This is a genomic window from Methanosarcina sp., from assembly GCF_049706645.1.
In the GTDB taxonomy this organism is placed as follows: domain Archaea; phylum Halobacteriota; class Methanosarcinia; order Methanosarcinales; family Methanosarcinaceae; genus Methanosarcina.
This window is the reverse complement of sequence record NZ_JBNAKP010000024.1, coordinates 115344-173014: the sequence shown is the minus strand read 5'-3', so window position 1 is coordinate 173014 and position 57671 is coordinate 115344. Positions and strand designations below refer to the sequence as shown.

The window sequence follows — 57671 nt, the reverse complement described above, 5'->3', positions numbered from 1 at the left end:
ACTCTGCCGCAGTGCTTCGGCTTTTTCCAGATTCTCTTTAATGTCCTGCTCTATCTTATCGCAGACTGAAAGGCGGGTTTCGATTTCCTGAACGATGGCTTGTTGTTCAGCGAGAGAAGGAACATTTAACGGAATAAGTTTGAATTCTTTTATCCCTACAAGATTAGGCATTGCTGAACCTTGGGATTTAGCAAAAATCGTTTTTTGAAATTCAGCAGACCTAAATAAGTGAACAAAATATCTGCTGTTTATTAAATCTCTTCTCAATCTTATTCTGAGCAGCGCCTGATTAATTATTCCCTTCTCTATATCTCCGGGCATTTTTACAATTCTTCCAAGGGTTACACCTGAGCAACTAACAAGTAAATCAGCAGGAATTACTTCAAAATTTTTTAGTTCAAGATACTTTTCTTCGGAAATATAATAATGTCCTCTATATGGATCATCATTTATTGCATTACCCTGTTCGTAAACCTTATAGCCTTCTGAAACAAAAAATGATTTTTTTATTGCGCTCCCAAAAGGTCCTCTTCGAAGACCTATTTTGGGAAGAGTTATTTGCTCAAGTGTGAGTTTCTCAATTTTGGGTAAATTTAGGGATAGCCTCAATCCCTTCGTAAACTCTCCTTCAAATGCTTTCTTCAGCACCGCCTGCCGATAAACCTTGAGTTGTTCCTGTGCCAGTTTGAGATTAGCAATGCCGTTATCCAGTTCTCTGAAGAGTTGCTCGATTTTGGAAACTTAGCGTGTTGTTCTGGAAGTGGGGATAGAGGAAAAGGCATTTCACTTGTTATGTCGGTATTTAGATTAGGCTGTGCAGCACCTTGATTTATTGCTCGTAATTTTTTGGCTTTACTTACCCAGTAATAATAATGAAAAAGCAAATTTTCTTCATCTAATTTTAAAAAAACAGCATTACGTCGTTAAAAGTAGTTTCAAATAAACAGATCTTTGGAACACCTAATGTTGCTCCACTGTTAGACAAAAGAAGAGTCTTAGGCTTTACCAGCCTCGTTTTTTGTAGCCCAGCCTCTTTGATTGTAAACTCAAAAGATTTCAGATATGCACCCTCATTTCTAGTAAGGTCAGCAACTTTTAAAAATGGAATCTTTCCATCATAAAATTTGGGATCTCCCGCAGGTCTGGGGGAACCACCCCTTACAACATCACACAGTTCACCAATTTTGACCCACTTCCATTGATCTGGCAATGTAGGCAATTCGGCTATTTCGGCTTCAGTTAGAGATTTAATCGTTTTCATCTTAATCAGTCAAAGCCTCTTTTAATTTGTTAATAATATCGTTCATGAAAGGAATATTTTCACCCAACTTTTCTCCCAACTTTCACCACAGTTTTCACCACAGTTTTCACCACAGTTTCTCCGAACCTTTCATTATCAATTTTGGAGTACTTTTAAGATGTCAGTTGATTAAATAATTGTCTACTTGTGTCTTTCAGAGGTGTAATCCAAATTTAAACCACACACAGTATATGTATCTGTAGCAAGTAAAAACGAAATAAAAACATCTCGAAGATATCGCAAAATAATATTCAATGTGAGATCTTCACTCAATAGCTTAATGGACAAAAGTATGTAACTAAATTATAACGGTTCAAAAAAGATAAATTAACTTCAGTATTGCCTGCGACTCTCACCCTGACTGCCTGTCCCCTCCCCATCAAAACTCACTTCCGAGAACAGGTCGCTGACAAAAAGGAGTATTTCAATAGTGATCTGGCTATGCTTCTTTGTTTTCCAGCTCTTTAATTTCTTCTTCTATTCTGGAACACTCGTCTTTGAGTTCTAAAAGCTTCCTCTCCAGTTCTTCCTTTTTTAATCTGTTTTTATCCCGATTCTCCCAGAAAATGGTCGCTAATTCCGATTGAGTTTCTTCATCTATATGTACCACCATCAAGAATATGGACCAATCTGGATATATAGGTGATGAAATTATCCATTTATTTTTATAAGGTAATTTGAATAACCCGGTCTACCAGTGAAAACTGGAGTATGGGCATCTGCGCATTTTGGCGGGGTTGGATGAGTAAGTTATGATCCTGGCTTGAAAGGATGCAAAGCGCCAGGATGAGCACGGATTACCGTCTGTCAACTAAAATTTCATCTCTATAATCTTCTTCTTTTCAAAAAACATTACTTTCAAAAAATTATTTATTATTTCAGACCAAATACACACAACTGTGTACACTATTGAACATAGCCTCGTTGAATCTTTATATAACTGAAAGTTAGGACGATCAGTGATATCTAATGAAATATATAAGTAAAATTTGTCCAATTTGCGGGAATGAATTTATTGTCCTGAAAGATGTGGAAGAAAAAGCTGTCTACTGCACTCTTGAGTGCCTTTTGGATGCTCAGGATCACTTGAAAGGGGATGGAGTTTCTTCCTTAATACCGGCAATTCCTAGGTTCTCTTAAGCGCACATTAAAATTCAAACTGTATCTACAATTGAATAATGATCAACGTAACTTAAATTCATATCGTAAATTTCTCCGAGATTCAGATACACGTTACCTTAAGGATAATATTTTATCTCATAGAACTTATGCACAAAAGGTATAATATCAAGTACATGTACATCATGATTTTAATTTAATTTTTAAACTATTTGACTGTTTAATCCTGTCGTTTTTCAGTTCAAGTCCACAAGTCATATCCAATTGTAGAATTAAGTTTAATTTTAAGACAGGCTCTTAGATGATTCTACAAAACCCATTGAGATTAACCGGGGATCATTGGGATTATGAATGTTAATATTTATTCTGTCAATCTCAGTATTTCACGAAATTTCACTAATTTTTCATCCTTCTAAAGTGAAAATATATTCCTTAATACTGTGGAAGTGTCTGTCGACAAGGATTTTATTTTGTCTGAAAAAAGTTTCATGATATTGTTTGTTAAACGTCTGAAACGAAAAGCTGAGAAAAGCAGTAAAAGAGGATAAAAAATATCTATACGCTTTAACTTTGATTAAAAGAGTGAATAAAGGGTTCACAAGGTTTGGTCTGCAACAATGAAGTTTATTGCGGGATCAGATTTTACTCTGTCCTGAATTTGCTCCATTTTACAGCTTATACGTCAATGAAGTTCGGATCAGCTTTCAGACTGTCCTGAATTTGCTTCATCTCGCAGTTTACGCCATAAATGAAGGATATTACGGGATCGGTTTTCAAGCCGTCCTGAATTTGCTCCACCTTATAGCTACGCGCCAATGAAACATTATCAAGGATCAGCTTTAAGACTGTCCCGAATTTGCTTCATTTTAAGCTTGTACGTCAATGAAGTTCATTGCGGGATCAGGTTTTACTCTGTCCTGAATTTGCTTCATTTTACAGCTTAGTTCCTTGTGAACAATATATAATATGTAACTTCTTGTATAAAATACTGGCGGTTATATTACTCTCGGTAATATAAACAGTTCGTTTTTTACTAATTCTGCCTGTAAATCATCAATCATAGACTCTGTCGATCTTTCTCCAAAAATCACGTCGCCAATGCCTCATTCAATTCACTAATAACCATATTCATCTCGTCCCCGAAAAGCTGGTACATTCTTCCTCGCCCGCCAAGCGTATCAAAGGGATTGTAATCAAGGTCGTCGATTTCAAGATGGAAGCTGGTAGCAACATATTCTTTAATCATGCGGAGCCAGTTCATCTGGTCTTCATTAAATTTCAGGGTTCCGGCTTGCTTTTTAAATACCCAGTCCTGGAAGTTCCGGTTTACGGTCTGGTCGTAGGCCGTCAGCACAGGGTCGATCCCGGTTATCCTGCGGATCAGGGAAACCAGGGCTATGAGTTCGTTTTTCGGGGAATTTCCGTTCACCTTTTCCAGCTGATCGTAAGCCTGCCAGATCCTCAAAGGAGCAAAATGGGGCTTTTCCAGCCTCAGTTTTTCCAGCACTTCTTTTATCATCGTAAAAGTAACTTCCCTTCTCTGGTAGGGCTGGTTGTAGAAAATTCTCAGGGCTGTAATCTCGTCTTTGTTAGCTTCCAGATATGCTTTAAAGTCGTTGATCAGCTCTTCATCCCTTACCACCGCGTCTTTGTCCCATCCGGCTCTGTTAAGGGTGTCAAGGTTCACGGTATCGATTATCTGCTCATGGACTCTGCGAACATTTTCGATATAATTGTTTAGCTCGCCGGAGAAAGTGGATCTGGCAATATCAATCAGGTTTTCCTGCGCCTTTTTCTTTGAATCGGTTTCTGAAATTTCCGGTTGGCGTTGTTTAATCTCATCAGCTTTGAGATCAATCATATCAGGGTTATAAGCATTGAGCAGATCCTTTACAATTTGACTGATAGTCTTTCCATTCGCTTTTTCAGCAAAAGTAGCTCTTTCGTCTTCACTTATCTGCCGATCCAGCCTTGCAAGCCGGGAAGCCAGCGAGACATACAGGTCTTCGTCCCTGGCGCCAAAGGTAACTGCCGCAAGCAGGTCTTTCAGCGAGGTGCTCTTTTTGCGCTCCAGAGGCCGGCTGTCGGTCTTCAGGGTTTTCGTAACGCCCACGGCATCCACAACTACAAAATGAGTCTTGGCCGAAATAGCTGATGGTGTTACTTTTTTCAGGTCATCGAACCCCAGGGTTCGTGTACCACGGCCCTTCATTTGCTCAAAATAATTGAGGCTTTTAACGTCCCTCATGAACAAAAGACATTCCAGCGGCTTAACATCCGTACCTGTCGCAATCATATCCACTGTAACCGCTATTCTGGGATTGTACTCATTGCGAAAAGCTGCCAGAACTGATTTGGGGTCTTCTTCCGTTTTGTAGGTCACTTTCTTGCAAAAGGAATTGCCTTCTCCAAACTCTTCCCGCACTATATTGATAATATCATCGGCATGGCTGTCGTTTTTGGCGAAAATCAGGGTTTTTGGGACTTCTTTTCTGCCAGGGAAAATCTCAGGCAGCTTTTCCCTGAATGTCCGTATTACATGGCGTATCTGACTGGGATTGACCACGTCCCTGTCCAGCTTTTTAGCAGTATAGGTGAAATCTTCGTCCAGCTGTTCCCAGCGCTTTTTACGGGTAAGTTTCTCCCGTCTGTCCACGTACTCCTGAGCATTTATCTTTGCCCCGTTTTTACTGATTTCAGTCTCGATGATGTACACGTCATAACCCACATTCACGCCGTCTGCAACAGCATCTTCATGGCTGTACTCACTAACAACATTCTCGTTAAAAAATCCGAAAGTGCGTTTATCTGGTGTTGCTGTCAGACCTATCAAGAAAGCATCGAAGTAATCCAGCACCTGCTGCCATAGATTGTATATTGAACGGTGGCACTCATCTATGACAATAAAATCAAATGTCTCAACGGGAACTTTCTCATTATATACTACAGGAAGTGGTTCCTTTGGCTGCCAGCCTCTTTCAGCAGGATTTTCTTCCTCGGTTTTTTCGTCCAGCTCCTCGCCCTTCAGAGTAGAGTAAAGCCGCTGGATAGTTGAAATGCATACCTGGCTGTCCGAGGCGATATAGCTGGAGCGTAAGCGCTGCACATTGTAAAGCTCGGTAAATTTCCGGTTATCATCATTTGGCACATAAGCATTAAATTCCTGCTCTGCCTGCTCACCAAGGTTTTTAGTATCAACAAGAAACAGGATCTTTTTAGCATCCGCAAATTTCAGTAATCTGTAGATGAAGGTTATGGCAGTATAGGTCTTTCCGGAACCTGTTGCCATCTGGACCAGAGCCTTTGGGCGGTTGTCTTTAAAGGAACTTTCAAGATTTGAAATTGCTGTGATCTGGCAATCCCTTAACCGTTCTGTTCGCAACTCAGGTATATCCAGCAGCCTTTCCCTCAAAGGCTTCTTTTTGAGATACTCATCAAAGGTTTCAGGTCTGTGAAAGGAAAAAACAGGTCTTGATCTTGGTTTCGGGTCACGCATATCCGTGAACCGTGTAAGTTTCCCTGTACTCTCGTACACAAAAGGAAGCGGGTCATTGTTCAGGTATTTTAGCTTGCTTGTAGCATACCCGAATGATTGTGCCTCAACAACGGTTAATCGATGGCCTTCTTCGTCTTTTTTTGCCTCAATAATTCCAACCGGGTTTTTATCAGCAAATAGTACATAATCAGCCGGTCCCACATCAGTCAAATACTCCTTAACAGCAATGCCCCTGGAAACACTCCAGTCGATCTTGCTCTTTTCCTGCACTACCCAGCCAGATTCTTTCAATTTACCATCGATGCTGTTTCTGGCTTTTTGCTCTGGAGTTTGATTCTTACTCATGTGTCTTTACCCATTGAGATTCACTCTCTTCCTGGAGACTTTTATTGAAAACCTAAGCACAGAAATCTCTCGATTTCCTTCAAAAAAGGGAATGCAGGAGTTTTTCAGAACGGATCAAGACTCAGGTGCACACCCTTAACTTTTATACTTATTTTCTTCTTAAGGCATATACCAGCATTAATACCATTAACAGGCTTATCGCTCCGAATCCGGGTATCCCCTGAAGGATTTCGGATGCAGGTTCAGGAGTGGGTTGAGGGGCTGGATCCTTTATGTGGATAGGAAGATCGAGCGCGTGATCTTCTGCAGCTTCTTTGTCATCCCCAAAGTAATAGACTATCCTGCCTGTGACATTAAAATCTCCAACCTGGTTGGCTGCAATCCTCACTTCAATATCCCTTCCCTTGCCAGGTTCAATCTCATATGTAGTCGTGTACTGTCCCGCGCCGGACTGGACAAACTCTGTAGAAGAGACGCTCATTCCGGAAGGAGGAATAATAATAGCCTGGACGTGCATGGTAGGCTTTGTAATAAGATTCACGGCTGAAAGCTTGAGTAGAATGTCTTCTCCCTGAAGAACTTCGGTTTTCTCCCCGTGAAGGTTTACACTCGCAGAAGACACATCCGGCTTTTCCTCTGGCGCATCTTCAGGTTGTTCCGCTTCTATGCTTTCAGGCCTTTCGGCAGGTTCGCTACTATAGTAATTGTTTACAGTAGTAGTTTGTGTGTTAGTTTGTGTGTTAGTTTGTGTAGTATCATAGTAATTGTTCACGGTACTCGTTTGTGTGTCTCCGTTTTGTCCGGCTGCTGCACTTTCTTGTGAATCAGCTGGCGTTTTCTCCAATTCTTCCGTTGAATCGGTTTCTACTTCGGGTACGGGAATAGAACCTGTAAACTGCCCGAAAGCCTTGGGGAAATTACCTACCTTTACTGTAGCTGTGACAGTGTTTGTAGCCGTATCAATTACGGAAACAGTATTCTCGTGATCGTTCGCCACATATACCTCTGTTCCGTCCGGGTTTACTGCAACTCCGTAAGGGCTTTTTCCTACGCTCACGGTGTTTGTAACAGTATCTGTGGCTGTATCAATTACAGAAATTGTATTACTATCCATATTAGCCACATAGACCTTTCTTCCATCCGGACTGACTGCAGCTCCAGTAGGACGTGTACCTACATTCACCGTAGCAGTAACCGTGCTGGTTGCGGTGTCAATTATCGAGACATTGCTGGTGCTTCCACTCATCACATATACCTTCGTTCCCGCGACTGCAACTCCACCAGGGTATTGATTTTCTACATTCACAGTAGCTGTCACGGTGTCTGTAGCTGTATCGATTACAGAGACGGTTCTATCGACGTCGTTAGTCACATATGCCTTTGTTCCTTCGACTGCAACCCCAAAAGGATGAACTCCTGCATTCACTGTGGCTGTAACCCTGTTTGTAGCCGTATCAATTACGGAAACAGTATTGCCCCCGTAGTTTGTCACATATACCTTTTCTCCATCCGGGGTGACCGCAACTCCGTGAGGATTGGTTCCTACGCCCACAGTCGCTGTAACAGTGTTTGTAGCGGTATCAATTACAGAGACAGTATTACTGCCCAGGTTTGCCACATATACCCCTGTCCCATCCGGGGTGACTGAAACCCCCTCGGGGCGGCTTTCTACGTTCACGGTGGCTATTACAGTTTTTGTGGCTGTGTCAATTACGGAGACTGTATCGCTGCCGCCATTTGTAATATATGCATATATCGTGTCTGGCGAAGTACTCTGTGCAGCGGCTACCGATATAGTAAATGAAAATACGGTTAAAAACAAGAGAAGGGCTGTTGATGCTAAAATTCTTGGGTTTGATTTTTCTTTCTTTCTCACTATTTTTTCATCCCCTTGTTACAATATTTTCTAAAAAATATATTATGAATAGCTAAATTTTACGAATAACTTTTAAATTTTTTCATTTTAACCTGAAGTCTCTAATAATTCCTTAATTTTAGAGAATTTGTCCGGGAATAAATGTCAAATTAAAGCCACTCTATGTAGAAATATCAGGCTATTTCAGGTTTAAAGAAAAAAGTTTTGAGTTTTTTGATCAGCTTTTTAAAAGAGTAATCGATATTTTAGTTTATTATAACTAAGTTTCATACAAGCCCGCGGAAGATTATACCTGAAAGTTGTTTTTGATACTTTTACAATTTTACGTGTCCCCAATTATCATTAACTTAACTGGTAGTTTACCTCTATCAATTAAAATAGAAAATAATAAAAGTCTCACATGAAATCGCATTGTCAAAGATGCTAACTTTTTAAGAACATAAATGGGAAAGTTTTTTTAAAACTATTCTAAACGAGCTCATTCTAAAACCGATCTTATTTACACATCAATAAGATTTTCAGAAACAATTTCATAATCGGAAGATCGATTGACTAATCAAAATTAGAGAATTAAGGACGTAATTCCGAGTTGTGGGGCCAGCTCAATAAAGGTAATTACTTTTGCTTCGACAATTTTTTTAGAATAAATGCCAATAAGTAACGAAGATTAGAATATATTTTACTTATAGAGTAATATAATATCACTTATTATACTTATTTGATATCTTTTCAATTAATTCAAAAATTACTATAAATTCACACGAATATTATGTTATTTATTCAAGTTCATAATATTATGGTGCAGCCTGAAAAATATAAAGATTATATAAACTGTACCTTAGCTTTGGAAGATATCAATTATGTGGGGGTAAATAAGTGAAAGATAAGGGGAAATTGTATTCAGTAGCTTTTGCTTCAACAGCCTTAATTTTTACGTTTCTAGTTCTATTTTCAACAGTAGCGTCAGCGGCACAGGTGACGAGAATTGGTAATGGATCTGATCCTGCGATTTATGGTAATAATGTGGTATGGACAAATGATAGTGTTATTCACGTTTATGATCTGACCGCCAAAACAGACACTACAGTTAACTCTTCTGCAGCGTCCTATCCAGCTATTTACGGCAACAAATTAGTGTGGCATGACGAAAGCAGTGGAGTACCAAGGCTTGCTGTATATGATATATCTACAGCTGCAATAACTTATATCACACAGAATGTAGACCAATCTAGCAGACCTGCCATTTATGGCAACAAAATCGTGTGGAGTGCAGATTACAACGAAACCAACTACAATTATAACGTATACATGCGCGATATCTCAACCTCTACACAGACTAAAATTGCAGAAGGCAATGATCCTGATATTTACGAGACCAGGATAACATATGGTTATGAAGACGATGATGGGCGAAACATTGCTGTTTATGATATTAATACTAAGGAGACCATAAAAGTACATCATTCCAGCCAGGTATTTAGTCCTCTAATATACGGTAATAAAGTGATATGGTCAGACTTCTATAACAGAGACGGGTTTATACAAATGTATGACCTTGTTACTGAAAAAACTATTGATGTTACCAGTGACCATACAGGTAATACTTTATACGGTTCTGATATTGTTGATGCTGGAGCTGACACTGGCACTCACCCCAATATACATGGTGACAAAATCGTATATTCAAAATCTGGTAATGACCAGTTTGGTAGTGCAGGTGTATATGTATATAATATTTCCACAGGGCAAAGTACACAATTATATAACTATCCAAAAGAAACTTACACAACACCAGATGTGTACGATAACATAGTTGTCTGGGGTTTTAGCACTAACTTCGGTCCTGGTACCAGCAGTACAGACATCTATCTACTTGACCTTACAACAGAATTTGAAAAACCGACAGCAACTTTTACTGCTAATGTAACATCCGGCGCAGCACCTTTAGTTGTTTTATTTACTGCCAGTGGCATTGACAGCATATCTGATTCATGGCTCTGGGATTTTGGGGACGGGATTAACTCAAAACATGCCATGAATGCCACGCATACATTTACGAATCCCGGCACATATAATGTTACTCTAACTGTAACCAGTGAGGCTGGTAATATCTCTATAGCCAAACCGGGCTATATCACGGTTACAGATTCGGTTATTCCGGACACGGGGATTTTGATTGCAAACTTTAATAGCAACGTTACCGAGGGGTATGCTCCTCTGGCGGTACAGTTTAATGATACTTCCCTGAATGCAGTCTCAAGGGTTTGGGATTTCAATAATGATGGAAAGACTGACTCCAGTGACCTGAATCCTGTTTACATATATACTCATCCGGGAAAATATTATGTTAATCTGACAGTATACAATGGAAACGGATTATCTTTAAAAATTACTACAATAACTGTACTGGAAAGCAGTTCTGGCGGCGACAGTAGTTCAAGCAGTGGTGGAAGCAGCAGCAAGAGCGGAGGCAGCAGTGGCGGAAGCGGTGGTGGCGGGGGCTCCCCCGAATCTGCAAAAAACGTTGAGGTAAAGGAACTCTCGCAGGTTTACATTACAGGCAGTAAACCCATAAAGTTTGATTTCGTAAAGAATGCAACCTGCGTGGCATATGTGAGTTTTGATGCGAAGAAGACGTGCGGGAGGACAACAACCATTGCCGAGCAGCTCAAAGGAAAATCCTCTTTAGTCTCTGAACTGCCTTCCGGAGAGGTTTACAAATCCTTTAATATCTGGGTCGGAAACGCAGGATTTGCAACTGAAAAGAACATCGAAAACCCTGTAGTATGCTTCAAGGTTGAAAAGACCTGGTTAAAGGATAAGGATATCGACCAGAATTCGATCACCCTCAACAGGTACAGCGATAAAAAATGGTCACAGCTGCCTGTAAAACTGTTGAGAGAAGACGATAAGTACCTCTACTTCACGGCAGAAACCCCGGAGTTCTCATCCTTTGCAATAACAGGAAAAGCTGTAGAGAAAGAAACTGTGGCTGAGACAAAACCTGCAACTGACACTTCGGAGCTTGAGCAGAATAGCAAAACAGTAGCGAAAACTGAACAGAAAGAAATCTCAAGTATGCCGGGTTTTGAAATAGTTTGCGGAGTAGCTGGTCTGCTTGCAGTATTTCTATATAAGCGAAAGTAAAAAATAAAATTCCAAAACTCGATATAAAAAACCAGAGATAAGAGGTAAATCCTCTTATCTATTCTTACTATTTCTCATCTGTTATCTGATTTTGAAAAAGTTTGAGGCCGAGTCTTTTTTAAAAAGCTTGCATTAAGTTTTCTCAGGGTATTTCAGGTGAATACTCTTGAAGTAGTCCTTACTGACATTGGCTTTTCCAGGATAGCAGCAGTAAGGGTTTTCAAATTTGGAATCCGTCGTGAAATAGCAGGCTCCCCTGCACCCGCCCCTGCACATAGCCCCTTTATCACAATCCTTGCAGCTCCCTGTCAGCATTCTGGTGTTGAAATTCCTATTATAAGCAAAATTGCCTTCTTTATACCAGATTTCGGACAGGGATTCTTCACGTAAATTGCCTTCTATGAATTCGTCCGAGTACAGGGATTCACAACCTTTAACATTGCCTGTACTACCTATCCCGACAACCCTTAAACCTGCCTGGCATCCTGACCATGCGCAGATTGTTCCGGGCTCGCTTCTTATGTATAATTCATTGTCATCGAAATATCCGATATTGTCTCCCGCATAGATAGCGATCTTTCGTTCATTACGCTTTTTTCGGATAAACCCGGTAATCAGGGGCACTTTTGCGGGATCGAGAAGCATACTCTTTTTATCGGCCATATTTCCCATCGGGTTAACGATCTGTATCTGCCAGACCTTTACATCCTTTTCCACAAGTAGATCGTACATTGCCGGTAAATCTTCAAAGTTTCTATCTACCAGACTGGTTACAACCGCTACAGGGATGCCCTCTCGGTTAAGCGTATCAAAGGCTTCCATCACTCTTTCGAACGAGGTACTTACATTTCTCATAATATTGTGATTCTCTTCCATCCCGTCGAGAGAAATTCCCACATTAATTAACCTGGCATACTTGATCTGGGCAATTTGTTCATCTCCAAGTAAAAACCCGTTGGTAATGAGGTTGACGTCAACGCCTTTCTCAGACAGCTTCCTGGCTATCTTTTCCCATCCTTCGTATAGAAAAACCTCGCCCCCAATAAGCGTTACCTGCTTGCATCCGAGATCTGCCAGTTGTTCGGCTACATTAAGACATTCCTCGACCGTGAGCTCGCTTTCTCGTGCTTTCCCTGCCACAGAACCGCAGTGCCTGCATCTCATGTTGCATTTTAGTGTAAGCTCCCACACACAGAATTCAGGTTTGTATTCGTCCGGATTCATCATATTACTCCGTATTATAGAGCAACCTGATCAAAAGCCTGTACAACGGATTTGAGCATTCAGTATACTCTATTAATTTAGATATTAATTTAAAAAAAGTTTAAATACGGGGATATTAATTCCAGTTTTCCTGTATCAGGAATTCTCACATGCAAAACTAAATCAAGAACACTTAAGTTTGTCAAAACCGGTACGTTTCAGATATTTTGATTTTTTGTGCTACTGATTTTGTAATTCAACCGCCGTAGTTCAACCGCATAAAGCATATCTGTACTCTATTTTGTTTAGAGGCAATTTCATTTTAGAGGCACGCCGTAAAGAGGCCTGACCATACCGTACAGAGGCACAGGCCGAGGCTCCGGTATCGGTGGCCTTATGTATACACACCCTCCCCCGGGGTACAAAATCAACATATTTTTGCTAATAATCATTGCTTCACCCTCCTATATCATTAAAACTGGTTAAAACTGGATTGTGTAATCATTATTATTCAAGCAATATAATTGGCAGGGAAATTTAATTTAGAAACATATAGTTTTTTCAATTATTTCTTTATCAGCTTAAATCCTATCAAGTAATGATAATTATCCCCTTGCCTGACTAATTAAAGTATCCAGCACTCAGTCCACGAGAAAAATGAGAGAAACCTGGCCACTTTAATGGAGGAGGAAGTCTTGTGATGCGAGTTTTTCCTGTTTTCTGTGTTTCGTCTTTTCATTCGGGATCGGTGAAGAAGTTCAGGTAACTTCTCTTACTTTACTTCACACCATTCCCCGGAAGATAAGCCTTGAAGTCGCGGTAGAAACTGCAAATATTGCAATTGAGATCGGGAGCATGCAGGCGAGGTCGTATTTCAGCTGCGCCCGATCGCCTCCGTATTCAACCGAACCTGCAAAGCGGGTAAGGATCGCACTGATAAGGACAATGTAAACCCCTATTGCAAGCAGGAAATGATCTGGAGAAATGGACTGGGAAAAAGCCGCCTGCCCGATTTCAACAGGCATTCCGGACAGATCGGCAGGGATTCGGTTTACCCTTTCGGCTACCTGGCTCAGGATTTTCGTAATAACTTCGGAAAGGGCAAGGGTAATCCCTGCAATAAGAGGGGCAAAAATTACAGCCGTGGAGCGCATGGTTGAGGTGACGTCGTAAAGTGAACGGCGGATCCGCTCCTCTACTTCTCCCAGCTCTTTTAAATGGTCGGCAAGCTTTATGATCGAGGCACCTGCAGCTTCATGGTTTTTGTGGACACTTTCCGTAAAAAGGAGCATTGTGTTTCGGATTCTTTCCGAATATATGTGCCTGAAGGCTCCGAAATCTTCGTCAAAGATAGCAGCTTTAAGATTTGTCCTCATACTTAGCAGGTTCATTGAGATTTCCCCAAAGGCTTCTCCGATTTTTGAACCTTCCATAGTTCGCGCAGTATGGGCAAAAGCTTCTTCAGGGGCTTTTCCTTCTGAAATCCTCCGCCCGAGCACAAAAAGGGAATCTGCAAATTCCTGTTCCATCTCTTTTATCCGGTCTCTTATTTTCTTGTAAGGGACAGCCGAGAAGTACAGGTAAGCCGAAATGGCTGCCGTTCCGCCCAGAATAAGCGGGAGCGTGGGTGAAAAATATCCTTCAAGGGGCATGGTTGCTACTATTCCTCCCGGATTTCCAAACTTCAGCAGGAGATACCCGAAAGGAGCTATAAGGAAGAACACCAGGACTGAAAATATTAAGGCAAAACGTTTTTTCTGTTTGATATCAGCAAGCTCAGGATGAGAGTCCGGAATTTGTCTTGGAATAAAAGCAACCGGCCTCTGCATGAGAATATATTCGGAGTAGAGGGCTGCAAGAGCCGGAAAAATCAGGTCATAGAGGAAGATAAGATCTATTACTTCAGGTTTCATCCCTACGACTGTAACCGCAGGCAGGAGAGCTACCAGGGCAAGTGGGATCAGGATGAAAATCGAGTAGAGAATATAACTTGGGGTCTTGAGCTTTGCTGCAAAAGCGTCCATAAGGCTTTCTGTGCCTTCAAGGCTTATATCCAGGGCACGATTCAGGGTTATAACCCTCTGGGCTTCGTCAGGTTCGGCTGTCGAACTTTTGATGAGGTGAAGGGAACGCTTGAAGTATTCGCTGTTCCTTCCCCAAAGGTCGGCAAAAGAAAGGAGAGCATCGTCCATGCTGCTGTAAATCCTGAGGTTGAGGTCCCAGGCCAGTTTCCTCAGGTCTTTTGCAAGCGGCCTCTCGGAGTTCCGGGCTGCAAAGAGTACGGCGTGTTCCAGGTTAGGAACGAGTTTCATGGACATTACTATATAACTCAGGATCTCAGGAATGTCTCCGAGCGAGGAGATCTTCATAAACCCTGCCCTTAGCTTCACATACTCGCTCAGGTAACAGAGTGCGATCAGGGGAATAATAAAGGTCAGGATTCCCATTATATAAAGCGTTCTTACATCAAAACTTCTGGACAGGATCAGGAAAAGATCCATTCCGGCCAGCAGGATTAAAGTTGCAAAGGTTCCCACATAGGAAAAGAGCACGGTTTCAAAGGCTTCAAGGTCAAAACCGGTAAACCGAAGGGCATCCCTGTACTCCTGGCTGACACTTTTTTCGCATTGTCTGCGGAAGGCAACGGGGTCAGGAACAGCCCATATCCATTGCTTTGCTGTGGTTTTGCAGGCTTGTACATACCAGTTGCTCTCTTCGGCCATATTTCTCCCTCATATAATTATTTCCCTGTGCTCGAAGCTTTTCCGGCAAAATTCTCAAACCAGGCCTCCCATTGCCTGTAAAGGGTTTCCAGATCATCCCCGCAGCCTGGTTCCGAATCATTTGCAGAGTTATTTGCAGAGTTATTTGAAGAATTATTTACGTATTCATTTTCGTATGGCCTGCCTTTCTTCATAGAATCTGAAAGCAGCCAGAACATGTTATTTGCCTGGCTGACGGCTTCGGCCTCGAGCAGGAAAGGTTTCTTTAGCCCTTCCATTGCAATTTTTTCTTTTATCCTTGTTCGAAGCTCTATACCTTTCAAAGCCCTGTCTATGGAAATCCCCCATTTCCTGGCGATCTTTTCTATAAGTTCGGACTGTCCCTGTTCCAGGGCTTTTCCTGCAAGCAGGAAGTCCTGAGATGCATCGTAATTCATTATGTCCGTAAAGATATCCGAAGGCTCAGGATTTTCGATTACTGCACCTGTAACTTCTGCAATTCGGCTCACTCGTTTTAGTTTTTTCATGCTGCCTTCGAGCCTTATGCCTGAGCAGATAATTACGGCATCCGTAGCTTTGAAAGAGGCGGGAGGAACTCCAAGGGTGTGCACGATTCTCTCATATACGTTTTCAGTGGACGAGCCGTGAATGGTCCCTATAACCGAATTTCCGGCTTTTCCGACCTGCATGGCTTCGTAGAGCACTTTTACTTCCGGTCCCCTGACTTCTCCCAGAACCAGGGCGGAATTCCCAAGGCGCAGAGCCGCACGAAGCGCGGTTTCAGGGCTCATCTCCGCTCCTGATTTCAGGACCGAGGACTGTGAACTCATTCCCTGAACCTTCCAGCCCAGGCTCTGGAGCTTCTCGATAGGCAGCTCGTGTGTGTCTTCGATTGTAAGAATCCTGTACTTCTGCGGAATCTCAAGCAGCATGGCTGACAGCAGGGAGGTTTTTCCGGCTCCGACTTCTCCTGCGACCAGGACTGAAGCCTGCCCGTCCATGAGAAAACTTAAAAGCCCGGCTGCATATGGGGAAACCGACCCCGTATTGATCAGTTTCGGCAAAGTCCAGGGAGAGAGGGAATGCTTTCGGAAAGCGTAGGCAAGCCCGCTTGCACTGAGCGGGTCTCCTATTACCGAGACCCTTACCCCGAAAGCCTCAAGGTTAAGTTCCAGCACAGGAACCGCTTCTCCAAAAGGCCTGCCGCTGATGATCCTGAACCTTGATACCAGGGCATCGAGGTCATCCTGCGAGAGGAAAACATTACTTACGCATTCCTCTCCATCCAGCACAACGTGGACAGGATTTTTATCGGCCGGGGCATTGATATAAACATCTGTAATCCTGCCGTCGGAAAGCAAGTCCTCTACTATCCCGAGCCCGTTCGTATACCTTGCAAGCAGGTCGGCGTAGCTTTCCAGCTCATCAGGATCGCAGGCGTCTCCACTTGCGAGCAGTTCTTCTTCCAGAAGCGTTTTTGCCATTCGCCTGAAATATTCTCTTGCTCCGGCCGGGTCTGTAAAGGCAAGATCCTTTGGCCTGTGCCGGATCATTCGCATCCGGACTTTCTCAAGCAGCCTGAGTTCTTCCTCCCTGAGATTATACTCAGGAGGCCTGATCATGTAGAGTTTTTCCGGCCTGTCGGTATAGCGGTAAATCGAGACCTCAAGCTTCCTGCCTTCCCTGCCGTCTATATCGTAACATTCAAGAAACTCGGTATTCTCAGGCGCATCCGCATATACCCTGGAACTGGAAAAAGGAGGCCGAACATGCGGCTTGATCCCGCTTTCGTAATCGAAAACCTCGTCCGCAGAGCTTTTTCTTTTCTCCCGCTTTTCCTTCCGGCTTGCAGGCGCCAGAAACGGGAGATGTCTGGAAATCTCTGCCAGGGTCACTTCTCCCGACGTGTCCTTTATCAGGCTTCCTGCCATTTTTCCCATTGTTTTTCCTATCGATTTCCCAATTCCTTTTTCGGAACTTTCGACCTGCTCTATTGAAGAAGCTCGAATTTCGGATTTTTTAAAAGCAGGAATTTCAGGAAAGCAGGATAGTTTTTCTTCAATTTCATGAAGCATGTGATAAAAACGCTCGGAACAAGCCTTGCAAACAGAAAAAGCCCCCATACCATCTTTTGGAACCTTATCTAAAGTCTTCTTCAACATTTTACCCTGAATAAACTGCTTTATTTCCAGCCTGGCTTTTAGAGGGTCGGCCTCTACGGTTTTAGCAAAAGAAACAATTATTTCTTTTCTTTCCAGTTCACAGGCTTTCTTTTCAGGCAAGCTGCAGGCTCCGGGAACTTTTTCCGCACTTTCGTACGCTGTAATGATCCCCTCGAAACCTGCAAGAGTATAAAGTAAAGACAGGGCTTCCCCTTCGTAGTCCCGTTCATACAGCCTTGAGAGTACCAGGCAGTCGGCCTGAACCTCCTTGTGCAGGATTCTGAAAATGTTTTTTCTGCAATGCATATCGTTAAGGGAGGATCCCGAATCACATTCCCGGCAATTGATAGCAATGGTTTTCCGGGTCTTTGTTTGTTTTATTCGATAAAAACAGGTTTCTTCTTCCTTTTTATTCTGTACGGAAAGACTGCCATAATTAAGGGCATTGACAGCATCCTGAAGCTTCGCCTTTATGTTCAAATTTGACCCCCATTTCCCAGTCAACTTCTTAATTTATCTTTAAGTGTATTAAATATTTTCGACCGATCGTCAGGAACTCTATTTACCTTTTCAGCCACCTGGCTCAAAAATTGTAATAACCTCGGAAAGTGCAAGAGTAATCTTTGCAATGGAGGGGCAAAAATTACAGCAGTGGAGCGCATAATTGAAGTGTCCTCATACTTAGCAGGTTCATTGAGATTTCCCCAAAGGCTTCCCCGATTTTTGAGCCTTCCATATTCCTGGCAGTATGGTCAAAAGCTTCTTCAGGGGCTTTTCCTTCCGAAGTACGATCGAGAAAGAAGCTTTTCTAAAAAGAAAAGGGGATGGAGAAACAAGGTCTCTGAATGTTAATTATAAAGATATATCTTAAACATGTGTATGATTTACCTGTTTTGTTTTATTGCTTTCCAATCCACAGTGGAAGCATTCTCCTGAAGCTGTAACTGGATCGATATGGATGATGGTATCTGAAAGATTGGAAAAACTCTCCTGAAGCTTTTTTCTTATGGCGTTAGCGATCTCATGCCCTTCTTCTACAGAAAGGGAAGGATTAACAGAAGCATTGATCTCTGCATGAAGCTTGTGTCCTATCCAGCGAACTCTAAGATCTGTAACTTTACAAACTCCATCGGCACTCTCAGCAACGTTTTTAACTTTATCGATAACCTCAGGCTCAACACCGTCAAGAAGGCGGGTGAACACTGGTTTGCTTGTATCAAGAACTATTTTCAGAATGGTGATCGTAATTAACATACCAATAAGAGGGTCAATGATTGGATACCCTAACCAGACGCCAGCTGCACCGATGAGGACTGCAAGGCTAGTTAAGCCGTCAACTCTGGCATGGTAACCATCTGCAATCAGAGCTGCACTCCCGATTTCCTTTCCGATCTTCATACGAAATTGAGCCACTATCTCATTTCCAATGCAGCCTATAATCCCTGCTGCAACTACTGCCTGCAAATGACCTATAGGCTGAGGATTGAAAAAGCGGTTTACAGATTCATATCCTGCTATGATTGCACTGAAGAGGATAAGGAGAACGATAATCACACCTGCAACATCTTCTACTTTACCATACCCGTATGAGAAACTTTTGCTTGGCTTTCTTCTTGCCAAGATAAAAGCTATTGCAAGAGGAACTGCTGTTACAGCATCTCCAAAATTGTGAATGGTGTCGGCAAGAAGGGAAACGCTTCCAGAAATATATACAACGAAAAGCTGTAGAACAGCTGTAATTATCATTGCTATAAATGACCATTTGACAGCCCAGAGTCCTTTGCTCGTAGCAAGTGTAGAGGGATCCACCTTTCCATGAGTATGGCTGTGCCCGTGAAAATGAGAGAAAAACCCATGTTTATGATTTTGCTCATGGGGATCCCCAGAAGTATTATTCTCATTTAATTGATTGCTGTAATTCTTACCAGACATTGCATCACCAAAATTAATTAATTTTTAAGACTAAGCTTAGTGAATATTTTTATAAATAATTATTTATAAATATAATCTCATTTCTTATGTTTTTCATCATAAGTTTTTTTAAATAATTAATACCGATAGAAAGCTTCTCATAATGCCGTTTATTCCGAATTTAAGGCAAATGTAGTAAGTATAGAAGAATCTACTTTTCCGTAAGTCAAGTTGTGAAAAACACCACCAGGGGAATCGTCACTATACTTATAGCCAGCGTTGCAGCCGTTATCCCAGCGGCGTAGGCACCTTCGTGTCCGTATAGCTTTGCGATCATTGGCACGACCGTCATTGTCGGCAGGGACATCAGGATGATCATAGACCAGATCATGTTATTCGGCAGATCCGTCATCAACAGGAGCTTGCCCAAAAGGATCGGCAAAACGATCATTTTAACAACAATGCCGAAATACAGATCTTTTGTTTTGAATGCGGTCTTCCAGTCGGAGTAGAAGATCAAGGCGCCCAGATAGATCATGGCCATAGCACCGACCGCGTTTTTGATCGTCTGAAGTGTATCATCAACGACTGTCGGAAGCTTGACACCGATCATAATGAAGATGAGTGCCAAAGCAATCGCAACGATGTTGGGGTTCACAAAGCTCTTTAATGTTATTTTCGCTTTTTTATCGGATGCAGTTGCAAGGTATATCCCGTAAGTCCAGAACAGGAGTTGATCGACAATACTGAACAACGCTAGATACAAAATGCCGTCCTTCGGAAATAGAGCTATAAGCAGCGGTACACCGACAAATCCGGTGTTTCCGAAAATGAACGCAAACTGAAAAACCTTTGCTTTGTCGCCGGTCGGGCGAAGCCCTTTTGCTATAATCCAGGTAACGGCTGAAATGATCACATAAAACAGAGTCGCAAGACCGATCATTGCGGCATTCTCCCAGACCATCTGCCTTGTCGTTCCGGCATAGGTCATATAAAAGATCAGCACAGGCAGAAAGATCTTTGAAACCAGTTTGGCAAGATCCGGTAGATAATTTTCCTGGATAACACCCTGCTTAGCCGCCACATGTCCGACTAGAAGAATACTGAAGAAAAGGATCATCTGATGAACGACGATTGAAAACAACATTTTGTAAATCTCCTTTTTGTTAATCTTGAAAGCGCGATAGGAATGCTGAGCCACACGTGCCTGCGATATTTGCGAATCAGTTCATGTAATTATATTTCCATTTTCTATAAGAGTATAGGCAAATACTTATAGTCAAGACGTTAAATATATTTACTGACACTCGAATACTTATAAACAAGAAATGGTATCCGCTTACTGGTACTCATTATTATAAGGACATTTGTCACAGGAGAAATTATATTGGCATCTCTCATAGGCTGTCTTAAATAGTTCATCTATGTCCTTTCTATATTCAGCCAACACATCGGAATTAATTTTATAGAAGACTCTAAAACCTCTTCGATTTTCTTCAAGTATTCCAATATTCTTTAAAATCTTTATATGCTGGGATGTGGCGGGTTGAGAGATGCCAAGTTGTTTAGCTACATCAGAAACACAAAAGGTTTCATTATTATTAGAAGCAAATATTTTTATTATTTTTAGTCTTTTCTCATCGCCAAGGGCTTTGAGAACTTCAGCCATGTTTTTTATATGACCTTTCACGAATTTACCTCTCAATTATAAGTGTATAAGCATTCTCTTATACAAATTTGTCAGGTATTATAAATAATTTTCTCTTTTTTCCGGTTTCGCAAAATACTGAAGTTATACCCATTCAAAACACCGGTGTCCTATTATGTTGAAGCTGTGTGCCTCCACAAGCTGTCTGCTTTATTCTTGGTTCTTGTCTTCTTTTTTGTCTGAAAGGCCGCTCTCCTGCGTCAAGCGTGGCAAGAATGACGCAGTATGATGAATGACGTTGTACAGGTCAGAATTTGAGGTTTCGAAAAATGCGCTACTTTTTTATTATCAGTATTCAAAAACATCTTCAATTAAGGGCTCTGCAAGTTTCAGCACATCTTCTTTAAAAGAGCATATATCCTCTAAAACCGCAGAATTCTCTCCCCCCAAAAGTTCCTGTTTTATTTTCTTACCCAGGATATCGTCGCTTCCCGCCGCCAGCCTGAGGATGACCGAACCCGGAAAGATTTCATTCCGGCAGGCAATTTTATCGCAGTCCCCATCCGTGATCCCGAGGATAGGAATTCCGAGCCTGAAGAGGATATCGCCCGCTATCTCAGTGGTGTCATCTCCCACGGTAACTGCAAGCTCGGCACCGGCAGCCAGTTCGAAGGTACGTTCTGCGATGTGGTCTATAAGTACGACTCTTCCTGGAGCAACATTTCCTGCGCCGGCTCGGGAAGAACATCCTGGTTTTCGGGCACAGGCGTTTTGTTTCCGGGCATTCGGGAGTAAGGAACTGCTTCTCCGGATGTCTCCGCTTTTTATCCAGGCTTTTTCAAGGTTAACAGGATCTCTTTTCTCGTAATTATGGAGCTTTTCCAGCCCATGCTCTTTTATTTCTCCGCCCTCGATTGCGGTAATTAAGCCGTTTTCGGAGATTATCCTTATTTTTGAAGATAGGGCTTTTCCGATAACAATCCCGTTTACAAAAATGTTTTCGCCGGGAAGAACGCCTGAGATTTCGCGGGTGATTCGGGTTTTTCCGGTTTCCGGGAAATTTTCTATGGAAACCGGATTATGAAAAGGCAGGGGATTTTCAAAGGGAATCCCAAGGGCTCCGGAGAGTTTTTCAATGCAGTTTCCGGCTTTTTTGTTCAGGGGGATTATTTTCCCGAAGGAGCATCCGGGGCTTTCGATCTGGATCACTGGCTTCTTTTCACGGTCTTTCAGGCGAGAAGCAACCTTTGACCCGAAAACTTTGCCTGTTTCGAAAGTTTTTCCCCGGTTCAGCAGGCAAATAAGGTCTGCTGTTTCAAAAGAGGATTCTATACAGACACTTGGCTTGAGATGCCTGGTTGTATCTATAAGGTTTTCAAGCCCGGCATCGAGGACGGCTGTCTTTCCCATTGTTCCGCCAAGCTCTGCTTTTACTTCACCCAGGCGGGAAAGCTTTTCTAAAATTATTTTTGCTTCTCCCGAATCGATCACTTCGGGCCCATGAATTACAACGACGATTTTCATCTTTCACTTGACTTTTATTAAGAACACATATTAATATGACCCTTTATTAAGCTGATATATGACCTTTATATGCTGATATGCTTTTAACATAACCTTTTATTATGCCGGTATGCTTTTGCTGTCCCTTTCCGGCGTACTCTTCTGATATTCTTTATCCCGGTATTTTGTGATGACTATCCGGTCATTATCGAAAATTACATTATGCATTGTTACGTTTTGACAAAAGATTTTTGACAAAAGATGACTGACTGTGAGGAAGATAAATGGCTGGCGTAAAGATTACCTGGCTCGGGCATTCGGCTTTTTTGCTTGAAGCCGAAAAGAAGTTGTTGATCGATCCTTTTATTTCAGGGAACCCGATAGCTCCGTGCAGCCCTGAAGAAATGAACCCTGACGTAATAGCCGTAACTCACGGACATCGTGACCACCTCGGAGATACGATAGAAATTGGAAAACGAACCGGATGCCGGATAATCTCCATTCATGAGGTTGCAAACTACATCAAATCAAAAGGAGTTTTTGCAGAGGGCATGAACAAGGGCGGTACAGTGCACGTGGAAGGCATAAAACTGACCATGACCGAAGCGCTCCATTCCTCCTCAATCGATGCCTCCGGCTTCAGTTTCGACGGCGGCTGCCCGGCAGGCTTCATTATACGAATCAACGGGCACTCCATCTACCACGCCGGAGATACGGGTATTTTTGGGGATATGCAGCTCATAGGAGAACTCTACGAACCTGAAATAGCCCTCCTCCCCATAGGTGACCGATTCACAATGGGCATAAAAGAAGCCGCAAAAGCCGTAGAACTCATCCGGCCCGAAATCGTAATTCCAATGCACTATAACACCTTCGATGTAATCAGTCAGGACCCCCTTGAATTCAAACAAGCCGTTGAATCAAAAACCGGCGCAAAAGTGATCATCATGCAGCCAGGCCAGTCAATCGAACTCTAACCTCTAAACATTATATCCCTCTGCCCAACTCCACAATTTACAATAAATTTCAAACCGAAGGCGAATAATAGAAAGAGTACAACTTTATCAGTTAACTTTCTCACAGAGTGGGAAATAACTTCACTTGCCCATAAATTATCCTTTTTGAGTGAATTGAATAACGGGTTTTTTTTGCCCGTAAATAAGTCTTCTTGAGCTCAAGCGCAAACGTTGGGCCGCAAGCGTTGAGCCACAACCGTTGCGCCGTTTGATCACGCCGTGCCAGGGGTTTTCGATCAAACCTTTTTTGAAAATGCTTGCGAAAAGGTTTGCGGGACTCTGGCGACGGAAGTATTAAAAATAATGAGTCTATTATAAAAATACAAATCTAATTTTGACTGCCGGTTTTAACTGGGAGTTTTAAAACCGGATCTGAAATTAATTCCCTATTGTTTACCTATACGATTTTATAGAATTAATACGATGACATCGGAATGATCATGACTGAAAATATAAAAACGATTCCACTCGCGTTTGGAAGCGGGATTTCTGAGCTGAGCATACCTGAGAAAAACATGTCCAGTATCATCCTGCCTTCGGAATCTGAAATAAAGGAAGAAGGGGCTTCCCTCATTAAAAAGGCGCTTGAAAATCCCATAAAAAGCAAAAGGCTTTCTGAGATTGTAAACCCTGATTCGAGAGTTGCAATTATCGTAAGCGATGTTACGAGGCCGACTCCGACTGCAAAAATTCTCCCTCCTTTACTTGAAGAACTTTACCTCGGAGGGGCAAAAAACGAGAATATCACTATTGTCTTTGCCCTGGGGCTCCATCGGTTACAAACTGAGGAAGAGTGTCGCTGTCTCGTAGGGGAAGAAATCTTTGAAAAAATCCGATGCATCCAGCACGACAGGAAAAGGTGCAGGCTGCTTGGGGAAACAAGTTTCGGAACGCCGGTTGAAGTTTTCGAAGAAGTAGTCGACTGTGATGTTATAATTAGCACAGGCACACTGGAATTTCACTATTACGCAGGGTATGGAGGAGGAGGGAAATCCATTCTTCCTGGGGTCAGTTCTGAGAAATCCATACTTTCCTTCCACAGCTTTTACAGCAAACTCTTTGAGGGAGACCCTCTCTCAGGCAGAGCCGGCAGTCCGGCAAGACAGAATATAGAAGAAGCTGCAAGGATTGCAGGTCTTAATTTTATCCTTAATGTTATAATAAACAGCAAAAAAGAGATTGTTGCTGCCGTTGCCGGGGACTTCATCGAAGCGCACAGAAAAGGCACGGAGTATGTTGATGCCATGTATAAGGTGCCTGTTGAGCCTGCGGATGCAGTCGTTGTTTCCTGCGGGGGTTTTCCGAAGGATATCAATCTTTACCAGGCAACAAAATCCCTTGAGCATGCCATCCCTGCCGTAAAAGAAGGAGGTTCCATTATTCTTGTAGCTGAATGTGCCGAGGGAATAGGAAACAAAGTTTACGAATGCTGGAACAGGGAGTGCAGGGTTCCTGAAGACGCAGTCGAACGTTTCAAGAATTGTTTTGAGTTCGGCGGACATAAAGCTGCTATTGTCGGAAGGGCTGCAAAAGAATTCAAACTCTACCTTGTCTCAAAGCTTCCGGAGGCCGAAAGTGAAAAAGCTTTCTTTACGCCTGTAGAAAGCATAGAAGAAGCACTTGAGAAGGTCTTTTCCGAAAATCCTGAGGCTAAAGTCCATGTAATGCCTGATGGAGGATGGACCCTGCCCGTAAAGAGGTAAAGGGTAAAAGCTGTTGATATCAGCAAAGTCCAGAAGCCAATAAGTCCAGAAGCCAGTATTTCTGATCTACAGTTGAACAGCAGGTTTAAACCGCAGATTTGAATTGCTTTTAAAGCATATTTTATAGTTGTTTCTCCGTATAATTTTACATAACAAGTGAAAGCATCGGCATGAACATGACCCCAAAAATAAACAAGATTCCACTGGCTTTCGGAAGCACCGCGATAGAGCTTGATATTCCTGAGAGAAACATCTCGAGCGTAATTTTGCCCTCGGAGCCTGAAAAAAAGGAAGATGCAGCTTTCTTGATTAAAAAAGCGCTTGAAAACCCCGTAAAAAGCAAACGGCTTTCCGAGATTGTAAATCCGGATTCGGGCATTGTAATTATCGTAAGCGATGTTACTCGGCCAACCCCGACTGCAAAGCTTCTTCCGCCTCTGCTCGAAGAACTTTATCTTGGAGGGGCAAAGGACGAGAATATTACTGTTGTCTTTGCTCTTGGGCTGCACAGAGACCAGACTGAAGAGGAATCCAGAAAACTGGTAGGAAATGAGGTCTACGGAAAAATCCGTTGCATCCAGCACAATACCCACAAATGCAGACGTATCGGCATGACCTCCCGAGGGACCCCGATAGAGATATTTGAAAGTGTTCTTGATGCAGACATTATCATAGGGACCGGAAGCATTGAGTTCCATTACTACGCAGGATACAGCGGGGGAGCAAAGTCAGTGCTGCCTGGTGTAAGCTCGACAGAGGCAGTTATTACAAACCATAAAATGATGATTGACGAAAAAGCTGTCTCCGGAAGGGTCGACGGTCCTGTGCGGCAGGACATGGAAGAAGCCGCAAAAATTACCGGCCTTGATTTTATCCTGAATGTGGTGCTTGACAGCAAAAAAGAGATAGTTGCTGCCGTTGCCGGGGGCTTCATCGAAGCCCACAGGAAAGGTATGGAGGTTGTAGATTCCATGTACAAGGTGCCTGTTGAGCCCGCAGATGCGGTTATAGTTTCCTGCGGAGGCTTTCCGAAAGATATCAACCTTTTCCAGGCAAATAAGGCACTTGACAATGCAACCCAGGCAGTGAAAGAAGGAGGTTCCATTATCCTTGTGGCCGAATGTGCCGAAGGAATCGGAAACCAGGTCTATGAATGCTGGAACAGGGAATGCCGGAGCCCTGACGATGCAATCGAGCGTTTCAAAAAGTGTTTCGAATTTGGGGGGCATAAAACTGCGATCATTGCAAAAATCTCAAAAAAATTCAGGCTTTACCTGGTATCAAAACTCCCGGAAGAGCAAACAAGAACTGCATTCTTTACTCCGATGGCAAGCTTGAAGGACGCATTATCTGCAGTCCTGTCAGAAAATCCTGATGCAAAGATTCACCTTATGCCTCACGGAGGGCAGACCCTGCCTGTCCGAAAAGATAACTGATAAGCTTTCAGTTTGCCAGGCTTTCAGTTTGCCTATTTTGAAGTTTCAAACTTAAAACCTTTGAAATATTAAAAAATCTGAAATATTAGACTTTTTTTAAAAAAAGAGCAGGAAACAAAGGAAGCAGAAATAAAAAATAAAGCGCGGAGGGGCAGGCTTAAATGCCTGCCGAATCCGTTGCTTTGTGTGATGCTGTTTCCGATACTTCTTCTTCATCTTCAAACCTTCGCCTGTAAACTTTCTTCAGGAACTCTGGCGAGAATTTGGGTGTCATAAGGCTTACCACAATAAGGGCAAGGAAAGAGAGAGGGGTTGCGACCAGGATCGGGTCTACAAGAGGCCAGGTGCCGGCAAGTAAAGTCGCTTTTCCGAATATTGCCTGGCAGATCCCGAGAGGCACTGCTTCTTTTGCATGGACAAAGACCAGCCAGAAGAGACTGCTTATCGAGCCCACAACAAGGCTTGCAGTTGCTCCGGCTTTTGTTGTACGCTTCCAGAACAGCGCTCCAATGTAGAGGGGCAGGAAGGCGGATGTGCACAGGCCCATGAACATGGCAGTAGCTCTTGCGATAATACTTCCCGGGAGAATATAAGCCAGGATAACTGAAACCAGGATGGTAAAGGCAACCCCTAACTTTGTAACATGGACGGTACTTGCACTGGACTTGCCTTTCATGAGGCCCTGCTGGTAGAAGTCGTACCCTATGGCTGTACCCATAGTGTGGAACTGGGCAGCTGCAGTAGACATTGCTGCCGAGAGCAGGCTGAGCATGAAGATTGCCACAAACATCTCAGGCATTGTATGGTTCAGGAATGCGGGAATTATAAGGTCAGTATTCCCGCCAGGGACAACCTGAAGGGAAATCATGCCTGTAGTCCTGTAAAAGTATACATTGGAAAGAGCTCCCACAACATATGCGACTCCTGCCATCATCAGAAGGAAGGGACCTCCCACAGCAACTGCCCTTTTCAAAGAACGGTCGTCTTTCACAGTCATAAACCTGACTGCAAGCTGTGGCTGCGCAAGTACTCCTATCCCTACTCCCATTATGATTGTGGAAACCAGTGTCCACCAGATCGGGGAATTGAAAGCTGGCATTGCAGTCCAGCCCCTGTGCCCCTGATCAACAAGTGCCTGAGGAACAAGGTTTGCCATATTAGTAAGAGCCTGGTGGGCTTCTACAACTCCTCCCAGTTTGCTGTAGGTAAATACCAGCAGAAATGTCATTCCTATCAACATAATAGTGGCCTGCATTGCATCAACGTACATTACTGACAGGAGGCCGCCTTTAATCACATAAAAAGCAATGATAACGGTAAAAAGCAGAAGAGCGAGGTTATAGTTTATCCCAAGCGTGGTCTCAAGAAAACGACCTGCCCCTATGATCACGCTTGCAGCGTAAAGTGGCATGAAAACCGCTACAATAAGCCCGGAAAATGCTTGAATAAATCTGGATTGGAAGCGTTTTCCTATAAATTCAGGGTAAGTAATGGCTCCAAGGTTTAGTCCCATGCGCCGGGTTCCAGGGCCAAAGACCACGAAAGCAATGAAAATCCCGAAAAAGATGTTCATGAAGACAAGCCACAGAAGCCCCATTCCTAAGGAAGCGGCTACTCCTCCGAATCCTATAATCGCAGAAGTGCTGATAAACGCAGCTCCGTAGGAGAGAGCCATAATTGCCGGGGGTACGCGTCGGCCTGCAAGCATATACCCATCTGTCTGGGAATTTTTCTTATACCCCAGCCGGGCAACGTAGAAAGTGGCCGCAAAATAAACAACGACAAAAAGGATCAGAGTTGAAGTACTGACTGCCATAAAAATAACTCCAGAATAGTTTTGACTACTGTTTTTTCTCAGGCATTACCAAAAAGGTTTAACTGAAATGAACTCTTTAGAGTAAATCCCTGACCCGTTTACTGGTCCTGAATCACCTGTTTCTGAGTACCGCTCTTTACTGCCTTTTCTTCTTTTTTCTCTCTCCAATTCAATGCCCCATAAACCATGCATCCGAGTGCACTAAATACACAAGCAAGATATGCAAGCCAGATTTGCGGATCAGCTATTCCTAACATCTATAACACCTTCCTGGAAAATATCCTGATAATAGCTAACGTGATACCTGTTAGCATTGTACATTTAACGCTTTTTGTTATTTAAATATATTGAGTAAGGAAAAATTCCAGTAGAAAGTAAACTTTATAAATTGCAAAATTAATTTAATACAGCTTCACTCCAGACTGACGGGGTCGGGATACTGCTGCAAAAATCCGGAGGGTGTTTTTATGCGCAAATTGGTAAAAGCCAGCCTGATTGTCTTATTTCTTCTTGTTCTGGGGGCCAGTCTATTATACTATCATACAGACCGGCTCTATCATGACAGTTTTACGAGTTCGTACGATTATGGTGTGACTCTTCGGACGGATTCGGAGCTGAAAAACGTAACCTTCTACCTCCCACTGCCGGTTTATGAAAACGAATCCGAGATCGGAAAAGAACTTATAAGCAGAGGCTTACAGGAAACAGGGGAATGGAATTTAAGTATTCTGGATACGGAACATGGAAAAATGCTTGTATTAAAAACAGATAGTTTTGTTCCGGAAATGTACTCTCCTGCCGTTGAAAGTGAAATCCCAAAATCAGAAGAAGCTGGTTATGTTCAAAGTCCGGAACTGACATATGAAATAAAGGAAAACGAAATGCAAGACGACAAAATGCAGGAAAATAATCTGAAGAAAGCTGAAGTGAAAGAAGAGGAATTGAAGGAAGAGGAATTGAAGGAAGAAGAATTGAAGAAAGAAAAAGCGAAGGAAGAGGAATTGTTGGATGCCAGTATAGAGGCAAATTCCTCCGAAAATCTACAGATTGGAAAGCCTCTATGGATCCTTGTAGGTCTTAACTCTGATTCAGAAATTAATACAAGATCCCCGATAGGGAATGAGCCTGTACTGAACCCTGCATACAATCGGTCCCTTTCGGCATATGACATGCCTTATCCGGAAAATAGAGAACCTCCTGCAGTTTATAACTATGATTCCCTGATCTATGCCGATTATGAAGCCTCTCCGGAAACCCAGGTTTCCCTATTGATTGATTTCTCAGGCTGGAATGAGTGGTGGATCTACGGGTGGAATGGAAACCGATATTCTGAATTTATATATACCGATCTTAACGGCTCGCAGCAGGGCTGGATACAGGTGCCAGGAAAAATTACAATGGGAGATGGAAATTATAGATGAACCCTTTAAAGGATTCACTCTCCTTTTGAAATTGCAGATGAATCTTTTAAGGGGTTCATTCTCTTTTTGAATTTAATTTTCTAAATTCGATTTGATTTTTTACTTCACTTAAAACAGCACTGAGTAATTTCTCCACTGAGGTCTTCCCTGAGCATTTCGATAGCTTCGTCGAATTCATCGGTCTGGCCGAGAACCCACATAAGTTTAACCAGGGCGGTTTCGGGCAGGGTGTCTTCCCCTTCTATTGCACCGGCTTTCAGCATATCACGGCCCGTATCATAGACGCGGTCGCAGATTCTGCCGTTAAGGCACTGGGATGTTACGATAACAGGCATTTTTGCATCCGTGGCTTTCCGGATCATGGGGACCCACTTCGTAGAAACGTGCCCGAGTCCGGTACCTTCGAGAACCAGCCCTCTGTACCCGCCATTGATATAACAGTCAAGAATTGCAGGGTCTGCACCCGGCGTAAATTTAACAAGGGCACATCTAGGTTCCATGCCAGGCTTGAATTTGAGAGGTCTCTCTCCACGCCTGATATACTCAATGGAGGTTTTTATTTCCCTTGTATTGTAATCCACGATCCCTATCGGAAGGGAGTTTAAGGACTTGAAAGCGTTCCTGCGAGAAGTATGCATCTTCCTGACTTTGGTCCCACGGTGGATCTCGCAGAAATCGTCCGAGGTCGTCCCGTGCATAACAACCGAAACTTCAGCAATATCACTTATAGCGACCAGAGCTGCACAGATTGCATTCATGGCGTTATCGCTGCTTGGACGGTCTGCACTTCTCTGGGAGCCTACCAGAACAATAGGTACTGGCGTTTCGATCATGAAGGAAAGGGCTGCAGCCGTGTACATCATTGTGTCTGTCCCATGGGTTACGATTATCCCATCGGCACCGGCTTCAATTTCCTCAACGACTGCGCGGGCAAGAGTTTGCCAGGATTCGGAGTCCATATTTTCCGAAAGGATGCTTGAGATTACCCTGCCTTTAAAATCGGCTATCGCTTTGAGTTCAGGGATAGCTGCAAGGATATCGTCCGCAGTAAACTGGGATGTTACTGCACCTGTCCTGTAGTCGATTTTGCTGGCAATTGTTCCGCCTGTGGAAAGAATCGCGACTTTTGGGAGCTTTTTACCGCGCTTCGATATCGTTTCTCCTGCCTCTTTAGACTCTTTCCCGCCGTTCCGGTCTCCGTTTTTGCCTTCTCCATTGTTCCCCAGAAGAGTTACCTTTACCTTATCCGTGAAAAAACCGGCATTATAACCGCTGTTCATTTTTATTGTAATATATCCTTCCATAGACGGCATCACTTTGCCTTCGTAGACAGTGCCGTTCTTTTCAATACGTACCCGGTCGCCCTGTTTGAATTCCATAACTAATCCCTTTTATGATAACTTTTTGAACCGCTACATAAATAATCGGTATTCTGTTGTGATACAGAGGTATTGCGTGATACTAAGAGGTCAAAGTAATATTAATACTGAGTGTGTTAAAATTGATGTATTAATATCGAATGTATTCTGGTGCATTAATGCCGGTGCATTAATACTGAGCGTGTTAAGATTTATTATGTTAAGACTGAATTTATTAATATTGGTCTGTTAATTCGAGTGTATTAGCACTGAGGGCTTTTTCCTCACAGCTCAAGCTTTCCTGTACTCATTAACGACTGCGAGCAGGTTTTCAAAAGCCGAGTCTGTGATATCTTTCAGGGTTGCAATTTCTTGCCTGTTTAGTTCGAGTTCGGTTTGCCTTCTCAGGAGGTAACTCCGCATTTCTTCGGGAGCGGGTCCGCCAGCGATTTTCCTTCTCTTTATGTTCGAAACCGGATTAAGGGCTTCTTTTACCATCTTTTCCGTGAGCCCTCGGCTTGAAAGAGATTCGCCCAGCACGATTTCGGCTACGGAATCGATCTTTTCCAGTGTGGGCCTTTCCATTTCCCTTGCAAGCATCCCTACTATCTGGTGAGCAGTCCTGAAAGGAATTCCGGTTTCGCGGACGAAGGTATCCGCAAGTTCGGTAGCTGTCGTAAAACCTGCCACTGACTGGGCAGCAAGAACTTCTGGGCGGACTTTCATAGTTCTTATCATTCCCTCCATAATCCTCACTGAAGCCCTTACCGTTTCTACAGACCTCCAGATATTTGGGGTTGCTTCCTGTAGATCCCGGTTATAACTCAGGGGAAGCCCCTTGCAGATCGTAATCAGGGACATAAGTGCGCCCACGGCTACTCCTGTTTTTCCGCGCATAAGTTCGGCAGTATCAGGATTTTTCTTCTGCGGCATAATTGAGGACGTAGAAGCGTACATGTCGTCCAGTTCTATGAAATTGAATTCGGAAGAGGACCAGATTACAAGCTCTTCGGCCATGCGGCTCAGGTTTATCATCAGATTTGTAAATCCCGAGGCGCATTCAATAAGAAAGTCCCTGCTGCTGACCGCATCCATTGAATTTTCAAGCAAGCCTGCAAAGCCAAGGAGTTCCAGGGTTCTTTTCCTGTTAAGATTAAAACCCGTGGAAGCAAAAGCTGCAGCTCCAAGCGGGCAGAGGTTTACCCTTGAGTAAGCATCCTGAACCCTGTCAAAATCCCTGCCAAGCGCTGTTTCATGGGCGCAGAGATGATGAGCAAGCGTTGTCGGCTGGGCATGTTGCAGGTGGGTAAACCCGGGCATGAGTGTGTCGGTATGTTTTCTCGCAAGGGTAAGAAGAGTTTGCCTCAGCTCATGTATTTCTTCAAGCAGTCCGGTCAGTTCTTCCCTTAGCGCCAGCCTTATGCAGGTTGCAACCTCATCGTTCCTGGAACGTCCCGAGTGCATCCTGCCCCCGACATCTTCCCCAACCAGATCGATGAGCCTTGACTCAAGAGAAATATGAATGTCTTCATAGCTGAAATCGAGCTTTTCCATCCCTTCCTCCCTGATTTTCAAAAGCCCGCTAAGAATTTTGCTGCAGTCCTCCCTATTTATAATGCCCTGCTCTTTCAACATTACCGTGTGGGCAAGGTCCACTGCTATATCAGCATCAAAAATCCACCTGTCAGCTTCCATAGAGGACGTATAACGTAAGATTTCCTCGTCCTGGGCGGCCTCCAGCCTGCCTCTGCGTAAAATATTGCTCATCGGGTTTCCTCTTTCTGGTATTTAGTAAATTATACATATCTGTGGCAATACTGTCTGTGAGATTAATGTAAGATTTAATGTGAGATTTTAATGTAAGTTTGATGCAACATTTCGTGTAAGATTTGTAGCGTGGTATTATTTCTAACGCTTAAATATGAATCGGTTTCCCGGAGCTTTCCTGTCAATAGTGATATCAGGAAGCTAGTATCAGGTGAACGCTTGCTTTTCCTCAGGTTTCCCAAAAAAGCTAATCGTAAGGAAAGCGTAAGTTCACTTAATGTCCGTGGTTTCAAAGTACAACCGGATTTCAGCGGTTTACGACATCATAGAGTTGCCGGTAGAGCTTTTCCTTTACGGAAGGTGGAGAGAAGAAGCTCTTTCAAACCTTAGTGGAAAAGTCCTGGAGGTCGGGGTAGGAACCGGAAGGAATCTTAAATACTATCCGGCAGGCTGTTCGGTAATCGGGATAGATAACAGCGCAGGGATGCTTGAAAAAGCCCGCAAAAAGGCAAGGGGTATGAAAAATATCACTCTTAATCTTATGGATGCCGAGCACCTCGAATTTCTGGATAACAGTTTTGATTACGTGGTTACGACCTTTGTCCTCTGTTCCATCCCTGATCCTGTGAAGGCCCTTAAAGAAATGAGAAGAGTTCTCAAGCCTTCAGGGGAACTGATAGCCCTTGAACATATGCGCAGCAGCAGCCCCTTTATTGCCCGCATTGAGGATTTGATCAATCCGATCATGTTTTTCTTTATCGGAGACGATATGACCCGAAATACGGTGGGTAATATAGAAAAAGCCGGATTTGTTATCAAGGAAACAAAAAATATGGCTTTCCGGGATGTTTTCAAGAAGATCAGGGCAAAACCGCAAAGAGGTTTATTCCCTTAGAGTGCCAGGTATTGTCCGGGCATTGTCCGGGCATTATAATTTTCGTGCATCCTTCGTGCGTCTTCCGTGTATCTTTCGTGCGTCTTTCGTGCATCTTTCGTGCATCTTTCGTGCAGGCGTTACTCAGGTCTCTTTCTTGAAGAATCAAGATAAAATTGGTTAATTAATAAATATAAATTGATTAGTTAACAAGATATAATTGGTTAGCTGATTATGGAATTTCGAGGCTTTCCCAACAACTGGTCCTGCTTGGAGAAGATTAAAACTACTTATATAAAATTAGTTATAGATTATTACATATAACGACCTATTCTCATTAATTTAGCAGCTTAATTTAGCAGCTACTGTAAAAACCTGGCATCTTGAGCAGGTGGGTCTCTTCTTGCTTTCGGGATTTTTAATTTACAGTATTCAAACATAGCAGAGCCAGTGCTAAACTCCGGCATCCCTGAGAATGTTAAAAGTATCCGGGTTCCAGAAAAACATCCGAACTTCAGCAGGTATCAGGCCTTCAGTAGCTCCAAGAGGTGAATGTTATGCCCTTAGACCGATACGGTGTGCTCAAAGGAAAGGCAATAGATACAAGGAATGGCCAGGGATCTAGCCCTCATTTCCAGGTGAAAGTCAGTGATGATGACCTGTTCAGAATAGCCATTAATGTCAAATCCCAGGTTGAGCCCTCAACTGTGCTCTACTATGCAGACGAGGATTTCAGTCACCCTATTCTCAAAGACCTGGTGACTCTACCCTTTGGCTTCAAGGAACTGGAGAGCCAGCCCGGGGGAATGGCGCTGGACTTTATTCGAGGCAACCTTTTCGATACCGCCAGGATGAAACTGCTGCCCCATGACCTTCCGGGGCCTGACAACGACCTGAATGAGCTTTTTCATAAGTATGTAGAGAAAGCGATTTCCATGGAAACCAGTGAGATTTACGCCTTTGGCCAGCGGTGGGGCCCGGAGAGCAAACGTGACAAATATTTTGGTTTCAAGCCCGGAAACGGGATCCATGACATACATATGAACCAGGGGAATAGTGAGAAGTGGAGGGAAGATGATGGCGTCTGGCAGGATGGTGGCATTATATTCCACTATCCGGACGAAAATAAATGGGTAGCTGTCTTCCTGGCCTTCCAGTCTCAGTCCTTCCACACCGACGATGTTACGGGCCATGCAATTCCGGAGGTTATCGAGAAACGTGTGTGTATTGTTGCCGCCCTTGTGAACCCAGCAGGCGAAGAAGAGAAGAACGCTACCATCCTCAATGCCACGCCTGAGCCGGTTGTACTTGACGGATGGATGCTGGCTGATATTAATAAAATGAAGATAAGCCTTCAAGGAACTTTAAATGCCGGAGATACCGTGAAGATACCGATTTCGGAAGGAGAATTCAAACTTCCCAAAGAAGGAGGTATCATAACCCTTCTGGACGATGAGGGCTTTAAGATGGACGGAGTCAGCTATATCGAGAAAGAAGCCTCTAAAAAAGGATGGACTATAGTCTTTTCAAGAGCGTGACGATATAGCACTCAGCCGTACAGAAAAAATGCCTGACAAAAGAATGGACTATATAGCTTTATAGAGTCCATTCTTTCAACTATCTATTTTGCTCTCTCTTTCTCTCTGTTTAACAGATTTCCGGTTGTATATTCCAGAAAATTTAATCATAAGGAATGCGTAAATTTGTCTAATGTCCGTGGTCTCGAAGTACAACCGAATCGCACCCGTATATGAGCTGATAGACCTGCCTCTGGAACTTCTTTTTTTCCGGAAATGGAGAAAAGAAGCCCTTTCAGGCCTGAACGGGAAAATCCTGGAAGTCGGGGTTGGTACCGGAAGAAACCTGAAATACTATCCGGCAGGCTGTCGGGTGATAGGGATCGACAAAAGCGAAAGTATGCTCCAGAGAGCCCGGGAAAAAGCCGAAGGAATGAAAAACGTTACTCTTTATCCTATGGATGCCGAACGCCTTGAATTTCCGGACAACAGCTTCGATTACGTGGTCACGACTTTTGTTCTCTGTACAGTCCCTGATCCTGTGAAAGCTCTTAAGGAAATGAGGCGAGTTCTGAAACCTTCCGGGGAACTGATAGCCCTCGAGCACGTGCACAGCAGCTACCCTTTTATTGACTTCATGGAACATTTAATTAACCCTGTTCTATTTTTCCTGCTTGGAGACCATACGACCCGAAATACTGTGAATAATATCGAAAAAGCAGGCTTTAGCATTCAGAAAGCAAAAAAACTGGCTTTTAAGGACGTTTTCTGGAAAATAAGGGCAAAACCATAATTTTTTCTTACAAAAACATAGACTTTTTCCTTATTTTATTTTACAGCTTCGGAATATTTTGGCTTCTTTGTCATCGTTTTCACCTTAAAGACCAGCATTCACTTAAACAGGGCAATAGTCATTCGTAAGATAATTGTTTTCACTTTAAAACACCATTAAAATAATCCCCGTGATCCCGACCATAACAAACAGTCTGAGGGTTTGGGAAATCAGGATGGCTTTCATCCCTATCCTGGGGCCGAAGATTCCTACGTAGTGCGGGATGTAAATCCTCAGGGTTCCAAGGCTTGTTACGATATTGCCTACCAGCAGGACAATTATGACTTCAAGGCCGCTTAAAATTCCCTGCTCCATGAGGCTTGCTGCAAGCGTGTAGGCTGCAAGGTGGCTTGCAAAAAGGGCCGCAATAACCGGGAGTCCTTCCACGGGCACAGGCAGGTATTCCGAGATAGGGTTGAGATATGAGCCAAGAGAATCAAACACGTCGAGGTCTGTCAGGACAAAAACCAGGAATGTTACGGGCACCATCACTTTGAAAATCCTGATTATCGTTTTTTTCGAAGTTCTCAGGCTTTCTTTAAACGCTATTTTTAATTCCGGGGCTTCTTTTTTCTCAAAGGCTTCAAAATGTACTTTTTCTCCTTCAAGCAGGAAATGGCCGGCAATAAGTACTATAAGGGTTTTTACAAGCCCTACAAGGGTTATCAGCCCCACATAGATGATCCCGGTTGTGCCAAGCAGGGGCACAAGTATCGGGAGCAGGGTCCTCCAGTGCATAACAATTGCGGGAAAGGAGTTCAAAACCGAAGCTATGACCAGTTCGCTTTCCTTTATCATTCCCCTGTCGTACATGCTTTTAAGTGAAGCATTAGCCGAAGATGTGGACGCAAAAGCCGTAAGGAAGCCCACTCCACATTCTTTTCTGAGATGGGCATAGTTTGTAATCGGGCTTACCAGAAAATCAAATTTGTAGAACCAGCCGAGGCTCACAAGAAGTTCTGCAAGGATAACTCCCAGGATTATTGAGGGGCCTGTTTTTAGAAGATACTCAGCCGATTGTATAATGGTGTCGAGTAACATTCAGCGATATTCTGGTAACAAAGTTTATTAATTTATCTAAAATAATTCATAATTATCTTTTCAATCTATAAGTCTTCAACCTATAGAACTCAATCGATAGAACTCAATCGATAGAGCTTAATCGATAGAATTTAACCGATCAATCTTCAACCGATCAATCTTCAACCGATTAGTCTTCAATCGATAAAACAGAATTCTGGTTTCATCCAGCTAATCAACAGCCCAAACCTAATTATCAAAGAAATTCTCTTAAACAATGATGACCAATTAATAAAATGAATGCTGGGGAAAACAAAGCGGTATCTTGAGATTACCAGGGTCCTTTTGAAATACAATCTTATTCCTGAACTCTATCGGGATCTGCGCACCGATTATATCTCAAATCCCGAGTGCACCTGTAATTTTGATCTCGAAAACAGGCAGACGGCCGTAAAGCTCAGGCAGGCTTTCGAAGAGCTCGGGCCGACTTTCATCAAAATGGGGCAGACCATGAGCAAGAGGCCTGATCTTGTTCCCCAGCCTTATGTCATAGAAATGGCAAACCTTCAGGATAAGGTTAAGCCGGTGCCTTTTGAAGAGATGGCCGAATCCCTTGATCTCGCCTGCGTGTGCGAATATCAGACCCGTGCGGAACGAAATCGGAAAAAAACGGAAGAAGAGCTTAAGGCCTCACGGGAGAGAAAAGCAAAAGCTTTTATTGGGATCTTTGACAGCTTTGATCCGGAGCCCATTGCCTGCGGCTCGATTGCGCAGGTCTATGAAGGGGTTATGGAAGGCAAACCGGTTGCCGTAAAGATTCTTCGCCCGAACCTGATTGACATTATAAATATTGACCTTTCTATCCTGGATGATTTCAAGCCTGTTATGCGAAAGGTGCTCGGCCTGGGGAGTAATTTTGATATTGATGCGCTTTTACTGGAGATCCGGGAGATGCTTACCCGCGAGGTTGACCTTAGAACCGAAGCCGTTAACATGCGGCGTTTTGAGGACAATTTCAAGAACGTGAAAAATGTGTCTGTACCTAAAATCTATTCCGATTACTGTTCAGCCAATGTCCTTACAATGGAATTTATCCGGGGAACCCAGATCAAGGATATAATTGATATGCCTGTGCCTCAGAGCAAGAAATCGGAATATACGCGTACCATCACCAAAAGCTATCTTAAGCAGGTCTATATCGACGGTTTTTACCATGCCGACCCTCACGGGGGCAATATGCTGGTTCAGGAAAACGATACTATCGCTTTCATTGATTTCGGGGCTGTGGGCAGCATCGACGAGGAGCTCCAGAAACACATGCTGGAGTTTTATTACGCCATTAACAACAGGGACGTGGAAGGGGCAACTCAGGGTTTCCTGAAAATCGGGGGTACGGATGCCCGAGAAGTGGACATCCACAGGCTCAGGAAAGATATGGACAGCCTTATCGCAAACCAGAACTATGGGCTTGAAGGCAGGCAAAGCGACAATTACGCCAAGCTCGGCCTGAAGTACGATATCCGGCTGCCCGGGGAGTTTTCTACCCTTCAGAGGGCAATCCTGCTTATAGAAGGGGTCTGCCTGGAACTGGACCCGAGATACAATATTAAAACTATCGCAATTCCCGTGCTGATGGATGCTTACAAAAAGCTTAATGCTCCAAAAGGCGCAGCTCTTCATATCGAGTTTTCCACCGAACCCGTGGACGAAAAGGCTGAATTGAGGGCTGCGATTAGGGAAGTTGCCGATAAAATGGAAGGAATGGGGGATAAATTCCTTTCCTTAAAACAGGACGAAAACAGAAAAAATGTTTTCTCGAAAGAGTTCTATCTGGCCATCCTGCTTATTGCCTCGACCTATATCCTGTTAAACGGAGGCACTTTTTCTTGGGTCGGACTGGCCGGATTCGGGGTTTCGATCCTGATAGCCCTTCTTGCTATAATTCGGAGTGACTGAGAAGGTATTTAATCGGTAAAAGGGCCGAGTGAATGAGAATTATAAATAGAATTTAATGCAGTGCAATAAAAACAGATAAAATAATACAAACGAAATAGGCAAAATAAATCTCAAAATTAAAATATATAATAAAAATCAAAAATAGATGAAATAAATATAAAATCAAGATAGATAAAATATTTATAAGAACTATGCTCAGAGTTCATTAAAAGGGGGTGAGTTTCTGGCACAGGAAACCTTAAAAATCGAAGGTATGGCATGTGATCACTGTGTCTTAAAGGTTGGGAGAGCTATTGCTTCCGTGCAGGGCGTAACCGGGGTTGATGTAAATCTGGAAACAAAGGAAGCAGTTGTGGAATTCGAGGAGTTCAGGACCAGCCTGGAAAAGATCAAGGCTGCTGTCCGGGAAGCAGGGTATAAGCCTTTATAGTTCGGTTGACATGCAATTCTGCTTTCTCACTTGTTTATTCCCGGTTTTGTCTATCTGGCGTGACAGGCATTAAAGACTTCAACTAGCCTGGTCATTAGGTTAGCGACTGAAAATCCTGACATCGTCGACCAGTGGTCTTTAAAGCTTTTTTATTAAATCTGAGGCTGTAAAAATAGTTTCACAGCGGTTGCTATTATACTAAAACTTTTATGTTAATCGAACAAATGAATGTGTACCTGTTTATTTACTGTGTATCAAGTTTATTAAATTCGGTACACTACGGGGGAGAATAAAGTGATAAAATCGGGAACTTTAAAGCCAGCACTGTTGCTGGCATTAATAGCAGTAATAGTGATCGCACTGGTGGAGCCAATTGCTGGAGATATGATGGGTCAGGGAAATATGATGAATCAACGAAGCACGGTGATCGTTTGTCCTGACAATCAAACATGTAGCATAAAGCTATCCGGCATTGGAGACCGTCCGGCCAATGATACGATGACGAGTTACATGATGGGGCATCATTGTATAATGGGAAATCTCTCAGCTAATGAGACAATGATGCAGTGCATGATAGGAAATCAGTCGATGAATGACACCATGATGCGCTGTATGATGGGAAATGACTCCATGAACGGGACCATGATGCACTGTATGATGGGTAACGACTCATTGAACGACACCATGATGCACCACTGTATGCACCACTGCATGCACTGTATGATGGGAAATGACTCCATGAACGGGACCATGATGCACTGTATGATGGGTAACGACTCAATGAACGACACCATGATGCATTGTATGATGGGCAACGACTCTATGATGAATGGAACCTGCTGCATGATGGGAATGGATACAAATGCCAGTGCAGCCCAGGCGAGACTTGCCTGTGCCCGGTTCTGGCTTGAGCAGGCTATCGAAATGCATGAGATGCACCTCAAGGACCCGAGCACTGCAACCAACGAGTCTCAGCTGGAGATGATGGACCAGATGATGATGGCCTACGAATGCATTGCAGGAGAAAATATGACAGGGAACATGACAGAACATATGAGTATGTGATGATAGATACAACAGAAGATCATAAGTTGGAAGTGTACTAAAAATTCTGTCAAGTCTGATAGATCAGCTTAAAATTGAAACCAGACTTTAAAACTGAAAATAGGCTTGAAACTAGCGGGGGTTCGTCCCCCCATTGATTTTTTTCTATCTGATGTGTCTTTTGACTTATATATTGGATTAATGCCCTGACTGCCTTGTGTAAAAAGAACTTTTTTTTTCCTGTGTTTTATAACTGACCTTTTTAACTCTCCAAGAGTGCCGTGATAATACAACCTGACCTGCATTCACAAAAATCAGGGTTGCCAGCGCGATCTTGAATTTGTAGCAGTAGACGGATACAAAAGGCAAAGGAGTAATGAAATCAGGTTGTGCCCGTGAGTCATTAATCATGTCTGAAAAGCAAGCACATCAGAAGCTCGATGCTGAATTGGAAGCTCTGACTGAGATTGATGGTATTTTGTTTTAGTGACAGACTTCAGGTCAAATTCTCTAAATACCTCATCGCGTATCGCTAGAAAATCAGCACTTGTTCTATCTCTTTTCCTGGCTAAGGGCACATCAATGATTTTCTTTACTTTACCTGGGCCAGCTGTCATAACAACAATCTTATCTGCCAAAAACACTGCTTCTTCGATATCATGCGTGACAAATATTATTGTTTTTTTCTTCTCTTGCCAGATTCTTTCAATCTCATCCTGCATGGTCATTCGTGTCATTGCATCCAGGGCTCCGAAGGGCTCATCCATAAAAAGAATTTCCGGGTCAACCGCCAGGGCCCTTGCGATAGCAATTCTTTGCTGCATACCTCCGGAAAGCTGGTTTGGATGATGTTTTTTGTAATCTGACAACCCGACAAGTTCGAGATATTCCTCAGCTATTTCACGACGCTTCTTCTCATCAAATCCTTTTGATTCCAGCCCCAGCTCCACATTCTTGATTACTGTTCTCCACGGCAACAATCCAAAATTCTGGAATATAGCAATCCTATCAGCTGAAGGATGGCTAACACCATTTCCATTAATCTTAATAGCTCCAGTGGAAGGCCTATCAAAGCCTGCTATCATGTTCAGGAGCGTTGTTTTTCCACATCCGCTCGGACCAAGCAGGCAGATGAATTTTCCTTCTTCAATCGATAAATTAACTTTTTCCAGAGCTACGGAGTTACTTTTGTCCTTTAGCTCGTATATTTTTGATACTTCTTCAACAGAAATAAACATATTAACTCACCCTTTCTGAGGACATTCCCCATTGTTTTTGTACCCGGTTTTCCAGAAGCCTGATAGTCTTATCCAGTAAAAGCCCTGTTACTCCTATGCTAATAATACCAGCAAGTACAAGGTCTGACCGAATAGAATTTCTTGCGTCGATTATCAAGTATCCCAGTCCGGATTGGGCTCCAACCATTTCTCCGGCAACCAGAAATACCCAGGCTGATCCCAATGCCATATACAGTCCGTTTGTTATCAGTGGAAAAGCTGCTGGAAAGATGATTTTCGTCAACAAATGTGGCTGTTTGATACCGAAATTCTGAGCTACTTTCAGGTATATCGGATCTACCTTTCTAACTCCTGAAATGGTTGATAGAAGGACCGGATAAAAAGCCGCTATAAAAATGATCACGACCGCGGGCAAATCCCCAATACCAAACCAGAGCACTATAAACGGAAACCACGCAATGGGTGAAACAGGTCTTAACACCTGCACCACAGGATCGATAAAAGCCCACACTTTTCCATAATATCCAAGAATCAGGCCTAAAACAATTCCTGCAACTGATGCCGTCAAATATCCGGTCAGGAACCTTAACAGGCTAACCTGGAAATGGGTAGCGAGGGTTCCATCCCTAATTAGTTCGCCTATGCCTTCCAGAACCTTAAAGGGAGAAGGGAGGAGGGATGATTCGTACCTTCCGGTAAGAACCACCATTTCCCAGATTAGAATCAGCAAAGTGAGACTTACAATCACAGTGCCTATTCTTTTCATTTTTTCCATTGTTCTCACTCTACCGCTTCAATAAATGAATTCTCCACAAATTCCGAGTATTTAGGAGGATTCTCTAATTGTCCCATTTCCACAAGATATTGAGATAATTCATTGTAATCTTTCTCTTCCAGCTTCAGGTTATTATAGGAAATCCATTGGAGTGACAGGTCGAGTACTTCAGGTTCGACTTTCATATACTTGGCCGCAGCATCTAAGACTTCGGGGTCTTTAGACTCGGCCCTTTCACCTGCCTTGGCATATTCCTTTACAAATTCTGCTGCAACCGTAGGATTGTTTTCAATGAACTCGCTTCTAAGCACAAGACCACAGCATACGGAATCATTCCATATCTCCTGTGATTCAAATAAGACCTTCCCGTTGTCGCTTGCTACCGATATTGCTCCAAAAGGCTCGGCAACTATGTAGCCGGAAATCCTTCCTTCGGAAAGAGCAGCTGGCATTTCGGGTGGTGGAAGCTCTACAATGTTCAGATCGTTAGCTGTAAGGCCATTTTCCTTCAGCATCTTGTATAAAAGTACATTGTGAGTTGAAAGCCTATGAGGAATTGCAAAAGTTTTTCCTTTCAGATCAGCAACCTCATTAATGTCCTTAGATACTACCATCACATTACCATCTCTATGCCCCAGGGCAACAGTCTTCAGATCAATCCCCTGCTCCTTCGATTTCATAGCAAGTTCAATTAACATAGAAGCACCGTCAACCTGACCACTATTTACCGCATCACTGAGCTCAGTCCAGGAACCAAATTTCACCAGCTCCACTTTGAAGTTCTTGGAATCATTTGCTGAAAGCTCATTTTCAACAAACAACGGAAGGGCATGGGTTAACGGAAGATAACCGATTTTCACAGTTTTGACTTCATCTTTCGCAGTATTTTCTTCTTTATTATTGCCCCAACCGGCCAGACTGAACAGCAAGGACGCTATTATGACAGCCGATACCACTACAACAATTGCTTTTTTCATTCTACTTACTCCGATTAAAATTTTATTCGTCTCTATATTCAATATGGTCCTTACTGCCATCCGAGAACGTTTCTTTTCTCCTGAATATCCGATGCTATCCTATCGGCTAGCTTCGAAGGATCTAACTCCACTACCATTACTGAGCCCAGGGTCTCTCTGGTGCCTTCATAAAGGTACTTCATGACATTTTCGGAGCCGTGTACAGGAGGATGCACACAGTGGTACGAATTTATGCCCAGTAATCTGAAACCAAGGGCAGCACCCAGACCTTTTTCGTTTGACCATTCAGGACTTGCAAGTGCAAACGGCATATCTTTAATATCTTTACCTGAAGCATCAGATAAGGCTCTGAATAATGCAGACGCTCTGGCATTGTCAATACACTCTCCCATATGCCACACTGGCGGAAGGTCAGGCTCTAAAAATTTTCTTAACTCTCTTCCTGTTTTGTCAAGAGCCGATTGGTTGCAGAAACCCAGTTTCATTAAGGGGAATGAAGCACAGCCGTTGGTCAGAACCAGAATGTTGTTTTCGATTAATTTAGTGGCTACATCGGCAACTGCTTTTTCATAAACAACTCTTGTATTGCTGCATCCTACCAGATTTACTACACCGGCAATCTTGCCTTCTCTCAATGCATCTGCGATAACATTTATACTTCCAAAACGGCTTACAGCGTATTCCAGTGAAAAGCCTATTTCTGCGTTAACTTCATAATTCGGAATGAAAACCGGGATATCTCTTCTTGCTGCGAAGCTTTCAATTGCCCTTCGAATTATTTTTTTTGCCAAATTTTCCGTTTCGCTTAAGTTTGAATGAGTATGGTCATAGCCGTAATGTTCTGCCTCCGGCAGCCTTGCTGAATCACTGGTCGTAACTACCGTTGTTTTAAAGCATTTTGCCACATCCATAATTGTCGGGAAGATGTCCTGAACGTCGGCCACCCAGAGGTCAAGCGCACCGGTTCCGAGTATAAGCTCCGCTCCAATCGCATTTGATAAGGGGATTACCCCGCCATAACGATACATTGCAGAAAGTCCCGAGCAGCATATGCCATAAAACTCAATTCCTTCGGCACCATTTTCTTTTGCAAGACGTACAAATTTCTCACTTCGACCCTGCTTTATAATTTCACTTACGAGAAGGGGAGAGTGCCCGTGAATTGCAATATTCACATAGCCTTTCTTTAGAGCTCCGATATTCGCCCTGACAGTGCTTCTCTCCGGCAGGCCGAAAAGACTGTCCATGGCAATTGAAGACCCAAGGGCGCTGGTCCAGGCAAAGGCAAGACCGCATCGCAGGAACTGCTGCATAATGTTCTTCCAATCTCCATCTGTTCCTGTGGTTGTTCTGTGAAGGGCTTCAAAGACTTCGTGATAAGCACCAACCGGGAGAATGTCTAAAGCTTTCCATACCTCTATTCGCTCCGGTGTCGCAAAAGCATTTAATGTTTTATGTTTATCGGGCACTGCTCTGGATAGATCCTCAAGGAGAGCGTCGGCAACCTTCAAAGCGATTGATTCTATCGTCTTTCCTTTAGTATCGATGCCTAATTGAGCAGCGGATTTTCTTAATTTCTCTTCGCCTGCAATCGGTAGTTTCAGGCTGCCCTCGGCAGCGGCTTTTAAGGCAAGCATTATTTCTCGCCCTCTGGCGCCGTGAGCAGCTACTCCTGCAGCAACCCATCTTAACAGGTTTCTAGCGACAATAAGGTCTGCATCGGCTCCGCATACCCCTCTAGGGCTTTTCCTGGTGATCCTGCACGGTCCATTATTACAATTACGGCAGCATATTCCCGCCATACCGAAGCTGCAGTGTGGCTTCTGCTGATCAAAACGATCAAAAGGAGTTTCACAGCCGACCTTCTCCATCTGCAATAGCATCTCTCTAACCGCTGGATCAGGTGTGTTCTCTAATACATCTGCCCTTGTCGGAAAACTTTTTTTATATTCAGTTATGGCTTCCGTGTAATCAGTGAAGTCTCCCCCACCGTGATGATTGTAATGACTGTGCTCATCTTTATGAGAATTGTCGTAACGATGGTGGTGTTTCTCAGGCAACTTCATTGTTTAAATACCTCGGTTTGTAAGTTTTAATGAATTCAATAGCATGTACCTTTATTTCCAGGTAGCTTTCTACCTAATACTTAAAGGGCCTAGGAATTTTCTGGCTCGCATCTGTTTTTTGAATAGTTTTGTTATTAAGTTCACAATTGTGAACTGGTAAAACACCAAACTCACTGCTAGTATTTAAACGTTGACTTCAAGGTAAAAATTTCCTGGAAAATTCAGTACAGAACACAAAGACTGCAGAGAAAGTACAGTAAGACAAAAAATGGCAACGAACGCATAAAAGCCAAAAACGACAAAATGCGTGCAAAAGCTATAGATTAAGGACTCCGTCAAGCTACGGGAATAGCACCAGCTTCAGACCCATAAAAAATATAAAAACTGCCACAAAGTTCCTGAACTTTTCCTGGGGAATTTTTTCAACTCCTTTTTTCCCGAGCGTCGCCCCAATTAAAGATGCAGGTATAAAAATCAAAAAGCCTGATAGGAGTACAGGTTCAAGCCTGACGCCTCCTCCGATATAAGTCACTATCCTGGTGGAGTCGATCATAAAAGCTATGGCGCCAGCGGTTGCGACATAGACGGCCTTTTCCAGGTTGAAAGCGCTTAAGGCTACGGCATTTATTTCCCCGCCTATGCCGAAGATACCTGCAAAAAATCCGGTCAGGGCTCCACTGGATGTTGCAACCGATAATTTCTGGCTCAGTTTGAAGGTCCGGTTAAAGGTGATGAAGAGCACATAGGCTATAAGGAAGGCCCCTAAAGCTCTTGAGAGAATTTCCCGCGAAATTTTCAGGGATAGAGATGATCCCAGGAAACTGGCAAAGATGCCGGGAAGGCCGAAGGCAAGGAAAAGCTTCCATCTTATTCCTTCCCGAAATAAGAGTATCTTCCAGATATCATTAAACCAGTGAATTATGCCCACCAGGAGCAGGGTCTGAGGTAGAGGAAGAGTAATCAGGAGGACGGGTACCATGATTGTGGATATCCCAAATCCGGCCAGGGTCCCGATCGTGCTTGCCAGTAGTGTAAGCAGGGCTATATAGATAATTTCCTCGTAGACAACCATATTACACAACCATTTCAGACATTCATATTACACAGTCATACTTTACTTCATTATGGCATAAACGAGAACATTTTACTGATTTGTGTAATATCCGAGGGTATTCATTGCAGAACGCGGGATAAATTATAATATTTCTTTGAAAAAACTTTTTTGGAACGATATGGTATTAATTTACATGAATAATATTAATCTATGAGTAATATTAAAATCTGCGATATTAATCTATGAATAATACTAAAATCCCGGCCTTAGATATCCTGACAACTGGCGGTGTAGAGCATCCCCAGAATAAGGCTGGAGAGGCTGCCAAAAGCATGAGGGTTGACCCGTGATTAAACTCATGCACGGATGATGAATTGCAGAGGTAAGATCGTAATTTCGTACTTTGACGAGCTCAGCCTTTAAATCTGCAGACATCGTGCTCATGCATAGCAATTTCTGAGTGTTAATTTGGTTTTGGGGAAGAAATGGGCTCAGTTGCGCTAACTTGAACATTTGAGAGGTTTCTAGAAAAAAGCGTTTTTTTTGGGGGGGGTTAAATTCCTGAGAGATCAAACAGAAGAACGATACCGGACATATACACAGGTCTGGCTTTACTTTTGATTATTGGCGGCATTGCCCTGTTGTACGAGAACTGGATAGGCCATGCCCTGATAGCTATCACTAGTCTGCTGCTTGTGGTCTACGCTATAAAAACTGGGGCTATGCTCAGGGGAAGATTGAAGCGAAGCTCAGGAAATCTCTTTAGGATCCATAAGAGGAGTGGAATCTACTTTGGAGCCTTCATCCTGGGATCCTTTATCTACGGTCTGTGGATAAGGTTACAGCACGGAGAATCCATACTGGCGTCTATTCACGGAAAGCTGGGAGTGATTATCCTTCTTATCGTGATTCTTCAGGTTATCCCGAGCTTGATTTTAAAGAGTCGGGCAAAATATCGGGGACTGCACAAAATAATGGGATATGCCCTGGCTCCAATCCTGATCATTGACGCAGCCTGGGGCCTTTATAACGGTGTAATTGCCGGGACAAAGAACCTAGTTCTCCTGCATTCAATATCTGGAGGTCTGACTGCCCTTGTTCTGGTATGGATTATTCTGGAGATCCGGTACCCTATGGATAGGTCGCTCTCTAGGGCGAGAGTGGCAAGCTATCTTGCAATATTCTTCGTAACCGCGGGTTGCTGGATTGCAGGAGGCTACAATTATTTAACGTCATATGGTTCTCAGGTAAAACCCGTGATCCTGGAAGGTCCCTATCCCTGGGCGCACGAAATTATAATGGAAGCAAAAGAGCATATCTTCGTCTTTTTACCCATAATTGTTCTGGCTCTGTCAATTACTTTGTCTGTCTTCAACAAAGACGCTTTTCTGAGTGATCTTAAGCTCAGGCGAGCTCTTATAATGATCGCCTTTCTGGCACTCTTCATGGTGCTGCTTATGTTCCTGATGGGAGCGATTATTTCAGATACTGGACAGATTGGGACGGAGGCTTGAGATGAAGAAATCAGCAACTTTCATCGCATCAGCTACAATTGCCGTATTTTTAACTGGCTGCATCATTATTGCCCACGATCTATCGCCTGATTTTAAACTATTTCTGGTAACGCTCACTGGTCATCACTGGACATCAGTAAGCTTGATAGTCATACTATTATTTGCGCTATTCACAGGGCTTCTGTCTAGTTCGGAAAGTTTGAGAAAGTCCCTTAGGGTGTACGATGTAAGGCTGTGGTCAATTGCCCTGCTGGCCGTAACTATACTCATGATGCTTGGAATCCTGGCTGAGTTAACTGTTCGCTTTCTAGCAGATTGAAATTCATATACAGGATTGAATACTATAAAAAGGTTTAACTGTCACGAGTTTCTGTTCAAAAAAGTTCATAATACTTTTAACGGCTAGGGCAAGATAACCATAGCCTGCGATACAAGACAGGCTATAACTTCATACTCTTCTGACAGCTGGTAGCCTCTGTAAACCCTCTCTATGGAATGCTGTTAATACTTAAAATTTTCAAACTTTTAGTTTATTACAACTTATTGTTTATCCCTTTCAATATTCTTCCAACTCCATGCATTACCGTATCTTTTTCTACTACCCTAATCCAATTTTTGCTAAGTAGTGCTTCAAGGTCGCATTTAATAAAAGTTTTATAGTATTCAGCTTCAATAAAAGCAACAAGGTGGTAAGCTAAAAAATTAGCAATTTTGTTTTTGGGTAAATCATAATCAACAATTACTATTATTCCTTGTGGTCTGGTTACCCTGACCATCTCTTTCAGTACCTTTTCCCTTATGCTCAACGGCATATCATGCAAAGCAAACGATATACAGGATACATCAAAACTGCTGTCCTTAAATGGTAAATTTGTTGCATCAGCGACTTCAAATTTCGCGTTTCTAAATTTGTTTTTCTTTTTAGCTATATTAAGCATAGCTTCAGAGATATCAATTCCTATAACTTCATAACCTTTCTTTGCAAATGCAAATGCCTGCTGTCCCGTTCCTGTGGCAACGTCTAATATTTTGGAGCCCTTTTGTGCATTTGTAAAATTTACCACTTTACCCCTTACACCGGAAAAATGTATAACAACAGTATCATAAAAAGGAGCCAATGCTGCAAAGACCTTTCTTACAAGTAAGTAATACTCCTTTTCTTCATCAGTTAGTTTTTCTGCCATGATTTCTCTCTCATAAATTTTAATTACTGACGTGAGTGGACAATATTCTGACAGAAAGAAGGCTCAACCAAGAGCATTTTTCTTGATAATCGGAATGAAGATAGGCAGGGGAATGAGATTCCATTCCTTCAGTAGATCAGTATGCAAAAGCATATCATAAAAAGTATATAAGAAGGCAAGTTTAATAAGGCTTCTTTTAAACAAAATTTTCTTGTCCTAATTGATGAGCGGGGTCACGAGTAACAGGTTGGAGTTGATCAGATCACCCCGCCTCCAAGTGAATCCATATATTAGGTTGACATTAAGACCGAATTTGTTGCCTTTACTCTGAAAGTGTATAGTGAGACAGTTAACGCTTTAATTAATAACAGAATAAATCTAAAGTGAAAGTCTCAATTTTGCCGCTATGAATATACTTTAATAGTAGTATTTTTATAATTACTAAAAAGTATTTTTTGCCGGGGGGCAAAAGCGACCTGGAGCGAGTTATTGATAAATGTAACAAAACGAGTGTAACCCTCGTGTTTAGAAAAATGTCGAGAAACGCTTCTGCTTACAGTTATTATTAAGTGATCACATTTACGACTAAAAAGGAGAGATTCCAAATGAACGGAGCCAATTGCAATTCAAAAAACAATTTCATGGTAAAGGTAGTCGTGCTTTTCAGCCTAGCTACTATTGCATTCTATCTATTAACTGAACATAAAGCTCACCTTCTTGCGTATTCGAGCTATATATTGTTCTTCGGCTTCGTTTTGCTGCACGTTTTTATGTGTGGAAGACACGCTAAACATGGAGGACATGCAGGGCGAGAAGGGCAAGGAGGACACGGAGTCTGCTGTGGGGGGCATAATCACGCAGGGCATAAGCACGGGGAAGCAGAGAAAAAAGATCAGAACGCTCAAGGCACTGGAGGGCATGATAATGATATAGACCAGCATGGACATAGCCAGGAGAGATACGAATGAGCGATACACCAGCATATGGTCTCTGGTCGCTAGTCATCATTAACTCCCTGATATTCATTGTCTTCGCCTTCAGCTTCACACATCCAAAAACTTCCCGTGACTGGCGCTCCTTTGGAGGATTTGCAGCATTTATAGTTGCGCTGTTTACCGAAATGTATGGTTTTCCTCTGACTATTTACCTTCTCTCAGGCTGGCTGGCGAGCCGTTATCCAGGAGTTGACATATATTCTCATAATTCTGGTCATCTCTGGAGCGACCTTCTGTGCACTTCAGGCGATCCTCATCTAAGTCCGATCCATATTGTCAGCTATGTTCTGGTGCTGGGAGGGTTATATCTTCTTTCTTCAGCCGGGAGTGTGCTATATAAGGCACAGAAGAACCGAGAGTTGGCAAGGACCATATGCCTATGTCCGCCATCCTCAGTATGATGCCTTCGTACTCGTTATGCTTGGATTTCTGGTCCAATGGCCCACAATATTAACGTTGATTATGTTTCCAATCCTCTTATTGACGTACAAGAGACTGGCAAGAAAGGAGGGGCAGGAGGCACTGGAAATGTTTGGAGAAGATTATTCACAGTATATGGCAAAAGTCCCGCGTTTATACCGGAAGTCTGATGATTTGCAATATCTCAACTATCCTTTTAAAGCACAGGTGATACTTATAAGTAAATTGGCACATATTTGGTTACTGGGGTGTTATAGTGGCCTTAATTCTGTCTGCAAGGTGAGACATTAGCCATTGAGGTTGAGAACTCAGCTTAGAGTCTCAGAATGAGCGCAAAAACCTGGCTGAGACTTCCCCTCTTAGACGGAAGTACTTCAATTATCCAAACCTGCTAACTTTTATTCAATCCTACTGATTCAACAGGTTTCACCTTTAAGTGTAGTCAATACGAAGAATTACATCGAAAACCAGATGATTCATCCTATTATTCGAAGTATTAAGTTTTTAGTTAGTTTCATGAATTTATGTGTAGTTTTCGTTCAAGCCATAGCAAGCAGGAATCATTTGCTAAGATTGGATTAGAATACTTGAGGAAAAAGTAAACGTTCAGTTAATTGCTGACTTACTATAAAGAACTAATTTGGGGTAATCATGGCAGACAACAAAAATATCATAATTGGTCTGTTGGTGCTGATAGTAATATTACTTCTTGCTGTTCTAGTCTTCAGACCAATGATGTACAGTTCAACCTCTGACACAGACGGTTATCAGCCCGGGCATATGGGACCAGGAACGGGGCCGGGAATGATGAACAATTCAGACTATAATTACAGCCCTGGATCTGGAATGATGGGTGGTATGATGACGAGCAATATGATGGGCAATATGATGGCGATATACTATCCAGACTCCGAACCTATAACCCAGGATGAAGCTCTGAGAAGTATGCAAGATTTCTCCACACAATACGGCTCAAACGTAGAAGTTGAAGATTTCATGGTATTTAGCGGCAATTATTATGCTGTTTTAAAGGACACAAACAGCAGCCAGGATATAGCTGAGATAATAGTGGATCGCTATTCAGGATCAACTTATCCTGAACCAGGGCCAAACATGATGTGGAATACACTTTATGGTGCTGGAAGAACAAATACCAATGGGACTGAATATGATCTAACAGAGGCAGAAAATCTGGCTAAGGATTTCCTGGGGGGCTACTTGCCCGAAGCACAGATAATGGAGTCTAAAGAAATGCCTGGCTACTATACTTTTGACTTCGGAAGACAGGAAATCGAAGGTATGCTGAGTGTAAATGCCTATAACGGTCAGATCTGGGTGCATACCTGGCACGGGCCTTATCTGGGTGGAATGAACGTTACAAGCTGAATCCCATTCTATAGTCTATTTGACAGACTTAAGTGTAAACGTTTGCGTCCAGTAGTACATATAAAAAAATGGTGAAATAATATTGAAATAATATATTAATTGCTATTTAGGGAGTGTTAAAATAGACGGATTTATGGACCATTACGGTTACGGTATGATGGGGTATGGAGGTATGTTTTTCGGACTCCTTTTCTGGATTCTTATAATTGTGCTAGCTTATCTGCTAATCAAATGGCTTGTTGAGCAGAATAAAGGCCGGGGTAGTGAAGAAAAATCTGCACTGGATATTGCAAAAGAAAGGTATGCGAAAGGAGAAATCACTGAAGAAGAATTTGAAGAAATAAAAAAGCGATTAGTATGAGGGAGCCAGTTGATGAGCAGGAGGTAGGGATAGATTTTATTTTCAAAGAAAGTTTCCCTACCTGCTTTTATCTTTCATCATTAACCTGAGTTTTTTAGTTCAAGTGCTTATAATCCTATAAATATAATGCCCAAAGAACTATTTTAAGTTTTTAAGACACTATTCAAATTATCCTCTTTTTGGATCAATGGACTTTCCCCTGTTTCCTTCAAACCATCTGCAATATTCTTTAGGGCACTGTACCTCAGAGCACCCATGAATATACTCAAGAATATCGTTTATTTTTGCGCTGGCCAATGATATAGATGTGTCCGCACTTCCATAATAAATACGGAGTTCATCATCCACTAATACCCATCCACAAGGGATAACAGCATCACTAAAGTCTCCACTACGTTCATACATTTCACGCGGCCCGAAAACCCATCCTTCTGACCTTTTGAGCACTTTTCTGGGATCTTCAAGATCAAGAAGGGCCAAACCAACCCGATAATTTATTTTAGGTGTTGTCTGACGTATCCCATGGTACATAATTAACCATCCGTCAGGTACGCGGATTGGTTGCGGGCATGTACCTATATTGTTGGCATCCCACCACCCGCCTTCCCGGGCATACAGAAGCACTTCATGTTCTCCCCAGTATTTCATATCCGGAGAAAAGGATATCCAGATATTTGCTTTCGAACCCACCATACCAGATACTTGTCTGTGTAGTATTGCCCATCTGCCATTAAACCTTACAGGAAAAATAGAGGCATCTGTACTTTCAGGCGGCAGAATCGCTCCTACCCGCTCAAAGTTGTGGAAATCCTCGGTAAAGGTAAGAGATATTAAAGGGCCTGAATCCGAAAGAGCCGTGTATGCTACAGCCCATTTTTCCATCTCATCTATGTAAGTTATACGCGGGTCTTCAATACCGTATATTTCTTCAGGATAGTTTACAGAATCCTGAAAAAGTGTTGGTTCGCTATCAATTTCCCAGCCGTCAATTCCGTTTTTGCTCCTGGCGACCGTAAGATGAGAAAAACCCCTGTGATCTTCGACACGCACCAGTAACAGAGTTGTACCATCAACCATAGTTACTGCAGGGTTAAATACTGCATGGGCCGCCCGATACGGCCAAGCTTCAACAGTAAGTATAGGATTTTTCTCATACCTTACAAATAACTCTCCATGATCTTTCCAGGTCATATATCCCCTATCCCCTCCGAACTATAATTATTACCTAATTTTTTCTGGTTTGCTGATAGTATATTCTTTCTTTTCTGCAGATCTTCTCCATTTGCTTCAGCACTTATGTCGGGCTGGAAGCAATACTGAAAATTTGCGTATTGTTTAAAGAGCATAAATATATAAGGTGACATATTGAGGGTTTGGCCCTAGTTTTAGTTACTGCCGCCTGAATTACATATAATTCAAAATCTGCTTCTTAAACTTATTTTCTATTCCTCTAAATTCTCAATTTTGGCATTAAACGATTAGTATTCCGCATGTATTCTATGTACTCGTGTCCGAATTGTTCTATCATCATTTTCTCTTCGTCGGATACTCTGACCAGATACATGCAGATCACTGGCAGCATAATAAGATAGGGCAACTATCCAGTTGGAAGAAAGAAGCGAAATTCCTATCCCTATTACAAAGATAGCTGCATACATAGGATGCCGGATAAATCTGTAAGGGCCACTGGTTACCAGGCTATGTTCTTTCCTTATCTCAAGGAAGGGTGACCAGTTTTTGCCTAAAGTTCTGTGAGACCAGATAAAGAGAAGATCGCCCGCAAGAATTAACCATGCTCCAAGCCAGCGGAATTCAGGCGGGAAAGGAAGGCGAAAAGTGTCTATCCAGCAAGTGAATAAGTAAAAGAGTATTGGAATAAGCCCCAGGCTGACCAGGTAGTAAAGAAACTTCTCTCTTTGCTCGTGCTTCACTACTGCCCTTTCGAATTTCTTACGGCCCCTCTGGTAGTGCAACCTGACACCTGCATCTACTAAAAGCAAGCCTGCCAAAGCTATTTTGAATTGGGATTCATACACAGTACTGAATCTAGCACGAAGGTATTTAATAGGCATTAGTTTCTTGCCAGAAAAACAACTAGTTGCCAATGGCAGTAGTTTATTATATGGTAAAAATTGGAAGATTTGTATTAAATCTGGATACTCTGAAGAATTATGTGTATTTGAGCAGTGTGTGAAAAAATAGAAATACCTTGGCGTATTTTTATTTATTGGGGGTATTATTATAGTAGTAATTGATCCTGTCTGCAAGATGAAGCTGGACGAAAAGGAAGCAAGGTTTAAAAGCGAGTATAAAGGGGAAACATATCACTTTTGCGCTCTCTCGGATAAGAAGAAGTTCGATGAGAATCCGGAGAAATACATCGAGTCCGGAAGTTAAAAAATATAAAGACCTTAACTCGGGATAGATGGGTGCAAACTCAAGTCTGCTGATCTCAAATACGAGTATAAAGGTAGAGCACATTGTTTTCCAGTTCTCGATTCAAAGAACTTAAAGAGTACTCCAGGCAAAATTTGGAGCTCAGGGGAGGCATATGAAGATAGTAGTAGCAGATCCAATATTCCTGACGGAAGAGTATGTGAAGCGACTCCAAAAATTGGGTGAACTCGAAGTTTACAAAAATGTACCTTTCTCTCATGACGAATTCATTGAGAGAATAAAGGATGCTGAAGTTGTAATAGTAGGAAGATACGGAGTTGACGCCAAGGCTATAAGCTCTGCGCCCAAGCTAAAAATGATCTCTCTATGGCAAACAGGCTTTGACAATGTGGATCTGGAGGCGGCCACTGATAACGGAGTCATTGTTTCAAACGTTCCCAGTTATGCCTTTGACTCGGTGGCGGAGTTTGTCTTTGCCTTATCCCTGAACCTTCTCAGAAGAGTCCACCTGGCAGATATGAACCTGCGAGACGGATTATTCGATTGGAGGTACTATGTGGGCAACCAGCTCATGAGCAAGACTATAGGCGTGCTGGGAACGGGTGAAATAGGTAAAAGGGTGATACAGATCGCACACGGGTTCAATATGAATGTGCTCTCTGTAACGGCTCACCCCAGTCCTGAGAAAGCAAAAGCACTGGGAGTAAAATTTGTAGATCTGGACACTCTACTCTCGGAAAGCGATATAGTTACATTGCATGTGCCTCTTACAACCGAAACAGAGCATATGATAGGTGCCCGGGAACTGGCAAAGATGAAACCCACTGCTGTGCTTATCAACACTGCCAGGGGAAAAGTGGTTGATGAAGCTGCACTTATAGAAGCTCTTAAAGAGAAAAAGATTGCTGGGGCAGGATTGGATGTCTTCGAAAAAGAACCTCTACCAATGAACAGTCCGCTTCTAGTGATGAATAATGTAGTGTTGACTCCGCATATCGCCTTTTTATCTGAAGAATCTTTAGATGAGTGTACTTATGTAAGTATTGAAAATGTAGAGATGTTTACGAAAAGCAAGCCTCAGAACGTGGTGAATCCCTCGGTACTAAAAGCTTGAGGGATCAGAAGGTGCTAAACAATTAAAGCTACAGATCCTGCTGCCCTTTTTCTTCTGTTGCTTGTGCGGCTGTCACGGGCATAAGGTTGAGGCTAATTGACTATGGAGTGAGAGAGGGTCCCCAACCTGAGAACCTGCACCCATTGACAGGCTTCAGTATAGTTGTGGTCGTATTTGTGCATGGTCTATAGAAACTGGTTGTGGGCAATGGCCTAGCTCTCGGACTTTTATTCCTTTATATCATTATCTAATTTAATGAAGAAATCAGTTTCATTAATCTAAATTTACGCAAAGAATTTGTGGCAAACCGGACATATACTTATTCAATGCTACAGTATTCCAGAAAATTATTCTGTTAAATCATTAGTAAAATTAGACGGAGATTGAAAACATGACTGAAGAAACCATAAAAGTTGAAGGCATGTCATGTATGCACTGCCAGTTAAGGGTTAAAAAAGCAGTTGAAGCTGTTGAAGGTGTACAGAGAGCGGACGTAAACCTTCAGACTAAAGAGGTAACTGTTGATTATGAAGAAGGGAAAGTAAATCTTGAAAAGGTCAAGGCTGCAATTCGCGAAACCGGATATGAACCCCTGTAATATGTTAACTGCATATAGCGTTTTCAAAGAATCAATTATATACTAAAAAACACAAATTTTTACTATATGGGTGAATCGCCTGTTTGAAAAATATTTGTGCTACGGGGGTGAATACATAGGGGAGACAACATTCATAGTAGACGACCTGGTATGCAGGTACTGCAAGGATATGGTCGCAAAACTCGTTAACTCTATCAACGGAGTTTCCAGAGTAAATATCAATATTCCTGAAAGAACCGTAAATGTAGCCTATGACAGCCGGATAACTGATGCATATGTCATACATATGACCTTGCTTAAAGCTGGCTATAAAACTGTAGAAGAGCCCGGAAAGATTTATTAAATGCCGGGTAATCCTGAAAAACCTGGGTAGGCGGCAGATCCGATGGAAGTAACTATTGGAGTCTATGGCATGACCTGTGGTCATTGCCAGAAGAGGGTAGCGGATGCTATTTCTTCTCTTGAGGGGGTAGAATCCGTTGATGTAGACCTCGAATCCGAACGTGCAACAATTAGCTTTGACTCTGAAAAGGTAAGCCTGGATGACATAAAGGCCGCTGTGCGGAAGGCGGGATACTCAACAGAACGCGAAAAAGAAGCTCAGGAAGAGATCCGGGAAGAAATTTCCGGCACAACAGAAATATCAGGGGCAGCTTCAGAAGCTACTGAGCCAGCTTTAAATGAATCAAAGGAGCCCAAAGAGGCTTCTCAAACCTGTCCCCTGACTGAAACCTGCGAACTGTCAGAGGAAGAAGAACCATGGATCTCAGGCCCGAAAACCGGCTTAAAAGAAATCATGCTTGGAGTTTCCGGCATGACCTGTTCGGCCTGCGCCGCAAATATTGAAAGAGTATTGAAGAAAAAAGCAGGTGTGGACTCAGTAGTTGTCAACCTGGAGCTTGGAAGGGCAAAGGTTGATTTCGATCCCTCGCTTATTTCTCCAAAGGAGATTGAGGAAGGTATCGAATC

General features: G+C 42.8%; 47 protein-coding genes and 2 pseudogenes (2 of these 49 cut by a window edge). 22 read left to right on the top strand and 27 right to left on the bottom strand.

The features are described 5' to 3' along the window. The 6 genes and pseudogenes from ACPK8D_RS10235 to ACPK8D_RS10210 all read right to left on the bottom strand — a co-directional run. Positions 1-648, bottom strand: partial view of a restriction endonuclease subunit S gene (locus tag ACPK8D_RS10235; protein WP_424717747.1) — the 5' portion only. Its footprint begins 129 nt before the window's first position; only the first 648 of its 777 coding nucleotides appear in the window; its start codon is at positions 646-648; its stop codon lies off the left edge, out of view. Further along, positions 642-887, bottom strand: a pseudogene (locus tag ACPK8D_RS10230) (restriction endonuclease subunit S); the annotation flags it as partial. The pseudogene ACPK8D_RS10230 and the gene ACPK8D_RS10235, both read right to left, overlap by 7 nt. Before the next feature lie 14 nt (positions 888-901). Beyond that, positions 902-1261, bottom strand: a complete 360-nt coding sequence (locus ACPK8D_RS10225) for a hypothetical protein (protein WP_424717746.1) — start codon at positions 1259-1261, stop codon at positions 902-904. Positions 1262-1739: 478 nt separating this feature from the next. Then, positions 1740-1913, bottom strand: a complete 174-nt coding sequence (locus tag ACPK8D_RS10220; RefSeq protein WP_424717745.1) for a hypothetical protein — start codon at positions 1911-1913, stop codon at positions 1740-1742. A 1593-nt stretch (positions 1914-3506) separates the two neighbouring features. Further along, positions 3507-6260, bottom strand: a complete 2754-nt coding sequence (locus ACPK8D_RS10215) for a DEAD/DEAH box helicase family protein (protein ID WP_424717744.1) — start codon at positions 6258-6260, stop codon at positions 3507-3509. Positions 6261-6408: 148 nt separating this feature from the next. Beyond that, the gene (locus ACPK8D_RS10210; protein ID WP_424717743.1) at positions 6409-8136 is read right to left on the bottom strand and encodes a beta-propeller fold lactonase family protein; all 1728 of its coding nucleotides are present in this window, start codon (positions 8134-8136) and stop codon (positions 6409-6411) included. 876 nt (positions 8137-9012) lie between these two features. Here ACPK8D_RS10210 and ACPK8D_RS10205 point away from each other — a divergent pair. Then, positions 9013-11283 carry a PGF-pre-PGF domain-containing protein gene (locus ACPK8D_RS10205; RefSeq protein WP_424717742.1) on the top strand — a complete coding sequence of 757 codons (2271 nt, stop codon included), beginning with the start codon at positions 9013-9015 and terminating at the stop codon, positions 11281-11283. Between the two features lie 132 nt (positions 11284-11415). On the opposite strand, the gene ACPK8D_RS10200 is transcribed toward ACPK8D_RS10205, so the two are convergent. The 7 genes from ACPK8D_RS10200 to ACPK8D_RS10170 all read right to left on the bottom strand — a co-directional run bounded on the left by ACPK8D_RS10200 (position 11416) and on the right by ACPK8D_RS10170 (position 22454). Then, complete coding sequence (locus tag ACPK8D_RS10200) at positions 11416-12507, bottom strand: radical SAM protein (RefSeq protein WP_424717741.1); 1092 nt, start codon at positions 12505-12507, stop codon at positions 11416-11418. 761 nt (positions 12508-13268) lie between these two features. Beyond that, a complete protein-coding gene (locus ACPK8D_RS10195) occupies positions 13269-15209 on the bottom strand; it encodes a hypothetical protein (RefSeq protein ID WP_424717740.1) in 1941 nt (646 codons plus the stop codon). Positions 15210-15226: 17 nt separating this feature from the next. Continuing rightward, entirely contained in the window at positions 15227-17851 is a 2625-nt protein-coding gene (locus ACPK8D_RS10190) for an ATPase, T2SS/T4P/T4SS family (RefSeq protein WP_424717739.1), read from the bottom strand. 387 nt (positions 17852-18238) lie between these two features. Beyond that, positions 18239-19303 (bottom strand): cation diffusion facilitator family transporter, encoded by a 1065-nt coding sequence (locus tag ACPK8D_RS10185; protein WP_424717738.1) that lies wholly within the window; start codon positions 19301-19303, stop codon positions 18239-18241. 205 nt (positions 19304-19508) lie between these two features. After that, on the bottom strand, positions 19509-20483 hold the full coding sequence (locus tag ACPK8D_RS10180) for an AEC family transporter (RefSeq protein WP_424717737.1): 975 nt from the start codon (positions 20481-20483) through the stop codon (positions 19509-19511). A 138-nt stretch (positions 20484-20621) separates the two neighbouring features. After that, positions 20622-20972 carry an ArsR/SmtB family transcription factor gene (locus ACPK8D_RS10175; RefSeq protein WP_424717736.1) on the bottom strand — a complete coding sequence of 117 codons (351 nt, stop codon included), beginning with the start codon at positions 20970-20972 and terminating at the stop codon, positions 20622-20624. A 306-nt stretch (positions 20973-21278) separates the two neighbouring features. Then, positions 21279-22454, bottom strand: coding sequence for a DUF2117 family protein (locus tag ACPK8D_RS10170; RefSeq protein WP_424717735.1), 1176 nt, complete (start codon positions 22452-22454; stop codon positions 21279-21281). A 263-nt stretch (positions 22455-22717) separates the two neighbouring features. Here ACPK8D_RS10170 and ACPK8D_RS10165 point away from each other — a divergent pair, with 263 nt between their 5' ends. The 3 genes from ACPK8D_RS10165 (at position 22718) to larA (ACPK8D_RS10155) (ending at position 26588) form a co-directional block, all read left to right on the top strand. Continuing rightward, positions 22718-23410: a metal-dependent hydrolase gene (locus ACPK8D_RS10165; protein ID WP_424717734.1), complete on the top strand. Its 693-nt coding sequence runs from the start codon at positions 22718-22720 to the stop codon at positions 23408-23410. 479 nt (positions 23411-23889) lie between these two features. Next, positions 23890-25152, top strand: a complete 1263-nt coding sequence (gene larA / locus ACPK8D_RS10160; protein ID WP_424717733.1) for a nickel-dependent lactate racemase — start codon at positions 23890-23892, stop codon at positions 25150-25152. 176 nt (positions 25153-25328) lie between these two features. Beyond that, positions 25329-26588: a nickel-dependent lactate racemase gene (gene larA, locus ACPK8D_RS10155; protein ID WP_424717732.1), complete on the top strand. Its 1260-nt coding sequence runs from the start codon at positions 25329-25331 to the stop codon at positions 26586-26588. 157 nt (positions 26589-26745) lie between these two features. On the opposite strand, the gene ACPK8D_RS10150 is transcribed toward larA (ACPK8D_RS10155), so the two are convergent. Both ACPK8D_RS10150 and ACPK8D_RS10145 read right to left on the bottom strand, forming a co-directional pair. Then, positions 26746-28404 carry a sodium:solute symporter family protein gene (locus ACPK8D_RS10150; protein ID WP_424717731.1) on the bottom strand — a complete coding sequence of 553 codons (1659 nt, stop codon included), beginning with the start codon at positions 28402-28404 and terminating at the stop codon, positions 26746-26748. Positions 28405-28502: 98 nt separating this feature from the next. After that, a complete protein-coding gene (locus ACPK8D_RS10145; RefSeq protein WP_424717730.1) occupies positions 28503-28661 on the bottom strand; it encodes a symporter small accessory protein in 159 nt (52 codons plus the stop codon). A 210-nt stretch (positions 28662-28871) separates the two neighbouring features. Here ACPK8D_RS10145 and ACPK8D_RS10140 point away from each other — a divergent pair, with 210 nt between their 5' ends. Further along, positions 28872-29825: a hypothetical protein gene (locus ACPK8D_RS10140; protein ID WP_424717729.1), complete on the top strand. Its 954-nt coding sequence runs from the start codon at positions 28872-28874 to the stop codon at positions 29823-29825. A gap of 104 nt (positions 29826-29929) precedes the next feature. On the opposite strand, the gene gatD is transcribed toward ACPK8D_RS10140, so the two are convergent. Both gatD and argH read right to left on the bottom strand, forming a co-directional pair. Further along, the gene (gene gatD / locus ACPK8D_RS10135; protein ID WP_424717728.1) at positions 29930-31204 is read right to left on the bottom strand and encodes a Glu-tRNA(Gln) amidotransferase subunit GatD; all 1275 of its coding nucleotides are present in this window, start codon (positions 31202-31204) and stop codon (positions 29930-29932) included. 270 nt (positions 31205-31474) lie between these two features. Further along, positions 31475-32950: an argininosuccinate lyase gene (gene argH / locus ACPK8D_RS10130; protein WP_424717727.1), complete on the bottom strand. Its 1476-nt coding sequence runs from the start codon at positions 32948-32950 to the stop codon at positions 31475-31477. Between the two features lie 277 nt (positions 32951-33227). Here argH and ACPK8D_RS10125 point away from each other — a divergent pair, with 277 nt between their 5' ends. Continuing rightward, the gene (locus ACPK8D_RS10125; protein WP_424717726.1) at positions 33228-33845 is read left to right on the top strand and encodes a class I SAM-dependent methyltransferase; all 618 of its coding nucleotides are present in this window, start codon (positions 33228-33230) and stop codon (positions 33843-33845) included. Here the strand turns inward: ACPK8D_RS10125 and ACPK8D_RS10120 are convergent. Continuing rightward, positions 33811-33993, bottom strand: coding sequence for a hypothetical protein (locus tag ACPK8D_RS10120; protein WP_424717725.1), 183 nt, complete (start codon positions 33991-33993; stop codon positions 33811-33813). The genes ACPK8D_RS10125 and ACPK8D_RS10120 overlap by 35 nt on opposite strands. Before the next feature lie 388 nt (positions 33994-34381). On the opposite strand from ACPK8D_RS10120, the gene ACPK8D_RS10115 reads away from it, so the two are divergent. Further along, a complete protein-coding gene (locus ACPK8D_RS10115) occupies positions 34382-35362 on the top strand; it encodes a DUF2278 family protein (protein WP_424717724.1) in 981 nt (326 codons plus the stop codon). Between the two features lie 172 nt (positions 35363-35534). Further along, complete coding sequence (locus ACPK8D_RS10110) at positions 35535-36134, top strand: class I SAM-dependent methyltransferase (protein ID WP_424717723.1); 600 nt, start codon at positions 35535-35537, stop codon at positions 36132-36134. 144 nt (positions 36135-36278) lie between these two features. Here ACPK8D_RS10110 and ACPK8D_RS10105 read toward each other — a convergent pair whose 3' ends face one another. Next, complete coding sequence (locus tag ACPK8D_RS10105) at positions 36279-37214, bottom strand: nucleoside recognition domain-containing protein (protein ID WP_424717722.1); 936 nt, start codon at positions 37212-37214, stop codon at positions 36279-36281. A gap of 279 nt (positions 37215-37493) precedes the next feature. Between ACPK8D_RS10105 and ACPK8D_RS10100 the strand changes: the two genes are divergently transcribed. The 3 genes from ACPK8D_RS10100 (at position 37494) to ACPK8D_RS10090 (ending at position 40644) form a co-directional block, all read left to right on the top strand. Continuing rightward, the gene (locus tag ACPK8D_RS10100; protein ID WP_424717721.1) at positions 37494-39149 is read left to right on the top strand and encodes an ABC1 kinase family protein; all 1656 of its coding nucleotides are present in this window, start codon (positions 37494-37496) and stop codon (positions 39147-39149) included. Between the two features lie 178 nt (positions 39150-39327). Continuing rightward, on the top strand, positions 39328-39579 hold the full coding sequence (locus ACPK8D_RS10095; protein ID WP_424717768.1) for a heavy-metal-associated domain-containing protein: 252 nt from the start codon (positions 39328-39330) through the stop codon (positions 39577-39579). Positions 39580-39873: 294 nt separating this feature from the next. After that, positions 39874-40644 (top strand): hypothetical protein, encoded by a 771-nt coding sequence (locus ACPK8D_RS10090; protein WP_424717720.1) that lies wholly within the window; start codon positions 39874-39876, stop codon positions 40642-40644. Between the two features lie 386 nt (positions 40645-41030). Here the strand turns inward: ACPK8D_RS10090 and ACPK8D_RS10085 are convergent, their stop codons facing one another. The 5 genes from ACPK8D_RS10085 to ACPK8D_RS10065 form a co-directional block, all read right to left on the bottom strand. Continuing rightward, positions 41031-41861, bottom strand: a complete 831-nt coding sequence (locus ACPK8D_RS10085) for an ABC transporter ATP-binding protein (protein ID WP_424717719.1) — start codon at positions 41859-41861, stop codon at positions 41031-41033. A gap of 1 nt (position 41862) precedes the next feature. Beyond that, positions 41863-42636, bottom strand: coding sequence for an ABC transporter permease (locus tag ACPK8D_RS10080; protein WP_424717718.1), 774 nt, complete (start codon positions 42634-42636; stop codon positions 41863-41865). Positions 42637-42641: 5 nt separating this feature from the next. Next, positions 42642-43613: an ABC transporter substrate-binding protein gene (locus tag ACPK8D_RS10075; protein WP_424717717.1), complete on the bottom strand. Its 972-nt coding sequence runs from the start codon at positions 43611-43613 to the stop codon at positions 42642-42644. A 50-nt stretch (positions 43614-43663) separates the two neighbouring features. Next, entirely contained in the window at positions 43664-45679 is a 2016-nt protein-coding gene (gene cooS, locus ACPK8D_RS10070; RefSeq protein ID WP_424717716.1) for an anaerobic carbon-monoxide dehydrogenase catalytic subunit, read from the bottom strand. 340 nt (positions 45680-46019) lie between these two features. Further along, positions 46020-46751, bottom strand: coding sequence for a sulfite exporter TauE/SafE family protein (locus ACPK8D_RS10065; protein ID WP_424717715.1), 732 nt, complete (start codon positions 46749-46751; stop codon positions 46020-46022). Positions 46752-47350: 599 nt separating this feature from the next. On the opposite strand from ACPK8D_RS10065, the gene ACPK8D_RS10060 reads away from it, so the two are divergent. Together ACPK8D_RS10060 and ACPK8D_RS10055 are read left to right on the top strand one after the other, a co-directional pair. After that, on the top strand, positions 47351-48247 hold the full coding sequence (locus tag ACPK8D_RS10060; RefSeq protein ID WP_424717714.1) for a hypothetical protein: 897 nt from the start codon (positions 47351-47353) through the stop codon (positions 48245-48247). A gap of 1 nt (position 48248) precedes the next feature. Then, positions 48249-48566 (top strand): hypothetical protein, encoded by a 318-nt coding sequence (locus ACPK8D_RS10055; RefSeq protein WP_424717713.1) that lies wholly within the window; start codon positions 48249-48251, stop codon positions 48564-48566. A 214-nt stretch (positions 48567-48780) separates the two neighbouring features. Here ACPK8D_RS10055 and ACPK8D_RS10050 read toward each other — a convergent pair whose 3' ends face one another. Next, positions 48781-49431 (bottom strand): class I SAM-dependent methyltransferase, encoded by a 651-nt coding sequence (locus ACPK8D_RS10050; RefSeq protein ID WP_424717712.1) that lies wholly within the window; start codon positions 49429-49431, stop codon positions 48781-48783. A 605-nt stretch (positions 49432-50036) separates the two neighbouring features. On the opposite strand from ACPK8D_RS10050, the gene ACPK8D_RS10045 reads away from it, so the two are divergent. The 4 genes and pseudogenes from ACPK8D_RS10045 (at position 50037) to ACPK8D_RS10030 (ending at position 52593) form a co-directional block, all read left to right on the top strand. Then, on the top strand, positions 50037-50399 hold the full coding sequence (locus tag ACPK8D_RS10045; protein WP_424717711.1) for a DUF2933 domain-containing protein: 363 nt from the start codon (positions 50037-50039) through the stop codon (positions 50397-50399). Next, positions 50396-51011, top strand: a pseudogene (locus ACPK8D_RS10040) (methyltransferase family protein); the annotation flags it as partial. The gene ACPK8D_RS10045 and the pseudogene ACPK8D_RS10040, both read left to right, overlap by 4 nt. Positions 51012-51497: 486 nt before the next feature. Next, the gene (locus ACPK8D_RS10035; RefSeq protein WP_424717710.1) at positions 51498-52232 is read left to right on the top strand and encodes a peptidase M4; all 735 of its coding nucleotides are present in this window, start codon (positions 51498-51500) and stop codon (positions 52230-52232) included. A 133-nt stretch (positions 52233-52365) separates the two neighbouring features. Further along, positions 52366-52593: an SHOCT domain-containing protein gene (locus tag ACPK8D_RS10030; RefSeq protein ID WP_424717709.1), complete on the top strand. Its 228-nt coding sequence runs from the start codon at positions 52366-52368 to the stop codon at positions 52591-52593. Between the two features lie 168 nt (positions 52594-52761). Here the strand turns inward: ACPK8D_RS10030 and ACPK8D_RS10025 are convergent, their stop codons facing one another. After that, complete coding sequence (locus ACPK8D_RS10025) at positions 52762-53784, bottom strand: glycosidase (protein ID WP_424717708.1); 1023 nt, start codon at positions 53782-53784, stop codon at positions 52762-52764. Between the two features lie 287 nt (positions 53785-54071). After that, positions 54072-54629: an isoprenylcysteine carboxylmethyltransferase family protein gene (locus ACPK8D_RS10020; protein WP_424717707.1), complete on the bottom strand. Its 558-nt coding sequence runs from the start codon at positions 54627-54629 to the stop codon at positions 54072-54074. A gap of 190 nt (positions 54630-54819) precedes the next feature. On the opposite strand from ACPK8D_RS10020, the gene ACPK8D_RS10015 reads away from it, so the two are divergent. The 5 genes from ACPK8D_RS10015 to ACPK8D_RS09995 all read left to right on the top strand — a co-directional run. Then, positions 54820-54990: a YHS domain-containing protein gene (locus tag ACPK8D_RS10015; RefSeq protein WP_424717767.1), complete on the top strand. Its 171-nt coding sequence runs from the start codon at positions 54820-54822 to the stop codon at positions 54988-54990. A 154-nt stretch (positions 54991-55144) separates the two neighbouring features. Next, on the top strand, positions 55145-56104 hold the full coding sequence (locus tag ACPK8D_RS10010; RefSeq protein WP_424717706.1) for a 2-hydroxyacid dehydrogenase: 960 nt from the start codon (positions 55145-55147) through the stop codon (positions 56102-56104). A gap of 391 nt (positions 56105-56495) precedes the next feature. Further along, complete coding sequence (locus ACPK8D_RS10005; protein WP_424717705.1) at positions 56496-56702, top strand: heavy-metal-associated domain-containing protein; 207 nt, start codon at positions 56496-56498, stop codon at positions 56700-56702. 70 nt (positions 56703-56772) lie between these two features. Beyond that, entirely contained in the window at positions 56773-57045 is a 273-nt protein-coding gene (locus ACPK8D_RS10000; RefSeq protein ID WP_424717704.1) for a heavy-metal-associated domain-containing protein, read from the top strand. Positions 57046-57087: 42 nt separating this feature from the next. Further along, a protein-coding gene (locus ACPK8D_RS09995) for a heavy metal translocating P-type ATPase (RefSeq protein ID WP_424717703.1) crosses the window boundary here: on the top strand, positions 57088-57671 show its 5' portion. The gene runs 2290 nt beyond the window's last position; 584 of the gene's 2874 nt are visible here — the first part of the coding sequence; it begins with the start codon at positions 57088-57090; the stop codon falls past the right edge of the window.

Coding starts and splice junctions, on each gene's coding strand:
- ACPK8D_RS10225 (WP_424717746.1), bottom strand. CDS start 1,261: ATGAAAACGATTAAATCTCTAACTGAAGCCGAAATAGCCGAATTGCCT.
- ACPK8D_RS10220 (WP_424717745.1), bottom strand. CDS start 1,913: ATGGTGGTACATATAGATGAAGAAACTCAATCGGAATTAGCGACCATT.
- ACPK8D_RS10215 (WP_424717744.1), bottom strand. CDS start 6,260: ATGAGTAAGAATCAAACTCCAGAGCAAAAAGCCAGAAACAGCATCGAT.
- ACPK8D_RS10200 (WP_424717741.1), bottom strand. CDS start 12,507: ATGAATCCGGACGAATACAAACCTGAATTCTGTGTGTGGGAGCTTACA.
- ACPK8D_RS10195 (WP_424717740.1), bottom strand. CDS start 15,209: ATGGCCGAAGAGAGCAACTGGTATGTACAAGCCTGCAAAACCACAGCA.
- ACPK8D_RS10185 (WP_424717738.1), bottom strand. CDS start 19,303: ATGTCTGGTAAGAATTACAGCAATCAATTAAATGAGAATAATACTTCT.
- ACPK8D_RS10170 (WP_424717735.1), bottom strand. CDS start 22,454: ATGAAAATCGTCGTTGTAATTCATGGGCCCGAAGTGATCGATTCGGGA.
- ACPK8D_RS10165 (WP_424717734.1), top strand. CDS start 22,718: ATGGCTGGCGTAAAGATTACCTGGCTCGGGCATTCGGCTTTTTTGCTT.
- larA (WP_424717733.1), top strand. CDS start 23,890: ATGACTGAAAATATAAAAACGATTCCACTCGCGTTTGGAAGCGGGATT.
- larA (WP_424717732.1), top strand. CDS start 25,329: ATGACCCCAAAAATAAACAAGATTCCACTGGCTTTCGGAAGCACCGCG.
- ACPK8D_RS10150 (WP_424717731.1), bottom strand. CDS start 28,404: ATGGCAGTCAGTACTTCAACTCTGATCCTTTTTGTCGTTGTTTATTTT.
- ACPK8D_RS10145 (WP_424717730.1), bottom strand. CDS start 28,661: ATGTTAGGAATAGCTGATCCGCAAATCTGGCTTGCATATCTTGCTTGT.
- ACPK8D_RS10140 (WP_424717729.1), top strand. CDS start 28,872: ATGCGCAAATTGGTAAAAGCCAGCCTGATTGTCTTATTTCTTCTTGTT.
- gatD (WP_424717728.1), bottom strand. CDS start 31,204: ATGGAATTCAAACAGGGCGACCGGGTACGTATTGAAAAGAACGGCACT.
- argH (WP_424717727.1), bottom strand. CDS start 32,950: ATGAGCAATATTTTACGCAGAGGCAGGCTGGAGGCCGCCCAGGACGAG.
- ACPK8D_RS10125 (WP_424717726.1), top strand. CDS start 33,228: ATGTCCGTGGTTTCAAAGTACAACCGGATTTCAGCGGTTTACGACATC.
- ACPK8D_RS10115 (WP_424717724.1), top strand. CDS start 34,382: ATGCCCTTAGACCGATACGGTGTGCTCAAAGGAAAGGCAATAGATACA.
- ACPK8D_RS10110 (WP_424717723.1), top strand. CDS start 35,535: ATGTCCGTGGTCTCGAAGTACAACCGAATCGCACCCGTATATGAGCTG.
- ACPK8D_RS10105 (WP_424717722.1), bottom strand. CDS start 37,214: ATGTTACTCGACACCATTATACAATCGGCTGAGTATCTTCTAAAAACA.
- ACPK8D_RS10100 (WP_424717721.1), top strand. CDS start 37,494: ATGCTGGGGAAAACAAAGCGGTATCTTGAGATTACCAGGGTCCTTTTG.
- ACPK8D_RS10085 (WP_424717719.1), bottom strand. CDS start 41,861: ATGTTTATTTCTGTTGAAGAAGTATCAAAAATATACGAGCTAAAGGAC.
- ACPK8D_RS10080 (WP_424717718.1), bottom strand. CDS start 42,636: ATGGAAAAAATGAAAAGAATAGGCACTGTGATTGTAAGTCTCACTTTG.
- ACPK8D_RS10075 (WP_424717717.1), bottom strand. CDS start 43,613: ATGAAAAAAGCAATTGTTGTAGTGGTATCGGCTGTCATAATAGCGTCC.
- cooS (WP_424717716.1), bottom strand. CDS start 45,679: ATGAAGTTGCCTGAGAAACACCACCATCGTTACGACAATTCTCATAAA.
- ACPK8D_RS10065 (WP_424717715.1), bottom strand. CDS start 46,751: ATGGTTGTCTACGAGGAAATTATCTATATAGCCCTGCTTACACTACTG.
- ACPK8D_RS10055 (WP_424717713.1), top strand. CDS start 48,249: ATGAAGAAATCAGCAACTTTCATCGCATCAGCTACAATTGCCGTATTT.
- ACPK8D_RS10050 (WP_424717712.1), bottom strand. CDS start 49,431: ATGGCAGAAAAACTAACTGATGAAGAAAAGGAGTATTACTTACTTGTA.
- ACPK8D_RS10045 (WP_424717711.1), top strand. CDS start 50,037: ATGAACGGAGCCAATTGCAATTCAAAAAACAATTTCATGGTAAAGGTA.
- ACPK8D_RS10035 (WP_424717710.1), top strand. CDS start 51,498: ATGGCAGACAACAAAAATATCATAATTGGTCTGTTGGTGCTGATAGTA.
- ACPK8D_RS10030 (WP_424717709.1), top strand. CDS start 52,366: ATGGACCATTACGGTTACGGTATGATGGGGTATGGAGGTATGTTTTTC.
- ACPK8D_RS10025 (WP_424717708.1), bottom strand. CDS start 53,784: ATGACCTGGAAAGATCATGGAGAGTTATTTGTAAGGTATGAGAAAAAT.
- ACPK8D_RS10010 (WP_424717706.1), top strand. CDS start 55,145: ATGAAGATAGTAGTAGCAGATCCAATATTCCTGACGGAAGAGTATGTG.
- ACPK8D_RS10005 (WP_424717705.1), top strand. CDS start 56,496: ATGACTGAAGAAACCATAAAAGTTGAAGGCATGTCATGTATGCACTGC.